Source organism: Chlorobiota bacterium (genome assembly GCA_016710285.1).
In the GTDB taxonomy this organism is placed as follows: Bacteria; Bacteroidota; Ignavibacteria; order OLB7; family OLB7; genus OLB7.
In genome coordinates this window covers 1095758-1153428 of record JADJXR010000001.1, presented here as the reverse complement: position 1 = coordinate 1153428, position 57671 = coordinate 1095758, and the positions used below count along the sequence as shown (strand labels likewise).

Annotated in this window: 49 protein-coding genes (2 of these 49 running past the window's edge); 28 read left to right on the top strand and 21 right to left on the bottom strand. The window is 57.5% G+C overall.

The window, feature by feature from the left end:
- The 3 genes from IPM61_04105 to IPM61_04095 all read left to right on the top strand — a co-directional run.
- Positions 1 to 831 carry the end of a serine/threonine protein kinase gene (locus tag IPM61_04105; GenBank protein MBK8910492.1) on the top strand. Its footprint begins 1839 nt before the window's first position, so 831 of the gene's 2670 nt are visible here — the last part of the coding sequence; its start codon lies off the left edge, out of view; its stop codon occupies positions 829 to 831.
- Between the two features lie 81 nt (positions 832 to 912).
- Positions 913 to 1473 carry a sigma-70 family RNA polymerase sigma factor gene (locus IPM61_04100; protein MBK8910491.1) on the top strand — a complete coding sequence of 187 codons (561 nt, stop codon included), beginning with the start codon at positions 913 to 915 and terminating at the stop codon, positions 1471 to 1473.
- Positions 1474 to 1615: 142 nt separating this feature from the next.
- Positions 1616 to 2104, top strand: a complete 489-nt coding sequence (locus tag IPM61_04095) for a hypothetical protein (GenBank protein ID MBK8910490.1) — start codon at positions 1616 to 1618, stop codon at positions 2102 to 2104.
- 144 nt (positions 2105 to 2248) lie between these two features.
- Here IPM61_04095 and IPM61_04090 read toward each other — a convergent pair whose 3' ends face one another.
- Positions 2249 to 2992 (bottom strand): hypothetical protein, encoded by a 744-nt coding sequence (locus IPM61_04090; GenBank protein ID MBK8910489.1) that lies wholly within the window; start codon positions 2990 to 2992, stop codon positions 2249 to 2251.
- A 438-nt stretch (positions 2993 to 3430) separates the two neighbouring features.
- On the opposite strand from IPM61_04090, the gene dnaB reads away from it, so the two are divergent.
- Complete coding sequence (gene dnaB, locus IPM61_04085) at positions 3431 to 4930, top strand: replicative DNA helicase (GenBank protein MBK8910488.1); 1500 nt, start codon at positions 3431 to 3433, stop codon at positions 4928 to 4930.
- Positions 4931 to 5009: 79 nt separating this feature from the next.
- Positions 5010 to 5459 carry a hypothetical protein gene (locus tag IPM61_04080; GenBank protein ID MBK8910487.1) on the top strand — a complete coding sequence of 150 codons (450 nt, stop codon included), beginning with the start codon at positions 5010 to 5012 and terminating at the stop codon, positions 5457 to 5459.
- A gap of 100 nt (positions 5460 to 5559) precedes the next feature.
- Here IPM61_04080 and IPM61_04075 read toward each other — a convergent pair whose 3' ends face one another.
- The 3 genes from IPM61_04075 to IPM61_04065 are packed head-to-tail and all read right to left on the bottom strand — an operon-like array spanning position 5560 to position 9381.
- Positions 5560 to 6945 carry a c-type cytochrome gene (locus tag IPM61_04075; protein ID MBK8910486.1) on the bottom strand — a complete coding sequence of 462 codons (1386 nt, stop codon included), beginning with the start codon at positions 6943 to 6945 and terminating at the stop codon, positions 5560 to 5562.
- Between the two features lie 15 nt (positions 6946 to 6960).
- On the bottom strand, positions 6961 to 8025 hold the full coding sequence (locus IPM61_04070; GenBank protein MBK8910485.1) for an imelysin: 1065 nt from the start codon (positions 8023 to 8025) through the stop codon (positions 6961 to 6963).
- A gap of 48 nt (positions 8026 to 8073) precedes the next feature.
- Positions 8074 to 9381, bottom strand: a complete 1308-nt coding sequence (locus IPM61_04065) for an autotransporter outer membrane beta-barrel domain-containing protein (GenBank protein MBK8910484.1) — start codon at positions 9379 to 9381, stop codon at positions 8074 to 8076.
- 171 nt (positions 9382 to 9552) lie between these two features.
- Between IPM61_04065 and IPM61_04060 the strand changes: the two genes are divergently transcribed.
- From IPM61_04060 to IPM61_04020, 9 genes are all read left to right on the top strand, one after another.
- Positions 9553 to 11916 (top strand): TonB-dependent receptor, encoded by a 2364-nt coding sequence (locus tag IPM61_04060; protein MBK8910483.1) that lies wholly within the window; start codon positions 9553 to 9555, stop codon positions 11914 to 11916.
- A gap of 67 nt (positions 11917 to 11983) precedes the next feature.
- On the top strand, positions 11984 to 12577 hold the full coding sequence (locus tag IPM61_04055; GenBank protein ID MBK8910482.1) for an HmuY family protein: 594 nt from the start codon (positions 11984 to 11986) through the stop codon (positions 12575 to 12577).
- Positions 12577 to 13512: an ABC transporter substrate-binding protein gene (locus IPM61_04050; protein ID MBK8910481.1), complete on the top strand. Its 936-nt coding sequence runs from the start codon at positions 12577 to 12579 to the stop codon at positions 13510 to 13512. Before IPM61_04055 ends, IPM61_04050 begins: the two co-directional genes overlap by 1 nt.
- Positions 13509 to 14606, top strand: a complete 1098-nt coding sequence (locus IPM61_04045) for an iron ABC transporter permease (protein MBK8910480.1) — start codon at positions 13509 to 13511, stop codon at positions 14604 to 14606. Before IPM61_04050 ends, IPM61_04045 begins: the two co-directional genes overlap by 4 nt.
- Before the next feature lie 66 nt (positions 14607 to 14672).
- Positions 14673 to 15491: a heme ABC transporter ATP-binding protein gene (locus IPM61_04040; protein MBK8910479.1), complete on the top strand. Its 819-nt coding sequence runs from the start codon at positions 14673 to 14675 to the stop codon at positions 15489 to 15491.
- Positions 15492 to 15504: 13 nt separating this feature from the next.
- The gene (locus tag IPM61_04035; protein ID MBK8910478.1) at positions 15505 to 15858 is read left to right on the top strand and encodes a hypothetical protein; all 354 of its coding nucleotides are present in this window, start codon (positions 15505 to 15507) and stop codon (positions 15856 to 15858) included.
- A gap of 45 nt (positions 15859 to 15903) precedes the next feature.
- A complete protein-coding gene (gene rpsD, locus IPM61_04030) occupies positions 15904 to 16506 on the top strand; it encodes a 30S ribosomal protein S4 (protein MBK8910477.1) in 603 nt (200 codons plus the stop codon).
- Between the two features lie 79 nt (positions 16507 to 16585).
- Positions 16586 to 17668 (top strand): hemin-degrading factor, encoded by a 1083-nt coding sequence (locus IPM61_04025; protein ID MBK8910476.1) that lies wholly within the window; start codon positions 16586 to 16588, stop codon positions 17666 to 17668.
- Positions 17669 to 17825: 157 nt separating this feature from the next.
- Positions 17826 to 19895, top strand: a complete 2070-nt coding sequence (locus IPM61_04020) for a TonB-dependent receptor (GenBank protein MBK8910475.1) — start codon at positions 17826 to 17828, stop codon at positions 19893 to 19895.
- Between the two features lie 126 nt (positions 19896 to 20021).
- On the opposite strand, the gene IPM61_04015 is transcribed toward IPM61_04020, so the two are convergent.
- A complete protein-coding gene (locus IPM61_04015; protein ID MBK8910474.1) occupies positions 20022 to 20462 on the bottom strand; it encodes a ferritin-like domain-containing protein in 441 nt (146 codons plus the stop codon).
- A 240-nt stretch (positions 20463 to 20702) separates the two neighbouring features.
- Here IPM61_04015 and IPM61_04010 point away from each other — a divergent pair, with 240 nt between their 5' ends.
- The 6 genes from IPM61_04010 (at position 20703) to IPM61_03985 (ending at position 28274) form a co-directional block, all read left to right on the top strand.
- Positions 20703 to 21584 (top strand): MBL fold metallo-hydrolase, encoded by an 882-nt coding sequence (locus tag IPM61_04010; protein ID MBK8910473.1) that lies wholly within the window; start codon positions 20703 to 20705, stop codon positions 21582 to 21584.
- Between the two features lie 52 nt (positions 21585 to 21636).
- Positions 21637 to 24483: a hypothetical protein gene (locus tag IPM61_04005; GenBank protein MBK8910472.1), complete on the top strand. Its 2847-nt coding sequence runs from the start codon at positions 21637 to 21639 to the stop codon at positions 24481 to 24483.
- 92 nt (positions 24484 to 24575) lie between these two features.
- The gene (locus tag IPM61_04000) at positions 24576 to 24923 is read left to right on the top strand and encodes a nitrite reductase (NAD(P)H) small subunit (GenBank protein MBK8910471.1); all 348 of its coding nucleotides are present in this window, start codon (positions 24576 to 24578) and stop codon (positions 24921 to 24923) included.
- A 212-nt stretch (positions 24924 to 25135) separates the two neighbouring features.
- Positions 25136 to 25957, top strand: a complete 822-nt coding sequence (locus IPM61_03995; protein ID MBK8910470.1) for a hypothetical protein — start codon at positions 25136 to 25138, stop codon at positions 25955 to 25957.
- Positions 25958 to 26124: 167 nt separating this feature from the next.
- Positions 26125 to 27258 (top strand): hypothetical protein, encoded by a 1134-nt coding sequence (locus IPM61_03990; protein MBK8910469.1) that lies wholly within the window; start codon positions 26125 to 26127, stop codon positions 27256 to 27258.
- A 116-nt stretch (positions 27259 to 27374) separates the two neighbouring features.
- The gene (locus tag IPM61_03985; protein MBK8910468.1) at positions 27375 to 28274 is read left to right on the top strand and encodes a septal ring lytic transglycosylase RlpA family protein; all 900 of its coding nucleotides are present in this window, start codon (positions 27375 to 27377) and stop codon (positions 28272 to 28274) included.
- Between the two features lie 115 nt (positions 28275 to 28389).
- On the opposite strand, the gene IPM61_03980 is transcribed toward IPM61_03985, so the two are convergent.
- A complete protein-coding gene (locus IPM61_03980) occupies positions 28390 to 30543 on the bottom strand; it encodes an elongation factor G (protein ID MBK8910467.1) in 2154 nt (717 codons plus the stop codon).
- Positions 30544 to 30969: 426 nt separating this feature from the next.
- On the opposite strand from IPM61_03980, the gene IPM61_03975 reads away from it, so the two are divergent.
- Positions 30970 to 31338: an HU family DNA-binding protein gene (locus IPM61_03975; GenBank protein ID MBK8910466.1), complete on the top strand. Its 369-nt coding sequence runs from the start codon at positions 30970 to 30972 to the stop codon at positions 31336 to 31338.
- 109 nt (positions 31339 to 31447) lie between these two features.
- Here the strand turns inward: IPM61_03975 and IPM61_03970 are convergent, their stop codons facing one another.
- Both IPM61_03970 and IPM61_03965 read right to left on the bottom strand, forming a co-directional pair.
- Complete coding sequence (locus IPM61_03970) at positions 31448 to 31789, bottom strand: histidine triad nucleotide-binding protein (GenBank protein MBK8910465.1); 342 nt, start codon at positions 31787 to 31789, stop codon at positions 31448 to 31450.
- 23 nt (positions 31790 to 31812) lie between these two features.
- Positions 31813 to 33282, bottom strand: a complete 1470-nt coding sequence (locus IPM61_03965) for a phytoene desaturase (GenBank protein ID MBK8910464.1) — start codon at positions 33280 to 33282, stop codon at positions 31813 to 31815.
- Positions 33283 to 33488: 206 nt separating this feature from the next.
- Here IPM61_03965 and rplU point away from each other — a divergent pair, with 206 nt between their 5' ends.
- Both rplU and rpmA read left to right on the top strand, forming a co-directional pair.
- Positions 33489 to 33785, top strand: coding sequence for a 50S ribosomal protein L21 (gene rplU / locus IPM61_03960; protein ID MBK8910463.1), 297 nt, complete (start codon positions 33489 to 33491; stop codon positions 33783 to 33785).
- Positions 33786 to 33860: 75 nt separating this feature from the next.
- Positions 33861 to 34118 carry a 50S ribosomal protein L27 gene (gene rpmA / locus IPM61_03955; protein ID MBK8910462.1) on the top strand — a complete coding sequence of 86 codons (258 nt, stop codon included), beginning with the start codon at positions 33861 to 33863 and terminating at the stop codon, positions 34116 to 34118.
- A 241-nt stretch (positions 34119 to 34359) separates the two neighbouring features.
- Here rpmA and IPM61_03950 read toward each other — a convergent pair whose 3' ends face one another.
- From IPM61_03950 to IPM61_03920, 7 genes are all read right to left on the bottom strand, one after another.
- Positions 34360 to 39111, bottom strand: coding sequence for a translocation/assembly module TamB domain-containing protein (locus IPM61_03950; protein ID MBK8910461.1), 4752 nt, complete (start codon positions 39109 to 39111; stop codon positions 34360 to 34362).
- Positions 39112 to 39209: 98 nt separating this feature from the next.
- A complete protein-coding gene (gene rfaE2 / locus IPM61_03945; GenBank protein ID MBK8910460.1) occupies positions 39210 to 39695 on the bottom strand; it encodes a D-glycero-beta-D-manno-heptose 1-phosphate adenylyltransferase in 486 nt (161 codons plus the stop codon).
- Between the two features lie 71 nt (positions 39696 to 39766).
- The gene (locus tag IPM61_03940) at positions 39767 to 40381 is read right to left on the bottom strand and encodes a PepSY domain-containing protein (GenBank protein MBK8910459.1); all 615 of its coding nucleotides are present in this window, start codon (positions 40379 to 40381) and stop codon (positions 39767 to 39769) included.
- Positions 40378 to 41247, bottom strand: coding sequence for a bifunctional hydroxymethylpyrimidine kinase/phosphomethylpyrimidine kinase (locus tag IPM61_03935; protein ID MBK8910458.1), 870 nt, complete (start codon positions 41245 to 41247; stop codon positions 40378 to 40380). The genes IPM61_03940 and IPM61_03935 overlap by 4 nt, the downstream gene beginning before the upstream one ends.
- A complete protein-coding gene (locus tag IPM61_03930; GenBank protein ID MBK8910457.1) occupies positions 41204 to 41398 on the bottom strand; it encodes a hypothetical protein in 195 nt (64 codons plus the stop codon). Before IPM61_03930 ends, IPM61_03935 begins: the two co-directional genes overlap by 44 nt.
- Before the next feature lie 121 nt (positions 41399 to 41519).
- A complete protein-coding gene (locus IPM61_03925) occupies positions 41520 to 42383 on the bottom strand; it encodes an RNA polymerase sigma factor RpoD/SigA (protein ID MBK8910456.1) in 864 nt (287 codons plus the stop codon).
- Positions 42384 to 43104: 721 nt separating this feature from the next.
- A complete protein-coding gene (locus IPM61_03920) occupies positions 43105 to 43959 on the bottom strand; it encodes a hypothetical protein (GenBank protein ID MBK8910455.1) in 855 nt (284 codons plus the stop codon).
- A 255-nt stretch (positions 43960 to 44214) separates the two neighbouring features.
- Here IPM61_03920 and IPM61_03915 point away from each other — a divergent pair, with 255 nt between their 5' ends.
- The 3 genes from IPM61_03915 to IPM61_03905 all read left to right on the top strand — a co-directional run bounded on the left by IPM61_03915 (position 44215) and on the right by IPM61_03905 (position 47679).
- A complete protein-coding gene (locus IPM61_03915) occupies positions 44215 to 44892 on the top strand; it encodes a dTMP kinase (GenBank protein MBK8910454.1) in 678 nt (225 codons plus the stop codon).
- Positions 44893 to 45030: 138 nt separating this feature from the next.
- A complete protein-coding gene (locus tag IPM61_03910) occupies positions 45031 to 46449 on the top strand; it encodes a hypothetical protein (protein MBK8910453.1) in 1419 nt (472 codons plus the stop codon).
- Positions 46450 to 46497: 48 nt separating this feature from the next.
- Positions 46498 to 47679: an OmpA family protein gene (locus tag IPM61_03905; GenBank protein MBK8910452.1), complete on the top strand. Its 1182-nt coding sequence runs from the start codon at positions 46498 to 46500 to the stop codon at positions 47677 to 47679.
- 31 nt (positions 47680 to 47710) lie between these two features.
- Here the strand turns inward: IPM61_03905 and IPM61_03900 are convergent, their stop codons facing one another.
- The 3 genes from IPM61_03900 to IPM61_03890 form a co-directional block, all read right to left on the bottom strand.
- Positions 47711 to 49366, bottom strand: a complete 1656-nt coding sequence (locus tag IPM61_03900; protein MBK8910451.1) for a tetratricopeptide repeat protein — start codon at positions 49364 to 49366, stop codon at positions 47711 to 47713.
- 173 nt (positions 49367 to 49539) lie between these two features.
- Positions 49540 to 49893 carry an MmcQ/YjbR family DNA-binding protein gene (locus IPM61_03895; GenBank protein ID MBK8910450.1) on the bottom strand — a complete coding sequence of 118 codons (354 nt, stop codon included), beginning with the start codon at positions 49891 to 49893 and terminating at the stop codon, positions 49540 to 49542.
- Positions 49890 to 50306, bottom strand: coding sequence for a VOC family protein (locus IPM61_03890; GenBank protein MBK8910449.1), 417 nt, complete (start codon positions 50304 to 50306; stop codon positions 49890 to 49892). The genes IPM61_03895 and IPM61_03890 overlap by 4 nt, the downstream gene beginning before the upstream one ends.
- Between IPM61_03890 and IPM61_03885 the strand changes: the two genes are divergently transcribed.
- Positions 50305 to 50499 carry a hypothetical protein gene (locus tag IPM61_03885; protein ID MBK8910448.1) on the top strand — a complete coding sequence of 65 codons (195 nt, stop codon included), beginning with the start codon at positions 50305 to 50307 and terminating at the stop codon, positions 50497 to 50499. The genes IPM61_03890 and IPM61_03885 overlap by 2 nt on opposite strands.
- A gap of 78 nt (positions 50500 to 50577) precedes the next feature.
- Here IPM61_03885 and IPM61_03880 read toward each other — a convergent pair whose 3' ends face one another.
- The 3 genes from IPM61_03880 to IPM61_03870 form a co-directional block, all read right to left on the bottom strand.
- Complete coding sequence (locus IPM61_03880; protein ID MBK8910447.1) at positions 50578 to 53310, bottom strand: hypothetical protein; 2733 nt, start codon at positions 53308 to 53310, stop codon at positions 50578 to 50580.
- Between the two features lie 125 nt (positions 53311 to 53435).
- Positions 53436 to 55754, bottom strand: a complete 2319-nt coding sequence (locus tag IPM61_03875; protein ID MBK8910446.1) for a TonB-dependent receptor — start codon at positions 55752 to 55754, stop codon at positions 53436 to 53438.
- Positions 55755 to 56165: 411 nt separating this feature from the next.
- A complete protein-coding gene (locus IPM61_03870; GenBank protein MBK8910445.1) occupies positions 56166 to 57164 on the bottom strand; it encodes a cytochrome C in 999 nt (332 codons plus the stop codon).
- Between the two features lie 249 nt (positions 57165 to 57413).
- Between IPM61_03870 and IPM61_03865 the strand changes: the two genes are divergently transcribed.
- A protein-coding gene (locus IPM61_03865) for a LysR family transcriptional regulator (GenBank protein MBK8910444.1) crosses the window boundary here: on the top strand, positions 57414 to 57671 show its start. Its footprint extends 681 nt past the window's final position; only the first 258 of its 939 coding nucleotides appear in the window; the start codon lies at positions 57414 to 57416; the stop codon falls past the right edge of the window.

Genomic DNA, 57671 nt, shown 5'->3' with positions numbered 1-57671 from the left:
TCGCTGGCCATGCGGCGGTTGCTGCATGGGGAAGAGCATCCCAATATCGCCCGCACGCTGAACAACTTGGGATTGCTTCTAAAACGAAACGGCCAGCCGGAAGCGGCCGAAAAACTCTATCAACAAGCGCTGCAACTGCAACGCAAACTTTTTGGCAACGATCATCCCGACGTGGCCCGCACGTTGAACAACCTTGCGGCAACCTTGCGTGCGTTGGGGAAAGTGGAGGAATCTGAACTGTGCGACAGGGAGGCGTTGGCCATTCGGCAGCGCATCTACAAGGATCACCCCGAGACGGCGCAAAGCCTGAATAACCTGGCAAGTGCGCTTCTGCGCAAAGGGAAGCTGGCCGAAGCGGAAGTGTTATTCCGCCAGGCTGCGGAGCTTTGGCAGATGTTGTATCGGGATAACCATCCGCAAGTGGCGCGTGGCTTAAGCAATCTTGCCCACGTGCAACGCCTGCAGGGGAATGACCAAGAAGCGGAAGAACTACTTGAAAAAGCCGTGGAGATTTTGGAGAACCACCACGGCGCGAACCACCCAGAAACGGCTAGAGTTGTTGCTGCAATTGCCGCGCTCCGCTACGATGCCGGGGATTACCGCAAGGCAACCACGCTCTACCGCCATGCCCATGCAGCGTATGCGTTGGAATATGGCCAACATCACGAACGCACTGCGGTAATTGCGCATAAATTAGCGGAAGCATTGCTGCAAATCGGTGAAGTTGGGGCGGCCACGCAACTGCTTGAGGAAAGCTATCAGGTTCTGCAACGCATCAATCATCAATCGGCGGGGAGCATTGGGCAGTTGCTGGCATCAATCAAAGGATAGGAACGCCCGCCCAGCATCAATGAAAAAAGAGACGCTCACGAATCCATTCAACATGTTCGTTCAACATCGGTTGCCACAACAATGCACACGCAACAAGAGATCACGCAGCTACTGACGGAAGCGCAGCAGGGGAGCAGTGAGGCACTGAACCACCTGCTGCCGATTGTGTACGATGAGCTTCAACGAATAGCGCATCTGCAGCTTCGCCACGAGCGCCGCGACCACACGCTGAACACCGTGGCGTTGGTGCACGAGGCATATCTGAAACTGGTGGATCAAAACGTGCAATGGCAGAATCGTGCGCACTTTTTTGCGGTGGCATCAATCGCCATGCGGCGCGTGTTGGTAAGCTACGCCCGCGCGCGCCAGCGGCTGAAACGGGGGAATGGAGCCGAGCGCGTCCCCATCGAATCCGTTGAACACCTGATAAGCGATGACACTGCCACCACCATCCTGCAGTTGGACCAGGCATTGACGCAGCTTTCGGCAGTGAACCAACGCGCTGCTCGTGTGGTGGAATGCCGGTTCTTCGGTGGACTATCTATCGAGGAAACAGCGGAAGCCTTGGAGGTTTCCCCCATTACGGTAAAACGCGATTGGACGCTTGCAAAGGCGTGGCTTCGGCGCGAAATCGAAGGGTGAAAATTTTTTTTGTGAGGCCATGATCCTTTTTCTAGGGTAACGGCGCGTATGGAGTTAAAGGCTACTGCAACGCTCTTCCAAGCAGTTGAAAAAAACGGAAGCAGCACTGCGGCAGCAATCACAACTACACAACCGCTAACCGATGGAGAACGCCATGAATCTGAAGATCACACTTGTACCGACAGTGCTTCTGCTGGCCGCTGCGTTGTTCAGCAGCAGCCCTGCACCGCAAGCCACTACCAACATCACGACAACCAGCAGCACAGTCACAATGCCCTCTGGCTGTGATATCACCATCAAGGCCAGCAACAGCGGCTCGCGCAATTTATTTGTGGTTCTGGAACGCTCCGAAGTCCGCAGCAAGCAATTGGTTGCTGGGCCTTGGTCGTCGCTGGACCACAAATGCCCGCGCGACGAAATGCATGTTGGTCCCCACACCGAAAATCTGCTAAGCACCACGTGCGAACTGGACCTAACCTGCAATCTGCCGCGGCAGTACAAGTTCTTGATTCAAGAGAAGAACGACGGCAGGGTGATAAACACCGCATGGGTGTACTTCCCAAGCGATAATTCTTGGACCGCAAGCAACACGCGGACAATCAACTTAGGGGATGTTAGCCGGCACTTCTAAGCCGTCGTGGAACGCGAACAGCGGAATCCCTACTGAGAGAGCAGCCCGGTGGCCGGCGTAGAATGGCCACACCCATCAACAAAAAAAAGAGAGGAAGCCTGGTGTTGCCGGGCTTCCTCTCTTTCTGCTTCTGTGCCGGCCATGCTACGAATGCAGCGTCACCACATACCGGCACTCCGCCAAGCGGGTGATAACCACCGTTTTCCCATTCCACGTCCGTTGGTCGTTGCGGAATCGGGTCAGCGTCACCGTCCCTTTCCCAATCAGCGATTTCAGTTTGAACGGATCCAGCGTAGCGAACCCGACATCCTGGACGTACTCCTGCAAAGTGGTGTCGGGGGCAACCCAGGTGATAAGCACCCCTCCGCTCCCATTTGTTGGCGGCCGCCACGCCAGCCGCAGCGTCGTGTCGGCACGGATGAAGTTATCGGTGGTGAAGGGGCCTATCGTGTCAATCGGGTCCACCATGATTGCGGGGAAACGCGCTGTGTCGCCGGTAAGGGTATCCACAAACACCCACGTGTTGGGACCATAAATTGTGGCATCGCCATTGTTCAACCGAAGCGTGTCGCTGGTGCGGTAGCGCGCAAGCGGGATGTTGTTCAGCAGCACTTTCCCGGGCAATGGTGTTCCGGTGAACTGCCCATAAAAGGATCGGGAAATGGAGGTAAGCGTGGTGTCGCCAACTTTGGTGGTGGTTTGCCCAACGCTTAACCCGCTGATTGCCTGGTAATCACCTTTTGGGGTGTTGCTGGGGACCAGCAGATTGAACGCAATATCCCCGGGAATCCCCGGGGCAATAGGCGGATGACCACCACAACCGGAGAATATCCAGAGGGAAAAAGCAAAAAGGAGAGCAGATGCTGACCATTTGTACGTGTGTTTCATGCTGCCTGTTGAACGATAAAAGTCTGCTGTGGGGAAGGCCGATTGCCAATAAATACCCGACCAGCCCAATTGTTACGCCGTTCACCTGAACCGATTCTTCAACGCGAAGTGTTCATTTTCTCACCACCAACCGTTTGCTTGTTCCGGCGATTGCCCTAAGTTAGGGAAAGAAGAAAGGACAGGGGCGCAAGGGGAACGAATCGCCATGATTTGGCAGTGGGTGTGGCCAACATCTTGCCCCCAAAACGGTGGATAACTACGTGGAAAAGTTGTTGAAAGAAAAGTGTTTGTGGTGATTGGCAAACCCCGTAAGATTGCCGCGCCAACAAACAGAATGGCTCGTTGCTTCCCCCCGACGCAACGGGCTGCCGCAACGCACTGCTCGGTTCTTCACACGTCGCAGAACAACATCGCAAGTCTGGGTTCAACAAGCCGCTCGTGACAAACGCAGGAGGAATTCTTAACGAAGGGAACGCCCCAGAGTATCCGCTGGACCGGATGCTGAATGGTGGGCGTGGCCGCCAGAAGATCGTGCCGATGGGCGCGACTCCGGACCGTATCCCTCCGCATTCCAACGAGGCCGAAATGGCGGTGTTGGGGGCGATGATGCTGGAGAAAGATGCCGCCGCAAAGGCGATGCAGATCCTGAGCAAGGACCATTTCTACCGCGAAACCCATCGCCTGATCTACGAGGCGATGATCTCCCTTGCCGATCGCAACCAGCCGATTGATATCATCACCCTGAACGACGAGCTTCGGCGGCTTGGGCGGCTTAGCGATGTTGGCGGATCGCACTACCTTTCCGAACTCAACCGCCGCACCCCTTCGGCGGCCAATGTTGAGCACCACGCCCGTATCGTGTTCGAACGCGCGCTGAAACGGATGCTGATTAGCGCGGCCAATGGAATCTTAGAAAACTGCTACACCGAATCCACCGACGCGTTCGAGGAGCTTGACCACGCCGAACAGAAGATGTTCGAGATTGGTGAAAGCCGCAGCACCCGCAGCTACCAATCCATGAAACGATTGGCGGTGGAGACGGTGGAGATGCTGGAAGCAATCGCCCACCGCCACCGCGACGGGAATGGAGTGATTGGCGTGCCGACCGGATTGGTGAAGCTGGACAACCTGCTGGGCGGATTCCAACGGAGCGATCTTGTGATCCTGGCAGCGCGCCCCTCGATGGGAAAAACAGCGCTGGCCATGTCAATCGCCCGCAACGCGGCGGTGGATTACAAAAAGGCCGTTGCCTTCTTCTCGCTGGAAATGGCTGCCCCACAATTGGTGATGCGTTTGATTGCTGCCGAAGCCAAAATAGATGCATCGCTTCTCCGCAAAGGGGATTTGAAAGATGAGCACTGGCAGTCCATCGCCAGCACCATCCACCGGCTGACCGATGCCCCGATTTTTATTGATGACACCCCGGCAATGGGGATCATGGAGCTGCGCGCACGCTGCCGCCAGATGAAACGGGAACACAACATCGAGATGGTGATGGTGGATTACTTGCAGCTGATGCACGCCGCCAAAGCCGAAAGCCGCGAGCGGGAAATCTCCGTGATCTCCCGTGGGTTGAAGCAGTTGGCAAAGGAGCTGAACATCCCGGTCATCGCCCTTTCGCAGCTGAACCGCTCGGTGGAATCGCGCAGCGACAAGCGGCCAATGCTGAGCGACCTTCGCGAATCGGGGTCCATCGAGCAGGACGCGGACGTTGTGATGTTTGTCCACCGCCCGGAATACTACGGCATCACCGTTGATGAAGAAGGGCGGCCAACCAACGGCATTGCCGAGGTGATTATCGGCAAGCAGCGTAACGGCCCCACGGGTATCACCCAAACGGCGTTTATCAAGGAGTTCGCGCGCTTCGAAAATCTGGCATTCCAGTACGACGACGCGCCGGCCTACTTGCCCCCCGCAAGCGACGAGCAACCGTTCTAACCAGCAGCCAGAACGGGCGACTTTTTGACGAGCTTCGATTAGCAGGTTCCGATTTCCATCACGCATCAAGCAACTCCGTATGCCATTCTCCGACGACATCGAGCAGGTCCTTGATTTTCTTGACCAAGCCGCCGGCAAAGGGCTGCGGAAGCGGAATGATATGGGGACGTTGCTGCAACAAGCCATCATCTTGGACGCTCCGGACCAGATGAACCTTGTCATTTTTGAAGGCCGCCAGCTGCACAACCTCTATTCCACGCTCCGCAAATCTGCCGTTGGCCAGGAAGGATACCAGACGATGCAGCGCGAGTTCGCCGCAACCGCCGAACGCCTTCGCGGAGCAATTGCTCAGCTGCTTGTTGAAGCACCGGATGACCAGGTGGAGCGGTTCAACACCCAGTACTATGCCATGACACAGGGAAGCCTTCGGAACCTTGTTGACTTGGCCCATGATCTTGGCGTGTTCAAAGGGGTGCAGAACGAGCGGAAGTACGGCGGCGAAGGGCAAGAAGAGCCAGCGGACAGATAGCAAGCAACAGTCAATAAAATAAACAGGGGGATGCCGGAAATTTTCCGGCATCCCCCTGTTAGTTAATGAACGGTTGCTCGCGTAGCCCGGGGTAACTTCCTTACAACGACTCCAAAAATGCAATCAGTGCGTCACGGTCGGTGCGGGGTAGCTGCTGGACGTAATTGCGCGATGCTTCGGCTTCGCCACCGTGCCACAGGATTGCTTCCATCAGGTCGCGGGCGCGGCCATCGTGCAGGAAGAACGTGTGGCCGTTGACAATGCGGGTCAGCCCGATTCCCCACAACGGCTGCGTTCTCCATTCCCGCCCATTGGCAAGGTAGTCGGGGCGATTATCGGCAAGCCCTTCCCCCATGTCGTGCAGCAGAAGGTCCGTGTATGGGTGAATCGTTTGGTTGGAAAGATAGGGGGCATTGGGAGCAATGCCGGTCTGCAGCGTTTCAACATGGCAGCGGTTGCAGCTGGCTGCGCGGAACACCACCTGGCCCCGCTGCACCTGCGGATTGTTCAAGCTGCGGCGGGCCGGAACGGCAAGGGTTGCGGTGTAGTGGGCGGCTGCTTTCAGCGTTTGCTCATCAACTTCAGGATCATCACTGGTGGTGTCGCATTGGGGTTGGCCGTGGCAGGTCTCCAGCGGGAACATCGTGCTGGTGATTCCCATATCGTTGTTGTAGGCGGCGGCGGCTTGTTGCAGCAAACTTGGCGTGTTGGCCTTCCAGCCGAATCGCCCAATCGCTTGCTTCCCTTCCTTCACATCCCACACGTAGTTCGCCCGCCCGCTGATTCCATCGCCATCGTGGTCGGCTTCGTCGGCATTGGCAAGCAGTGCCGATTCGGGAACGGCCTCCAGCAATCCCAAGCCAACCACTGGTGGGGCAATCCGTGGGGAGATCATCATTCCAGCGGGGGTAGGGCGGTAGGAGGATTCCACAACGTACCGAGGTTCGCGCAGAGTGTAGCTTTGGCCGTCGGCAAAGGTCCCTTGCCGCTCGATGTACGTTGTGCTGATTGTCCCTTCGGCAGGAATCCCGAACACACTGCGGTTTTGCAGTTGCCCCCCAAATCCCGGAACCGGATTCGGGCCTCCATCGCTATCGGTGCCGGGGATGCTGATGCGGAAAAGCATCGAGCTGAAATTTTCGCCGGCGTATGGCGGGCGTCCGCGCCCGTCGCGGGCGTGGCAGCTGATGCAGGAAGTGTTGTTATACACCGGCCCCAAGCCAGCATTAACGCTGGCCGGGGCCGTGACAAACGTTGCCTCGAACGCTGCATCCCCTTCGGCATGAAGGTTGAACGCCTCGCCATCAAGGTTGGGAGCGGGGAAGGAGAACGCTGCGCTGGATGCGTTCATGATGGTCATCTCGCCACCGGAACGCGCATCGTCGGCAGAGGGTGGCGTTGGCTCGGTTGTGGAATCGCCGTTGCATCCGGCCACCAACGCCAAGCCAAGCAGGGCAATTGCTGTAATGGAATAGCGAGATATCATCATGGCAAATAGAGGTTATGGTAGAAGTGTTGCGGTGACTTCGCCCTCGAACGTTGCTTGCAGCTTAAGGACGGCGGCTTGGGCTGCGGTGACGGACGCTTTGTTGTTGAAAATCGCCTCCCCAAACGACGGCTGCATTGCGCCAATCGCCGCGATTGCTGCGTCAATTTCGGCGCGAACGCGAGCGTCCAACGTGCTGTTTTTTGCGGCCACTAACTGGCTAACCCCTTTGCCGCTGTTGGCTCCGTAGGTTCCCAAGTACAGGTTCTTCACGCTGCGGATGTTGTCCTGGAAATCGGCGTTGGAGTTGTTGCTAAACTGCGATTCCTCCCGCGTCCGGTCCTGCAGCGTAAGTGGGTCGTTGATTTTCCCGTTGGCCACCTCATCGCAGATGCCGGCCATTCCCCCAACGATATCCTCCAGCGCGCTCCGCTGCGAGGTGTAGATGGTGCTGGTGCCGCCGGCATTGGCAAATTGGGCGGCAAAGTTGTCGCCGGATGCTTCCCACGATTGGCGCAGCTGGGCCGTTGCGGCCTTAAAACTTTGCGTGACCGCCACCAAGTACTCAATCTCACGCGGGGTCATTGCCGATGCCGGCTTTGTGGCGTTGGTTCCAAAGATCAGATACTCGATGGTGTGGAAGCCTTTTTGGGTCCCTTCCAAGCCGTCAATGTACTCCTTCGTAAGGGTGGCACTGCTGGCAAGGACAGCGTCCAAATCGGTTTTGTTGACTGGCCAGCTATCAATGCTTGGGTCAATGCCTTTGGTGTCAACCGGGCCAAACAGGAACCCTTCGCTTTGCTCCCACGGGCGGCGTGCATCGCGCCAGGCTTGGCGTGCGGCCTCCAGTTTTGCATCGGTGATGCCGGTCTGCAGTGCGGCAACTGCGTCGGCAAGTGTTTGGGCTTTTTGGTCCAGCTCAACGTAGGTGGGCAGGATCACTTTGTAGGCAAGGTCGTTCAGGATCGCTGTGGTTGTTTGTGCGTCGGTATCCACTGGTTCGGTTGTGGAATCGCTGCAAGCAACAATGGTGGCTGCCAGCAAGGCGGCAGCAAATGGAATGCGGAATCGGTAGTTCATATCGGTTATTGGTTATTTGGTCAGTTGATGCAATGCTTGGGAAGAATCTTAAAACTCCATCCCCATTCCCAGCCCGAACGTTTGCTCGATGTTATCGGTGGGAATGCCCAGTGTGCGATTTGTGAAATCGGCTTTGAAGGTAAGGTTGTGGTTCAGGCGGTAGTTCAGCCCCACGGTCCACACGTTCCGCTCCCATCGTGGATTGTCGAAAATCCCTTCGGCAACGCCGTGCATGGTGTCGTAGTACTCATACCGCCCAAACAGGCGAAGCGCGGACCTATCCCCTTCCTCACCATGCTCCTCCTCTTCCTGCTTTGCGGCGACTTCTTCCTTCGGCTCTTCGGGGGGGGCGTTCTTTGATGGAGTGTACAACCAGGGGAGGATATCATATCCTGCTTCAGCGTACCAGCCAAACGCTGCGCTGCCAACGGGGGAACGTTTCACATTAAGGTTGTTGGAAAGATTCCGGTTGGCTTTGGAGACCGCGCCAGAGTTTTCCAACGAGCCATAGAGTGCCATGGCGCGGGCAAGGAATGGGCCTTCCTCTATGGTTCCGTGCAGTTCGCCAATGGCTACGTGGGCGGGAACCGTCAGGTCCGGTTTGGGGCGGTTATCGGCGCTGTTGCCAAAGTATCCGCTGGCCCCCACGGAACCCCCATCGCTGAGTTGGTAATCAACCCGCCCCGCCACCGCCATGTTCTCGGCATTAATCATCTCAAACTTCCCTTGATGCCCGCGCACAATCCAGCTTGCGGAACTAAATCCGGTGGCATCAAGGCCATTAATTAATTGCGCACGATACCGCAGCCCGCTCCATTGGCCAAACACTTCGATTCCGGTTTCATGCCACGTTGCCGGGATGATGTTGAATTCCATCTCCGAGCGTGCAACGGTGAAGTAATCGCCCGGCTCGTACGCGGAATTCGTTAGCCCAATAGGGACGTAAAAATGCCCAACGCGCAGGTTGAACTCCGGCACAAACTCAAGCACCGCCGCAAGTTTCTCCACCACAACTTCTCCCCCTTTCTCAATCTCTTGTTCGTACTCGCCGAACTCCTCCAGCTTATCAAACTCCATGGTGCTTCCCGTTCCGCCGTGTTCAAACTCAATCTCCGCCTCCAGCTTGATTCGGTCGCTTATGCGGTACTCTGGCTCGATAGCAAATCGTTCAACATCAACGGCCGCACGGCGTGCAGGGTCGGTATCCCACCAGAACTTGTAGTAGTTGATAATGCCATATCCCTCAACCGAAAAGCGGTCAAGTTGCGCAGTTGCTGGTTGGGCAAGGAAACTGATGCTTGCCACAAGCACCAGAAGAAGGGGTTGCCGACGATAATGGGAAGGAAGGGAGGACATACAGCCGTTGTTTGCAGTCAATTGGTTGGATCAAGGAGCCACAAACTTACGTAGCTGCTAATCTAAACTAAGTCCAAAAATGTAATAGTTTCTTATTTGAACTTAATCCAAGTAAGGTGATGACTATATTTGCCGCCGATTCAACAATCAGCGATTTCCTGCACAGCCCAGATGCCCGTATTCTCCTTCCGCCCAAAACGTTCCGCAGTGGCCACCCATTTGGTTGGGTGTTTGCTGCTTTGCCTGTTTGGCGTGCAAGCCGCCGCCCAAACTACCAACGGGGTTCGGGGTGTTGTTGTTGACGAACAGGGTGTTCCGCTCCCTTTCTGCACGGTTCGATTGGTTGGTCAGCAGAAAGGGAGCGACCACCACACCACCACCACCACAAACGGAGAGTTTGCTTTTGCTGCTGTCGAGGCTGGCGGCTACGTGCTGTTGGCAACGCGGGTTGGGTTCTATCCTGAAACTCTTTCTGTCACCATCCCCCCACCAGCCACAGCACAGCCAGTCCGAATTGTGCTTCGGGAGCAATCGTTAGCCACAAGCGAGGTTGTGGTGACGGCTACCCGCTCGGTTCGTGAACTATCCACGTCGCCAACTTCTGCGACAGTTGTCACCGCACGTGAGATGCGTTCGCAAGGGGCACGGCTGCTCGGCGAGGTGCTTGCCGAGCAGCCCGGTCTGGCCATCATCAACGACCACGGGCAAGGGGTTCAGATGCAAGGGTTGGACCCGGCCTACACTTTAATCCTGATTGATGGCGAGCCTGCCGTGGGGCGTACCTCGGGGGCAATAGACCTTGACCGCTTTATGGTCGGCGACCTGGAAAGGGTGGAAATCGTGAAAGGTCCCTTCAGTTCGCTGTATGGCAGCGAGGCACTGGCCGGGGTGATCAACCTTATTTCTCGGAAGCCGGGCCGTGTTCCGCAGCTGTCGGGGGTGGCGGAGTATGGGACCAATGGTCGGCGGAATATCACGCTGAACGCCGAAGGAAAAGTCGGTGAGGTGGGGCTGCGATTTTTTGGCGGGTATCTTGGCTCCGATGGCTATGATTTGAACCCATCCACCCTGTCGCCAACGGTTGCTCCATTCAATAATTACTCCATTTCCGCGCTGGCCGCGCTCCCCCTTTCTTCTGCGTTCGACCTTTCCATCAGCGGAAAATTTTCTGCCGAACGAAGCCGCAGCCAGGCCAATTTGGTGTTCGGCACCGATACGGTGTTGTTTGATGACCGAGGCGACTTGGAAGACTTCAACGTTTCCGGAAAAATCGGATATGCTGTTAGCTCTACCGTCCGGCTGCAAGGCAGCGTCTACGCCACCCGCTACGCAACCGAAAGCACCCTTACTTCCCCAACCGATACCGCTTTTGCGAACTACTACCGCAGCATCTTCGACCAAGGGCTAACGAAAGGGGAGCTTGTTGGCGAGTGGTCCCCAAGCGAGGAACATTATCTGACCGTGGGCGGCGGGGCGGCTGCCGAATCGGTTGAAGCCGAGCGGGTTGCAGGGGGAACCCGTACCGCAACCAACATCCATCTATTAGCCCAGCACCAGTGGCAGCCCAACGCCGATTTCGGGCTTGTGGCCGGCCTTCGGTTCGACTCCCACAGCGACTACGCCGCACGCCTTAGCCCGCGGCTTTCGCTTCTCTATAAGCCCATTGATTGGGGAACGATTCGCCTTTCCGCCGGAAGCGGTTTCAAGGCTCCAACGTTCCAACAACTCTATCTCGATTTCACGAACCCTGCTGTTGGATACAGCGTGTTCGGTGCGGTAGGATTACTGGAAGCGGTCGAGCGTCTGCGCGATGGAGGGGAAATTCAACGAATGCTGCGCGACGTGGAAGGCAACGCAGTGCTTCGCCCAGAAAGCTCTCTCTCGTTCGGCATGGGGTTTCAGGCAGTGCCCCATTCCGCTCTGCGCCTGACGCTTGACCTCTTCCATAATCGTATCCATGACCTTATCGAGGCAACGGCGTTTGCCGTGAAAACTAATGGCCAGAATGCGTTCAGCTACTTCAATCTGGAGCAAGTGGTGACGCAAGGGGCCACCGCCGAAGCCCGTTGGGAACCGCTCCCCGGGTTGGCACTTTCCGCTTCCTACCAGCTTCTGGACTGTTTCAGCGTGGAGGAGCAGGAGAGCATTAAGCGTGGGGAGATTCAAAAAGTGGGGTCAAGCGGGCGGATTCGTGCCGTGCAAATGGTGGAGTATGGCGGGCTGTTTAATCGCTCGCCGCACAGCGGCACGCTGCGCCTTAGCTACAACGATACCGCCACCGGTATCGAGGCCACGTTCCGCGGGACCCTTCGCGGCCGCTACGGCTATGCCGATGCCAACAGCAACGGGGTGCTGGATGATGATGTCGAGTATCACGCTGGCTACACGCTCTGGAATTGCTCGGTCAGCAAGCAGTTCGGCCAGTTCTTGACGCTGTTTGCCGTTGCCGATAACCTGCTGGATTTCACCGACCCTCAGCTTCCCGAACTCCCCGGAAGGCTGCTTGGCTTGGGTGTCCGCGTGGAGTTCCGATAAGGAAAATTCATCGAACCATATCACAATCAAATTTCCAACCAACAGAGCCACAGGAGAGGCTCATCTCATGACCGTTACTCGCTACCTTTCGTCCGCGCTTCTTGTTGCTGCCATTGGCCTTGCCTCGTGCAGCGACGACGCAGTTGTTGAACCAACGCCTGCCCCAACCCAGGTCTCAACCATCGCCAAGGATATTCCTGGCGACACCGCCAACACTGGCCACTACACCTTCTACCGCCTTAGCGATAGCAGCATTGTTGCTTTGTCCGACTCGGCAACCACCAAGTGGGATATCGCCTTCCGTGGCACTTCAATCATCCTGAATGGCGGAAGCAGCGGGCCGGGCGCAGCCGTTGGGCAGATGTTGACGGGCGTTGATTTCGACACGCTGAGCATGGCCCCGGAAGCTGGCTACAGTGCCGATGCCGTTGGTGCGCCAGCGGTGGGCAAAACCTGGTACTCCTACGATCCCGCCACGCACCTTATCTCCATCATTCCTGGCAAAGTCATCGTGCTGAAAACTGCCGATGGCAAGTATGCAAAACTGCAAGTGCTGGGCTACTACAAGGGCGCGCCGGCCGCGCCAAAAGCTGAGGACCCAGCCCGCTTCTTCACCTTCAAATACGTGATCCAAACAGATGGATCAAGGAAGCTGAAATAATGGCCGGAATGCTCAATCGCCCCCTTGCTTGGATGTTGCTGGTTGCGCTGGCACTTGGCAGCGCGGCCTGCCAACAACAGGAAGCCGGGGAGGGGGCAGCAGCCGATAGCGTGGCAAAAAAAGAACGGATCATCACCCTGGGCGGTCCGGTGACGGAGGTGGTTTATGCGCTTGGCGCGGGGGACTTGGTGATTGCTACCGACATCAGCAGCACGTGGCCGCCACAGGTGGCATCGCTGAAAAAAATTGGCTACCAGCGGACGATCTCTGCCGAGAATATCATCGCGCTGCAGCCAACGCTGATCCTTGCCTCGGCAGAAGCCGGGCCGCCGGCAGCAATCGAGCAGTTGCGGGCATCGGGGATTCGGATTGAGGTGATACCGTCGGAGCACTCCATTGCTGGCGCAAAGCAGAAGATTGACGCGGTGGCAAAGATTCTGGGGCTTCAGAAAGCCGCAACAATCCTGCGCGACACGCTTGATCGGTATTCCGCCGCCGCCGATTCCTTGCAGCGATTAGCCACAAGCGGAACGCCCGCAAACATCTTATTTATCTACGCCCGCGGGGCCGGCGCATTGCAGGCCTCTGGGACCGGAACCGCTGCCAGTGCAATGCTTGCTGCGGCGGGCTTGCGCAACGTGGTGACGGAGTACAGCGGGTACAAACCGCTAACCCCCGAAGCAATCGTTGCGGCCAATCCCGACGTGGTCCTGATGACCACAAGCGGGCTGCAAAGCGTTGGCGGAAAGGAAGGGCTGATACGTGCGGTCCCCGCCATTGCCCAAAGCAAGGCCGGGCGCACCGCCCGCGTTGTTGCCATGGACGATGAGCTTCTGTTGGGCTTTGGTCCCCGCTCGGGCCAAGCAATTCTGGAGTTGCGGCGCAAGATTGACTCGGCGCAAGCAACGCAACCTTCAACCACTGCTGGCCTGTGAACCGTTCAATTGCGATCCCCACCCGCCGTGCTTCCGGGCGGGTCCAGGGGCGGCTGGCAACGCCCCGCGTTTTAACCATCGGATTGGTGGCGTTGCTTGCCGTGGCGGTGATTGCCTCGGTTGGCATCGGCGCGGTCGGGATTTCGCCGGCGCAGGTGGTTGCCATTCTGCTTCGGCAGCTGGGCCTTGACCTGGGGGTCAGCTTCGGTGTGGATCAATCGGGGGTGTTGCTGGGGGTTCGGCTGCCGCGTGTGCTGTTGGGGGTGCTTGTTGGCGGCGCGCTTGGTGGCGCGGGTGCGGCAATGCAAGGGCTGTTCCGCAATCCCCTTGCCGACCCCGGCTTGATTGGGGTCAGCAGTGGGGCCGCGCTGGGGGCGGTGCTTTGCATCGTGCTTGGCCATGCAATCTTCCCCACGCTGTTGGATCAATTCGGGATGTACGCGATTCCGATTGCTGCGTTTGTTGGCGGGCTTTTGGCAACGGTGGTGGTCTATCAAATCTCCGCACGCGGCGGGGTCCGAAGCGTCGGGTCCATGCTCCTTGCCGGGATTGCGGTGAACGCCCTGGCCGGCGCGGCAATCGGCCTTTGCACCTACGTTGCCACCGATGCCCAGCTGCGCAACCTCACTTTCTGGAGCCTGGGAAGCCTTGCCGGAGGAACATGGCAGACGCTGGCGGCCGTTGCCCCTCCGGTGTTGTTGGCGTTGCTTCTGCTGCCGCGCTTTGCCCGCCAACTGAATATGCTGGCGTTGGGGGAAGGGGAGGCTGCCCATCTTGGGGTTTCCATCAACCTGCTGAAATGGCGGGTGACGGGGCTTTGTGCGTTGGCGGTTGGGGCTGCGGTTTCCATGGCCGGATTGATCGGATTTATTCCGTTGATCGCGCCCCACCTTGTGCGGCTGACCATCGGTCCGGACCACCGCCATTTGATCCCTTGCTCAACCTTGCTTGGCGCGGGGTTGCTGGTTGCGGCGGACCTTTGCTCGCGCACGGTTGTTGCCCCCGCCGAGCTTCCGATTGGCATCATTACCGCCATTGTTGGCGCGCCGTTCTTCTTGTGGTTGCTGATGCGTGAGCAACGGCTAATCCAGTAATCGCCAGCGGCAGAACAGCATCAACACCGAATATCCATTTGCGCATCTGCGAACCGCTAAAAACCAATGGCACTGCAAGCACGAACAATCACCGTTGAACGCTCCGGACGGCGCCTGCTGGACTCCGTCTCCCTTTCCATCGGCTGGGGAGAAGTGGTGGCGGTGATTGGCCCGAACGGGGCCGGGAAATCAACATTGCTGAAGACGCTAAGCGGCACGCTTCGCCCAACCAGCGGAACGGCAACATTTGCCGGGCGCCAGATGTGGGAGCTTTCCCCAGCCGAGCGCGCACGGGCGATTGGAGTGCTGCCGCAGGAGTCATCGCTGGCGTTGCCGTTTACCGCACTGGAGGTGGTAAGCATTGGATGCGACGCTGGCGGCGCGCGCGGGGCCAAGTCCCAGCAGATTGCGCGGCAAGCGTTGGCCGAAGCAGATGTTGAACATCTATCCGAACGAATCTACACCACCCTTTCCGGTGGCGAGCGGCAGCGGGTTCACCTTGCCCGGGTGCTGGCCCAGTTGTGGGATTCGCGCAACCGCGAACGCTACTTCCTGTTCGATGAACCCACCAGCAGCCTGGACCTTGCCCACCAGCATCAGATGCTGAGCTTGGCGCGTGGATGCGCTGCCGAAGGGGCGGGGGTGCTTGTGATCCTCCATGATTTGAACCTTGCCGCCCAGTATGCGGACCGGGTCGCGTTGCTGCATCGGGGGAAGCTGATTGCCGAAGGCTTGCCCAATCAAGTGTTGATCCCCGATGTGTTGGATGCGGCGTTCGATGTCACCACGTGCGTCTTCCGCCACCCGGGGCTTCCGTGCCCGCTGATTGGCGCGTTCGACAAACGGAGCGTGGTTGCCCCCAACCTTCCGGTAGAAATAGAATAACGGGAACGCCAGTATGCCAGAAGATCACGAGCAAAGCTCACGGTTGATTGCTGCCAGCGCGGTTGGCTCGGTGTGTTGGTGCCGTTGCTGCCGGACCTTCCGTTGCCTTCTTCCCGAGACCACGCTCCGCTTTGCGCCCACGGCATTCTTTGCCTTCCGGCACGTGGTGCGCCAAGTCTCGTCCGATTTGTACTGGTGGATACGCGAGGGGAAGGAGGAACCGAGCTTTGTCACCATGCGCGTTGGTGCCACACTGCTGAAGCTATCCCCAACCGAGCTTTCGGACCTGCACAACTTGGTGGAGCGAGTCTGCGCCGAATCGCTTCTGCATCATCCCGAATCGTGGCCAGACTATCTGCTGAATTAAATCTGCTGAACTAAAAAGAACGAACGACACCGATACCGAATCTGCATGAATTACACCGGACCAAAAGTTCGCCTTTCGCGGCAGTTGGGGCTTGCACTAACGCCGAAGGCTGCAAAAATCATGGAACGCAAGCCGCATCCGCCAGGGCAACATGGCAACGCAAAGCGGCGCACAAAGAAAAGCGATTACGCCTTGCAGTTGCTGGAAAAGCAACGCCTGCGGTTCCAATACAACATCAGCGAACGCCAGCTGCGGAACTACTACATGAAGGCTTCGCGCCGAACCGGAAACACCGGGGAACTGATGGTGCAAGCATTGGAGCAACGGCTGGATGCGTTGGTCCTGCGGGCCGGGTTTGCCCGAAGCATCTACGCTGCGCGCCAGTACGTCACCCACGGGCATTTTACAGTGAACGGGCGCCCGGTGAACCTTCCGGCCTACTCCGTGCGCCCTGGGGATGTGATTGCCGTGCGCCCACGTAGCCGCAAGATTGAATGCTTGCGCCACGGGTTCGGCATTGCTGTGTTGCCCCAGTACCTGCAAGTCTCACAATCTGAGCTGTCGGTGCAGCTTCTGCGCACGCCGATGCGCGACGAAATTCCCGTGATCTGCGACGTCACGCTGGTGGTGGAATACTATTCCCGCTAAGGCATATCGCCATGACCCCACCAGGCGAAATAGATCTTTTGAACAGAACTCAACACAACCTTCCACAAGGAACACGATAATGACCGAGACCGCAACCGCAAGCCCAACCACAACCGAGCAGCTTGCCGAACTCCGCGCCGCTTGGGACGCGCTGCGCCAACAGCAACCAACCCTTCGTATCCGCGATGCTGCGCACCAATTGGGCGTAAGCGAAGCCGAATTGCTGGCCACCGGCTGTGGCCACACTGTGCAACGGCTGCAGGCCGATTGGGGGGAATTCCTGCCGAAGGTGGAATCCTTAGGCGAGGTGATGGCCCTTACCCGCAACGCCCACGCCGTCCACGAAAAAATCGGAACCTACCATGATGTCTCTGTCAACGGAGGGGTCGGGCTGGTGGTGGACCGCAACATTGATCTTCGGCTATTCTTCCGGCAATGGAAGTACGGCTTTGCTGTCAGCGAAGATGGAAAAGGGGGACCGCGCCGCAGCCTGCAGTTCTTTGATAGCTACGGCCAGGCGGTCCACAAGGTCTATCTGCGCGAGGCCTCGAACGCCAGCGCGTACGATGAGCTTGTGAGCCAGTACCGCAGCCAGGATCAATCGGGATTGCTAGATGTCGCGCCCGGATCCGCCGCCGCTGCGGACCTTCCCGATGAGGAAATTGACTTTGCGGGATTGCATGCCGAATGGCGCGCAATGGAGGACACGCACCAGTTCTACGGAATGCTCCGCAAGTACAACGTTGGCCGCGTGCAAGCGCTCCGCACCGCCCCTTCTGACCTTGCGCGCCCGGTGGCCCTTGACGCAATCCACCGTGCGTTGGTGATGGCCTCGCAGGAAAATCTTGGTATCATGGTTTTTGTGAACAGCCCTGGCGTGGTGCAGATCCATTCCGGCCCGGTGGAGCGGATTGTGGTGACGGGGGATTGGGTGAACGTGCTGGACCCGGGGTTCAACTTGCACCTTCGCCAGCCGGCAATCGCATCGGCTTGGGTGGTCCGCAAGCCAACGGTGGATGGCATTGTCACCTCAATCGAGGTGTTCGACGAAGCGGGGGAAACAATCGCCATCATGTTCGGCGAACGGAAGCCAGGCAAGCCGGAGTTGGAAGGATGGCGGGCGATTGTCAGCCAGTTGGAAGCGGAAAGCGACGCAGCCTAACCCTGCGTATCGTTGCTCAGAAAATATGCCCCCGGCCTCCTCTTTTTTAAGAGGGCCGGGGGCGTATATTTGAAGCCTTCCGCAGGTGTGCGTGGCTGCTGGTTTTTTCCGTTGCTGGCCATTGGGGCATCTGCATTCTATCAATCAACAAGCAACCATGAAGCGAACCATCCCGATTGCATTGCTGGCGCTGTGTGCTGCTGGCGTTGCGCAAGCGCAGCAGCCGGCCATGCCCGACACAGCAAGGGTGCGGCTGGACACCTTGAAAACGTACCGCCTGGGCGAAGTCATCGTCCGTGGTGAACATGATGCCACGGTTGGAAGCACGACGGTTCAGCGGATTGCCGCCGCAAAAATCATTGCCAGCGACGCGCCCACGGCGGACCGTTTGGCCCCGATCATGCCGGCCACGCGAATCCAAACCAACTCTCGCGGCGAAGCAATCCTCTACATGCGGAACGCAGGGGAACGCCAAACCGCAATTTTTCTGGATGGCGCGTTAATCAACATCCCGTGGGATAACCGGCTGGACATGAGCCTGATCCCAATGAACAGCATCGGCGGCGTGACGATGTCGAAAGGGGTGGCCTCGGTGCTGTATGGATCGAACATCTTGGGAGGCGCGGTTGAGTTCGTTTCGCAAGAACTTTCGGCCCCCGGGTTCCTTACTGATGTCTCCCTTGCCGGGGGGGATCATGGCTACTACTCGGTGAACGCGATGCACACGGGGAACCTTGGGAAGGTGAATTACATTGCTTCGGCCAACATCATGCGCCGCGATGCCCTTTCCTTCCCTGATAGCTCGGTGTTCCAGGTGGATGGCGAGACTCCATTCCTGTACAACCAAGCAAACGCCGATGGCAGAACGAACACCGATTCGCGCATCGTGAATGCGTACCTGCGTGGGGAGTTGAAATTGGCGGAGAACGCCTCAATCGGATTGTCCGGCTCGCTGATTGACGGAAGCAAAGGGGTTGCCCCAGAAGGCCACGTTTCCGATGCGCGTTTTTGGCGATATCCAGATTGGCGCAACTTGTCGGTGGTGCTGAACGGCGATGCCCAATTCGGGGGGGATAACCAGTGGGATTTGCGCGGGGCAATCTGGACAACATCATTTGCCCAAACCATTGACCAGTACGACGACGCAACCTACACCACACGCAATAAAAGCCAGGAAGATGAGGACCTGACCCTGGGAAGCCGCGTGGTGGTTGGATACACCATCGGCGATGGCGATGCAAGAATCACGGCGGCAATCAACGCGCTGCAATCCAAACACGACCAGCGGGACAACGATGTTGATTCCACCGGCACAGTAATCCCGGCACCAACCGCGGAGTACAAGCAGCAGAACGTTAGTGGCGGATTGGAGGCCCAGATTCGGATCACGCCCGAACTGCAAGGCACGGTTGGCGTTGGCTACGACAGGCTGAGCACACCGCTCACGGGCGACAAGCCAGCACGCGACCCGTTCAGCGATTGGAGCGGAACGGTGGGCGTTTCATGGAAGCTCAGCAACGAAGTCACGGCGCGTGCATCGGCGGGCCGCCGCACCCGGTTCCCAACCATGCGCGAGTTGTTCGGCGAGGCCTTGCGCCGGTTCCTGGTGAACCCCGATCTGAAGCCGGAGGATGCCGTGTTGTTCGACGCTGGCCTTGAGGGGGCGGGCGATGCCGGAACGTGGGCCATCACCGCATTCGGCAGCAACGTCAGCAACACCATTGACCAGCGGAACATTGACACGTTGGGGGGGCGCAAACGGCAGCGGATCAACTTGCCAGGAAGCAACACCTACGGCGCGGAACTGGTGGGGACGCTGAACATCCTGCAGCCGCTCCATCTGGATGGGCATTTCACCTACATGCACACCCGCGCCACCGTCAAGGGAAGCGATGGGGCCGACTCCACATCCTACTTGTCCGAGAAACCGGAGTACGTTGGGACGGTGGCGGTGTCGTACAACTTCCCCTTCGGGCTTATCCCCGCGGTGGAGCTGCAACTGACCGGCGAGGCTTTCACGCTCAATGATGAAAACCGGTTCGTCTCGCTTGGTTCTTCGGCAGTGCTGAATGCTCGGCTGGCGTACCAGATGGTGATCCCAGGGATCGAAGGGGTCTCCACCCTGTTTGTTCGCATGAACAACATTGCCAACACGGCGGTGCTTCCGCAACTTGGATTGCCCGCACCCGGGCGCGAGTTTCAGGCGGGCCTGCGTGCTTCGTTTTAGTTGGTTGTAGAGTGCCGAAAAAAAAGAGCGAAGGCATCGGAGGGATATTCCTTCCGATGCCTTCGCTGTTCATTGATAGGCTGCTGATTGATAAAGCCCGAACGGCTCCGGCCCAAGGCCCCGGGTCTAATGGACGATGTCTGGCTTCAGCATCTTCTCCACCTGCTCGATATGCCCGGTCTCTTCCTGAATTTGCATCTCCAAGAAAAGCCGCAGCCCCAGGTGTTCCGGCAGTGCTTCGATGTCGCGAAGCAGCGCGGCGTAGGCTCCCCAGGCTTCTTTCTCAAGATGAAGCGCGGCCCGCAGCATGTCATTCAGCGAGTCGAAGCTCCAGGGGAATTTGTCGGTTGCGGGGAAGGTCCGTGGGGTTCCGCCCAACGAGGTGATCTTGTCGCCAACCAACGTTGCGTGGGCAACCCCCTCGTTTGCTTGTTCGCGCAGCCACCCCACGATTGGGATCATCGAATGGCCGTAGATGAAATAGGAGTAGTGGAGGTACATCATCGTGCCGGAAAGTTCCAAGGCCAAGATGCTGTTCAGGCGTTCGCAAATTTGCTCGTTGGTCATTGCTGGTGCTGGTTAGTGAAGTTGATTGCCGGTTCCGCCGACCGAGCTGAAGCGAAGATACAAACAACAGCGGCTGCGCAATCGCCGTGGCGATAATTCTTTTTGGCAGGGGTGCGCTTGGTGGCGCGTTTTGCCCCGCAACGATTGCCGCATTACTTTGTGCGCACCGGAAAGGCGTGCGGAACAGAATCCAACGCCCTTGTACTTCTTCCAAGCCGATCGAACTTTACCAACTCTACCATGCAACTTGGCCAATACAACGTTCACCTGATTGAAACCTGCCGCTTTGCCCTGGACGGCGGCGCAATGTTTGGCGTTGTTCCAAAAAACCTGTGGGCAAAGGGATATCCCCACGTTGATGAGCAGAACCGGATTGCAATGGCTGCGCGGGCTTTACTGATCCAAGGGGAGGGGCGGACGATTCTGGTGGATGCCGGATGCGGCCACAAGATGCCCCAGAAACAACAAGCCATTTACGCCCTTGACAACAGCCGCTACACCCTGCACAACGGGCTGGCAAAGCATGGCCTTCGCCCAGAAGATGTCACCGACTTTATTTACACCCATCTCCATTTCGACCACGCCGGCGGGTCCACACAGTTGGACGCTGCGGGCCAGGTGGTCCCAACATTCCCGAATGCACGGCATTACGTCCAGCGGGACCAGCTTGCTTGGGGAAGAAATCCCACCGATAAGGACCGCGCCAGCTTCATGCCGGAAAACTGGGAGCCGGTGGCGGAGCGCGGCTTGCTGGAAGAGCTTGATGGCGATGGAGAACTGTTCCCCGCGATTGAGCTGCGCACCATGCACGGCCACACCCAGGGGATGCAGATGGTGATTGTGCGGAATGACTCCGCCACCGCGGGGCAACCTGCGGGGCTTGTGTATTGCGCCGATCTTATCCCCACCCGCGCCCATCTTCCTTTCCCCTACGTCATGGGCTACGATAACTTCCCGCTGACCTCACTCCAGGAAAAACAGACGTTCATCCCCGAAGCGTACGAGCGCCGCTGGCTGCTCTGCTTCGAGCATGATGCCTTCACCGATGCGGTGCGGATTGCTCCCGGGAAGAAAGGGTTCGAGGTGGAGGCGGAGGTGCAGTTGCAGGAGCCGCAGAATTAGCCAGCCGTCCGTTCATCACGATTACGTCACAACCAAAACCACAGGGTGCGCAATGCTCCGTTCGATACGCCGTTCGATACTCCATCCGATGTTCTCGGCCATGTTCTGCGCCATGCTTTTTCTGGCTTTTGGGGCCGCAAGGCTCCGCGCGCAGATACCCACTGGCGCGCTGCTCCATCTTCGCGCCGACACCGGGGTGGTGATGACCGATGGAACGGTCGGGCTGTGGCGCGACATCAGCGGCAACGGCAACGATGCCCAGCAATCCGAAGCCAGCAAACGCCCTGAGCTGCTTCGGAACGCCGCGAATGGTTTGCCCGCCGTGCGGTTCGGCGGAACGCAGTTCATGGCCTTGAAGCCGGTCTTTCCGGTGGGGGGAGATTACGCGGTGGGATTCGTTGTGCGGATCAACGGCTACGCCACCGCGAACAACGTGCTGTCGGGGAACAGCCGCGCACTCTATTTCGCCGGGGTGCCGTATCTGAAGGTTCTGCATAGCGGGAACTTCGGCCAGCAAGCAACCTCGCCGATCGCAATCACCAGCGGCATGAACGCCGTGGCAATCAACTACCAGGAATCAACCCGCACGGCAACGATTGCAATCAACGGCATCACCGCGGTGGCGGCCCAGATTCCGGCCAATGTTGACCCCGTGATCTATCTGGGAGCGTACGCCCAAGCGAACTTCCTGACGGGTGATATTGCCGAGGTGATGCTGTTCAACCGCAGCTTATCCCCGGCGGAGTTCTCGGCATTGCAGCTGGCATGGATTGCGCGGTATGGCATTACCACTCCGCAGCCGTACGGCCCTCCAGCCGCCGGCCCGCTGCTTTGGCTAAAAGCCGATAGCGGGGTGGTCTCCCAGCCGAACGGCAAGGTGAGCCGCTGGAACGACCGCAGCGGAAATGGATACGCCGCATGGCAAGATTCCACCGCGTTGCAAACCACGCTGATTCCCAATGCCATTGCGAACCTTCCGGCGGTGCGGTTTGCGGGGGCGGGGAGCTTTATGGAAGCAACGCCGGTGTTCCCAACCCGCAGCGATTACACCTTGACCTTCGTGGTTCGGATCAACAACATTGGCTGGACGAATAATGTGGTGTCGGGCATTCGCCACGCGCACTGGTTTGGCGGAACGGAGTATGCAAAAATGCTTCATGGCGATTTCAACGCGCAGGCAATTGCTTCGCTTCCGGTGCAGCAAGGGGAGTTTGCCATTGTCACCATGTCCTACTTGGAGGCGCGCCGCCGGGGGGCAATCTTCATCAACAGCCATTTTGCCGACAGCGCAACCATCCCCCAAAACTTGGACTCCATCATCTATCTTGGCGCGTATCAGCGTGGGAACGTGTTGCTTGGCGATCTGGCCGAAGTGATCCTGTACCGCAGGGAACTCGGCGCCGCCGAGCGTGCCCAGACGGAGACCTATCTGTTCCGCAAGTATGGCATTCCCGTGCCGCCGCCGCCCCCCTTGCCCGACTCCACGTTCACCTCAATCCCTGCCCTGTTGCAACTCTTCCCGCGCGGGGATGATGACTCGGCAACGGTGGCGATTGCCGGGGCGGTGCGCGTTGCTGGGTGGGATTCGTTGGTGGTGGATTTGGCGAAAGATGAGGTCCCGTGGCGGCGGCAATCGCTGCCGCTGAGTTACGCCAACGGAATCGCACCCTTCGCGCTTTCCAGCCGGATTCATGCCTCCCTTTCTGAGTATCGTTTCACCGTCAGCCTGCGGAAGCAAGGCGGGGCCGACAGCGTGATTGCCCTTCGCGACAGCATCGTTTGCGGCGATGCGTTGCTGATTGGCGGCCAATCCAACTCAATTTTTGGCCATGCCGGGCAAGGTGCGGGACCGAATCAGTTTTGCCGCACCTTCGGGCTGAATTTCTCGCGCAGCCAACGCGACACATTGTGGGGGATTGCCAGCGGGGTCGGAAACGGCGGCGGCCCAAATGTTGGCGCGTGGGGAATGCGGATGGCACGATTGTACACCCAGCAAACGGGGGTTCCGGTTTGCATCATCAACGGCGGGGTTGGGGGAACGACAATCGAGCAACACCAGCGCAACGATGCCGCGCCGCTGACGCTTAGCAGCATCTACGGCAGCATGCTCTACCGTGTGCAGAAGTCAGGGCTGGCGCGTAATGTCCGCGCGATGTTCTGGTACCAGGGGGAGTCGAACATCATCACCAACTACGCGGCGAATTTCCGCGCCCTGCGCCAGGATTGGTTGGAGGATTATCCAAACCTGAAGAAGCTCTACGTGGTGCAGATTCGCCCGGGCTGCGCGGCGGGTCCCCACAGTGAGTTGCGCGAGCTTCAGCGCACCCTTCCCGACAGCTTTCCTGATGTTGTCGGCTATTCGCCAATGGGCGTTCCGGGGCACGATGGTTGCCATTACGTGGCGGCGGGGTATGATACGATTGGGGTGCAGCTGTTCCGCCTTCTTGGCCGCGATTTCTTGGGCCAGACCGACACGGTGGATATTGGCTCGCCGAACATCCGCGATGCCTTCTTCACCACGGCGGAGCAGAACCAGGTGGCGATTGTGTTCAGCAACGCCAAGCATGGATTGATCCTTACTCCAGACGTTACCATTGGCGGAACAATCCGCACCTTCGCCGATGCCTTCTTCTTGAACGATAGCGTGCGGGCCGTGCGTTCGGCCCGCGCCGTTGGCGACACGGTGTTTTTGGAGTTGGATGGACGCTACCCGATGGCACGATTAAGCTACATCCCCAGCCAGAACTACGCCGTTGCCCCGGCGGTGTACGAAGGCCCATGGATAGTGAACAGCCGCGGCGTTGGGGCGTTCTCCTTCCACCGCTATCTCATCCGTCCGTTTGGAACAAGCGCGGCCCCGCAGGAACGCCCGGCTGCAAGGAAATTGGATTTACGGTAAAGCAGGGGCGCAGCCGGTGGCTGGGGCCTCCGTAGTTTTTCGTTGCAACCGTATTGGGCCGTTAGCTGGGCGCGGCGGCCTATCTTTCCATCATGCCTGAACCTCAGTTCCTTCGCGTTTGCTCCGTTCGTGAGTTGTCCAGCCGGCGCGGAACCCGTGTGTGGCTGGACGACGACACCGAGATCGCCCTGTTCCGCATTGATGGCGTGGTCTATGCCGTCAGCAACGTCTGCCCCCACCAACACGCGTCCACCATTGCCGATGGTTTCATTGAAGATTGCACCGTGGCTTGCCCGTTGCACGGCTGGACCTACGACCTCCGTACGGGGAATCCAGTTATCGGCGGGGCGCGGCTGAAAACCTACAACGTTGTGGTGGATGGCGACGACGTGCTTGTGGAGCAACCCCCGCCGGAAAAACCGCGATGGATGTTGTGGTGATCGTTCTACTTTTTTTTCCTCTCTCTCTCTGGACCCAAGCCGTGGCTTTGCCTCGGCTTTTTTTTGCCCGCAAGCCCTCCGTGATTCGGCCCGATGTTACGCCCAAACAATCGCTGCGTCGTGCAAACAGTTCGTGCCGCAGAACCTGCGCAGGCGGCAACGGAGCATACCAGAAAGGTTGACCACATCGTTCAAAAAAGGAGACAGAGACCATGAGCAACATTCCAATTCTATCGGCTCTTGCTGCTGGCGTTGTTTCGCTGGCATCGTTCTTCAACAGCAGCACGTTGATTCCCCAGCCCGAAGCTGCGGGGAATCGTCCCTGGACGGTCATCGCCACCGATGTCCAATTCAATCAGTTCCTCCCCGAAATCAAAGATGAGCTTGCGTTGCAACAAAGCAACCACACCCGCCGGTTGCAAGCCGTGGAGTCGGCCTTGCGCCGCCACGATGCAAGCTGGATGACCCCGGAGCTGCAAGCCGAACGCGCCCGCAATCTGGACCGCTTGCGCGATTACTGGCAGCGGGGTGAGTACCCCATCAACTACGAACACCCCGGCGCGTGGGAGCCGGTGTTTATTGACCAGGATGGGAACATCTGCGCGGTGGGGTATCTGGTGGAGCAATCGCTGGGGCGGAAGGTTGCCGAGCAGATCAACAGCCGCTACCACTTTGCCACCATTCGCCAGATTGATGCCCCCGAGCTGAAAGAGTGGATTAAAAACTCAGGGCTGACCTACGAAGAAGTGGTGGCAATCCAAGCCCCAGCCGTCGAGCCACGCAGCCGCATCGCCCGTCGTTCGAGCCGCGTGCTGACGGAACCGCAACCGCAGGTTGCAGTTTCCGCGCCGGTCCGGCAGAAGCGAACCTTGCTGCCGGCAGCGCAGCCCGTGGCCGTGCAGAGGCCTTTGAACAGCATCAACACCTCGGTGGATCTATCCCCAGCGATCATTGTTGCACCGCCCGCAGACCCGGACACCGCCGTTGCGGTCCACCGCACCGCACCAACGGTTGCCGCGCCCGGAATCGAATAACCTCACAACGAAATAGCCTTACAACCGAAAGGCCCGCATCAAGCAACGCCAGCCGGCACTCCATTACCCGAGAGAGAGAGGGGGGAGAGTGCCGGCTGGCGTTTTATTGTTGGGGGAATTCTTCCTGCGACGTTTCCGCGGTGTGGTTCTTCTCTCTACTTTTGTCCATGCCAATCTCCATTACTCCCGTCCGCACTGCTCGCCAGTTAAATCGCTTCATCGGAATGGTTTGGGATATCTACAAGGGGGACCCCAACTGGGTTCCGCCGGTGAAGTTCGACCGCAAGCGATTGCTCAACCGCCAGAAGAATCCGTTCTGGCAGCATTCCCAACTTGAGATGTTCCTTGCCGAGCTCGACGGCCAGGTTGTTGGCCGCGTGGCTGCCATTATCAACGGAAACCACAACGCCACCTACGGCGACAAGGTTGGGTTCTTCGGTTTTTTCGAGTCCATCAACGACCAAGAGGTGGCCAACCGATTGCTTGATGCGGCCCAGCAGTGGCTTGCCGAACGGGGGATGGAGGTGATGCGCGGACCGGTGAACCCTTCGCTGAACGACGAGGCCGGATTGCTGGTGGAAGGCTTCGACGACCCCCCGCAAATCTTGATGACCTACAACCCCAAATATTACAGCACTGTAATCGAAACGTTTGGCCTAGCCAAATCGAAGGACATGTTTGCCTACCGTTTGACCCGTTCATTCCTTACCGAAAAGATTCAGCGGGTGCAGGCGGCGGTTCGCCAGCGGGAGGGCTTGACGATCAGAAACGTTGATTTTGGCGATAAATCGGCGTTTCAGCGCGATGTGGGGATAATTAAGGATATCTACAACATGGCGTGGCAAGCGAACTGGGGGTTTGTGAAGATGACCGATGCGGAGTTTGACTTCATCGCCAAAGACTTGAAACAACTGGCCGAGCCTGACTTTGTGCTGATTGCCGAAGCGAACGGTCAGCCCGTTGGGTTCGCGCTGGGGCTGCCCGACATCAACCAAGTTCTTATCCAAAACAAAAGTGGGGGATTGCTTGGTGCGATCCTTGCAATGCTCCGGTTCCGCAAGCGGATCAACCGTGGAAGAATCTTCATTTTGGGCGTAATTCCGCGATTTCAGCGGCTTGGCATTGATGCCGTCCTTTACTACGAAGTCGGCACACGGATGGTGGATGGGAAGGGATATCGCGAAGGGGAAGCGTCGTGGGTGGTGGAAGATAACGTGATGATGAACCGCGCTGCGCAGATGATGAACGGCGAGCTGTACAAGCGCTACCGGCTGTACGACAAAATCATTAAAAAGAATTAAGCCCCCCGCTGTTGGGCACAACCTATCTTTGCCCCGCTTCAAATCACACACCAGCCCCCCACATGGCGGCGGAATGATGCGAAGCAGAGATACGTTGAACTAACGAGGAGGGAACATTGACTTCAGTTGAAGCTACCGATAGCAGCACGAAGCGGAGCCGGTCCGGCATTGTGGCGTTGCTGCTAACAGCCACACTGAGTGGGGCAAGCGTTGTTGCAGCGCTAACATGGCCAGCAAGTGCCACTGAACCGGGCGCGAACATCGCTGCCATCAGTGCCGCCGCTGCTGCCGAGGTGAACATTGACTCGCTGTACACCGCGAAGGCTTCCGAGGAATTGGAAGCCGACACCAGCTATGCAATGGCGATTGCTGCGCCGCAGACAATCGCGGGGCGCGTAAGCTGGTATGGCCCAGGCTTCCATGGCCGCCGCACCGCCAATGGCGAGCGGTTTAACAAACATGAAATGACCGCCGCCCACAAAACGCTCCCGTTTGGAACGCTTGTGCGGGTGGTGAATGAAAAAAACGGGCATTCCGTTTTGGTTCGCATCAACGACCGCGGCCCCTATTGTGGCGGGCGCGTCCTTGATTTATCCGAAGGAGCCGCAGGGCGGATTGGCATTAAGGGGAGCGGAACCGGATCGGTGAAATTGGAAATTTATCCCACCAAAGAAGCTGCCTCCATTCGCGCTTTTGATGCCGAAGGCCGCAGCGTCCGCTTGCATGGCCGCACCGTAAACGTTGCCCAGCGGTTGGATTTCGACGAAGCCGCCGCGCTGCAACAACGCTTGCGTGAACAAGGCTACGACAACGTCTTTTTGGTGGAATCGCGCCACGGCAACAGCCGCCAGTATGGCGTTTCGGTGGGGCTGTTCAGCAGCGACGCGCTTGCCCAGAACTTGCTAACCGAGCTTGTTGGCCAGCACACCGATGCAGAGATCGTTCGGTTCACCGAAGGAATTCCTGCAAACCACCAACTGGCCGAGAAGAAAGCCGATTCGGCATCGAACTCGTAAGCAATACTCCAGCGAACAACAGAAGCGGGCGAAGCACAGAATGCTTCGCCCGCTTTGTTGTTGTTGGGGGCTTCACACTTGCCCCGCAATGATTGCCCAACGGTTGGTTGGATTGCTATTCCTCCTCGTCCTGCAAATCGGCGGCGGCCACAATCTTCGCTTCCACATCCTTCGGCACCTCCTCGTAGTGGCTGAAGGCGCGGGTGTAGCTTCCGCGGCCTTGCGTTAGCGAGCGGAGCCGCGCCGCGTAGCCGTACAGTTCGGCCAGCGGAATCTGGGCTTTAATAATCTGTGCCGAGCCTTTGGAATCCATTCCCATAATCCGCCCGCGGTGGCTGCTTAAATCGCCCATGATGTCCCCCATGTAATCTGCCGGCGCGGAAATCTCCACGTTCCAGATTGGTTCCATCAGTTGCGGGCGGCACTCTTTGATCCCTTGCTTCAGGCACATCCGTGCGGCGGTTTTGAATGCGTTTTCGTTCGAGTCCACGGCGTGCATCTTGCCATCGAACAGCACCACCCGAACGTTCGACATCGGGTATCCGGCGTAGGCTCCGCCGCGAAGAATCTCCAGAATCCCTTTCTTCACCGCCGGGATAAAACGTGCCTCAATGGAGCCGCCAACAATCGAGTTGATGAAATGGAAATGCCCACCCCACTGCAATGCCTCAAGCTCCTGGTCCCGAACCTGATATTGCGAAGGGACCGGACGGTTCTCGTCGTACGGCTCAATGTAGAAATGGACTTCGCCGAACTGCCCCGCGCCCCCGGTTTGCTTCCGGTGGCGGTAACTGGTTGCCACTGCCCCCCGAATCGTTTCGCGGTAGGGGATGCGGGGCGGCTTCATTTCCACCTGCAAGCCGTACTTGCTGGTAAGGCGTTTCACCACAACGTCCAGGTGCAGTTCGCCCAATCCACTAATCACCGTCTGGTGCGATTCCGGGTCCATGTGGACGCTGAAGGTTGGGTCCTCCTCGTGCATCACGTGCAAGGCTTCGGCCACTTTGGCTTCATCCCCTTTCCCCTTGCTGATTAAGGCCGCGTCGGTAATCGGCGCGGGATACCAGATGGTGGGGATTTTTACGGTCTTCCCTTTTGGCGCAAGGGTGTTGTTCGTGTGGGTGTTCTTCAGCTTTACCACCGCGCCGATGTCGCCATAGTTAAGCGCGGGAACGTCCTTGCGGTTTTTGCCGTTGACGATATAGACCTGGTTCAGGCGTTCGGTGGTTCCGCTGTCAACGTTCACCAGATCAAGGCCCGGGGTGACTTTCCCGTGGAAGACCCGGAAGAACGAAAGCTCGCCAACGTGCGGCTCGCTAATCGTTTTGAAGATGAAAATGATCGGCTCCCCTTCGGAGCTTTTTGGAAGATTGATGGCATTGGGGTTGTTCGGCACGGCGGCCGGCGGTGCCGGAAGGTCCATGGGGCTTGGGCAGTAATCCACGATGAAATCCATCAGTGGAGTTACGCCGATATTCTGGGTGCTGCTGACGGCAAACAGGGGGAAGATTTTCCGTTGAAGCAGCGCGGCCCGCAATCCTTTGGCAATCTCTTCATCGGTCAGCGTGCCGTTGTTGAAGAAGTTGTCCAGCAGCGATTCGTCCGACTCGGCAAGCGTTTCAATCAACCCCTCGCGGATTTCGGCGCAGCGCGCTTGAACGCTGGGGGGGATGTCGGCAGTGTCGGTATGGAGGCCGCTTCCGTCGTCGGCAAACTTCATTGCCTTCATCTCCAGGATATTCACCACCGCGCTGATCTGTTTGTTCTCATACACCGGATATTCCAGCGGGACGATGTCGCGGCTGAAATGCTCGCGCAGGTAGTCCAGCGTTTCCTCGAAGTGTGCTTGCTCGGTGTTGATTTTCGTGAGCGCGAACAGAACCGGTGCTTTGGTTTCGCCGGCAAACTCCCAGGCGGAATCGGCACCGAATCCCACGCCGGTGCTGGCATCCACGGCCATCACCAATGTGTCGGCCACGCGAACGGCGGATTTCAAATCGCCGATAAAATCGGGGAAGCCGGGCGCGTCAAGGATGTTGATTTTATGCCCACGCCAGTTGGCATGAAGGACCGACAGCATCAGCGAAACGCCCCGTTCGATTTCGTCCGGGTGGTAATCGCTAACGGTTGATCCGTCGGGGATTTGCCCCATGCGGTTGGTTTCCTTTGCCGCGTACAACATCGCTTCGGCAAGGGTTGTTTTTCCGGCACCACCATGCCCCGCAAGCACAATGGTGCGGACGTTCTCCGATCTGGTTTCTGCTGCCACCTGATACCTCCATAGTTTGGTAAATGTTGAAGTGCCACATGCGCAAGTTCAGTACGTCAGAGGGGCGTTAATCCTGGGGGCATCGGGGCGAAGGAAACGCCTCAAAACGATTGGTGCGTGATTATACGGCGCAGATCAATGGTTATCAATAGGGGAAGGCCGAAGAAAGTGGGGAAGTTGAAGAATTGTTGGCGGAAATGGCTGCGGTGCGGTGGGCCTTGGAAATTGCTGCCCGTGGCTTCGATTCTTCGATAGCTTCTTCATCGGGGAAAAAAGATGCGCTTTTTCCCCGCGAAGCCTTGAAAAATCTACCTTCGCGGCCTTTTCCCTCTTGCGTTCTGGGGTGTTTGTGGTGTATGTTCGCGCCCATCCAATCCAACCGCCCTTTTGGGCGCAACACATCTACCAACTTCTGGAGGTTCTGACGTGAACAAAGCTGATCTGGTGGGCGCAGTGGCCACCGCCGCAAACTTGACCAATGCACAGGCCGAAAGTGCCGTGAAAGGAATGCTGGACGCCATCGGCGGCGCATTGAAGAATGGGGACTCCGTGCAGATTATCGGCTTCGGCACATTTGGTGTTGGCGCGCGTGCAGCACGGACCGGACGCAATCCGAAAACCGGAGAAGCAATCAAGATTGCAGCCAGCAAAACCATCAAATTCTCAGCCGGTAAATCGCTGAAGGATTCGGTGAATGCCGCCAAAGCCAAGAAAGCCCCAGCCAAGGCCGCCGCAAAAGCTGCCCCAGCCAAGGCCGCAAAAGCCGCTCCGGCAAAAGCTGCAAAAAAGAAGTAGCTCCTTCCGTTGACCGTAGTCTTACTACAGCGCGAGCCGTTGCAGCAACTGCAACGGCTCGCTTGTTGTTAGAGCATCTATTCCTTCTTCCCCACACACGCGCCGGAACTCACCCGGGTGGCCACCCCATTTTGCGCCCGCCAAGCAGGTGAAGATGCAGGTGATACACCTCCTGCCCTCCGTCGCGATTGCAGTTTACCACTAATCGGTAGCCATCATCGGCAATCCCTGCTTCGCGGGCGATGCGGGCGGCAACCGCCACCATGTGGCCCACCAACTGCTCATGCTGCGCCGATAGATCATTGGCGGTTGCTATCTCCTCGATAGGGATAATCAAAATATGGGTTGGTGCCTGGGGCGCGATGTCGCGGAAGGCCATCACTTGGTCGTCGCGATAAACAACATCAGCCGGGATTTCACCGCTGATGATCTTGGAAAAAATCGTTGGCATGGTCGGGATTGATTGGTTGGACGTTACGCCGGGCCAAGCAAGTTGGCCACAATCTTCGCGCTGGAAATCACCCCTGGCAGCCCTGCTCCGGGGTGGGTTCCGGCTCCGGTAAAATACAGGTTCTCCGCTTCCTCCGACCGGTTGTGCGGGCGGAACCACGCCGATTGCCTCAGGATTGGCGCAATGCTGAACGCGCTTCCCAAATGGCTGTTCAAGGTGTCCCGAAAATGGAGCGGGTCAATCCAATGCTCGGTCACGATATGCCGCGACAAATCGGGCATGTAGCGGTCCTCCAGATACTTCACAATGGCATCGCGATACGGGCGTGCGGCCTTCTTCCAATCGTTGCCGCTGGCAAGATGCGGCACCGGGGAAAGGACGTAGAAGGCATCGCATCCCGCCGGGGCCAACGTGCTGTCGGTTGCGGTGGGGCGGTGCAGATACAGGGAGAAATCCTCCGGAAGGTGATGCCGGTTGAAAATGTCATCCAGCAACCCTTCGTACCGCTTCCCCAACATGATGCTGTGGTGCGGAATCTGGGGATACTGCCGGTCGGTGCCGAAATAGAGGACATAGAGCGACATGGAGTATTTCAGCCGGTCAATCCGCTTGTTGGTGTAGGTCCGGCGGAACCGCTCCGGCATCATGTTCCGGTAGGTGAAGGCTGTGTCGCTGTTGCAAACCACTGCATCGGCAGGAAGCTGGCGGCCATCGGTTAGCCGCACCCCACGGGCGCGGCGCGCCCCTTCATCAATCAGAATCTCTTGGACCTCGGTGTTTAGGCTAACGGCTCCGCCAAGCTCGGCAAACAACCGCCGCAACGCTTCCACCACTGCCCCGGTTCCCCCTTTTGCAAACCACACACCCCACTCCCGCTCAAGGTACAAGATCAGTGTGTAGATGGAGGTGGTCTGGAACGGATTCCCCCCAACCAGCAGCGGGTGGAAGCTGAACACACGCCGCAACCGCTCGTCGTGGATGTAGCGGCTGGCGTAGCGATACACCGAGCGGTCGGCACGCAGGCGGACTAGATCGGGAAGGACTTTCAGCATGGAGCCAAAGGTGAGGAACGGGGAGTCAATCAGCCCGAAACCAGTGGCGAAAATCTTCTTTGTTCGCTCCAAAAATTTCCGGTAGCCAGCAACATCGTCGGGGTTGAACTTGGCGATCTCCCGTTCCATCCCCTGCGGGTCGCCGTTGTAGTTGAAGGTGGCTCCATCCTCAAAATAGATTCGGTAGAAAGGGTCAACGGGAAGGAATTGAAGGTAATCGGCGGGGTTGCGTCCGGCTTCGGTGAACAGTTCTTCAATCAGCCACGGAGCCGTAATCACCGTGGGGCCGCCGTCGAAGGTGAAGCCATCTTGGGAATAGACATAGGCGCGCCCCCCCAACTTGTCCCGTTTTTCCAGCACGGTGACGCGGTGTCCTTGCGTTTGCAGCCGTATCGCCGCCGATAATCCGCCAAATCCTGAACCGATAACGATGATGTCCATGAGGGCGATATTACGCGCCGGCGGCCAATTGGCAGAGTGCGGCCGCCGGTAAAAAGAAGTTTTTGCGGAATTGATCCGCTGGCCGTTACAAAATGGGAACGGATTCCGGCCAAACTCTTCTTGGAAGACCGAACGGTGCGGGTGTATCTTTGCCGTTCTTCAAAAGCAGACATCCGTTCCACAGCATATTTTCCGTAGGTGAAATCATGCACGCTATCGTGAATATCGCCGGCTCGCAATTCCGAGTCCAGAATGGGGACACACTTGTGGTCCCACGGCTCAGCAACGACGTTGACTCCACAGTGGAGTTCGGCAACGTGCTGGCAACCTTTGCCGATGGCTCCTTGGGCCTGGCAAGCGCGACCGTAACCGCCAAAGTGCTGGAGCATGGCAAAGGGGAAACCGTCCTGGTTTTCCACAAAAAACGCCGCAAAGGCTACCAAAAGCTGAACGGCCACCGCCAGGGCTACACCAAAATCCAGATTACAGGAATTGCGGCCTAAGTGCCGGCAGCTTCCCGTTTTCAACATCGTCACTCAGCAAGCATAGCAGATATTTCTTTCAGGAGGCAATGAACCATGGCTCATAAAAAAGGCGCAGGCTCAACAAAGAACGGTCGCGATTCCAACCCGCAATATCTTGGCATCAAGCGTTTTGGTGGCCAGGTTGTTCGCGCTGGCAATATCCTTGTTCGCCAACGTGGGACCAAATTCCACCCAGGGCTGAACGTGGGCATCGGCAGCGACGACACCTTGTTCGCGCTGATTGATGGAACCGTCCAATTCGGGCGGAAAGGGCGCACCCGCAAAACGGTGAACATCCTTCCAAACGCCTAAGCGTACCGCCGGCAAAAAAAGATCAGAACCAAAGCCGCTTCTATCCTCAAGGATGGAAGCGGCTTTGCTGTTTTGCGCGGGGTCTGTGCTCGCTTGCTGGGCGCATCTCAACGTGCTTTTCAGCCTACGGCTCCGATTCGGTGGAGCCAAGTGATACAGGCAGATGACGCCGAAGGCTAAAGACCTTCGGCTACCGCCGCTGCTTGTGCCCACGTGGCTCCCGAAAGTGCAAAGAAGGTTGCTACCAGCTTTTCCTGAACTGAATTCGCACGCGGTAGATGTCGGCGGGGTCGGTGGTTGTGGTCGCGGTGGCGGCACTGGTGTTGCTGGAATTCTCCACCGAGCGTTGAAGCTGAAGGAAGATATACTGGGCAACATCTGCGTCCAGCAGCGCGTCGGCCGGAAGGTCCACGGTGATGGTTCCGTTGGTGGGATCGCTGACGGTTCCGCCATACTGCAACAGCACCGGGCCGAACTGGCTGACGAAGTTTATTCGCGCCCCGCCAATGTCGCTTAGCTGCCCAAGCTCGATGTCAATGCTTTGGATCACTCCATCGGACCCCAAGGCCTGCGTCAGGAATGTTCCCAACGCCGCGCTGCCGTAGGAATTGATGCTGTTATTCAGCAGGTCGCTAATCTGGCTGGTTGCCCCTGCGCCGCGAAGTTCATCGGTGGTTTTGCCGAACAGCAGCAGCGAGATGGCGTTCCGCGTGCGGTCGTCGGGATCGCCCACGGCTTGCTCGAATCCGTTGATGGCATAGCGGAAGGTGATGGTTGGCCGCTCCTTCGTTCCGGTGATGTCAATCGTGACGCTGTACCGCTCGGTTTGCCCGGCAGAGGTTACGCGGCGGCCTTCGTAGGAAGCCGAGATGGTGATCCCCGGGTTCCCCAAATCTCCATCGAACACCAAATCCCCCGCAGCGTTGAAGGTCTTGATGTACACGAACTTGGAGGCGGGAAGCACTTTCAACGCCCCCTCGGCGGTCATTCGGCCCCCTTCTTGGCGGACGTAGAGAGCCTCGCCGTCGTCAATAATCTGTGCACGAAGCTGCTGGGTTGCCGCGCCAAGATCCATCGTCACGTACAGCGGGTTCGTCCGGTTTGGAATCCGGATGGCAAGGTCAAGATTTAGGCGGTCCACAAACGATGGCGCGTCCACCGTTGGCGCGTTGCGCTGCTGAAGCTCGCGGCGCAATCGCTCCTCCTGCGCTCTCAAAGAAGTATCCGCCTCCAACGCCGCGTTCTCCTCTTCCTCCAATCCCAATCCGAAATCTGGGCCATAGGGCTGCGCCTGCTCGGCGTCCCACTCCTGCTGGCTTACGTACCGGACCCCGGTGGCATTGATGGTTGCCGCAGATTCTGAGTATGGAAGTTGCAGATTCCCTTGCTCGATAATCACCGGCCCGGAAAGCGAAGGGGATTGCAACGTTCCATCGAAGGTGAGGTAGCCGTCGCCGGTGGAGATCACCAGATCGCCGTAGATGAAGTCGTTCACCGCCTGCGAGGCATCGCCAAGAACCATCAGCTTCGGGGTGCGGATCTGCGCGTCAATTCGGCTGACCTCGAAGCCGTCGAAATTGACGATCGCGCTCATGTAGCCGATTCCGCCAGGAAGGTCGCGAGGGTCGTTCCGGATCACTGCCGAGTCAATGTTCAGCACTTGGTCGTTGAAGCGAAGCGGCAACCGGAAATAGTAGGCAAGATTGTTCCCCTCCAGCACCCCCTGCGCCTCCACCGCTCCTTCACCCCGGTAGTCAAGTTCGGGGTAGTTCCCCGCAACGCTGAAGTTCAAATCTGCCCGCCCTTTCCGAATCTTAACGCCGGGGACAAACGGGGCAATGATCTCTAGCGGGAACCGTTTGGTTTGCGCGCTGATTGTTAGCGGCTGCCCGTTCACCAATCGCTCGGTGCGGGAAGCGAACGCAAGGTCAATCGGCAATGCTGCAATGGTGATATTGGCCAGCGTATCCTTCAATCGAAGCGTGTCGGCCCCGCTCAAAATTTGCATCCCGCCAACAAGGTTGCGGTTCTGGTAGTTCAGCTTCGCCCACACTTTTCCGGCGCGCTCGTCAAGGATGTCTTGCAGGTTCACCTCCGCTTCGGCATCAATGATTGGCATCTCCATCGTGCCGTTCAGCGTCATATGAAGCCGCTCCAAGCTCCGCTGAATCAGCCCAATGGATTCCCCAGCTTGGAAGTTCAGCAAGGTTGCTTCGGAGGAGTCGTGCGTGTGCTGCATCTGCACGGTGATGTAGTCAACGGTCATCTGCTGGAAGCCCATCGTCTCGGTCAGGAAGTCCCCTTTGATGCTGACGATGTCGCCATCGTTTACCCGCACCGCCAGCGAGTCGGCACGGAAAGCGGTTTGGCTGATGACCGCGCGAATTGGCCCGGCGTTCCGCGCCTTCAGGTCCCGCCCGTACAGGAACAGCATGGTGTCCAACTGGACCTTGTATCCGGCTGGGTCGTGTGCGTCAACGGTTCCGTCAATGGCGGCGTACATGGTGCTGTCCACCTGCGTGTGGCCGCGAACGTTGAACACCTCATCACGCAGGGTGATGCTTGCCATTGGGCGATTGAAGGAGAGGGCCCCGAACTGAATCGAGGAGTCGCTGCTGACGCGAATCTCCCCTTGCAGCCCCTTGCTAACGCCGGTTGCCTCAATCCCCGACAGCCCCAAACTAATCTTGGTGTTGTTCAGCCGAACCAGCGTGGAATCCTGCTGGTAGGTTCCGTTGGCCCAGCCGCTGGCGTTCAGCGTAACGCCGTTGGGGGTTCCGATAATGCTTCCATCAATCAGCCCCGTCATGGCGATTTTCATGGAGCCAAGCAGCGGCTGGATTGGCGTTACATCTTTCAGGTTCAGCGAGAAGGAGGCGTTGACCGTTTCGGTGAGAAGCCGGGTGGCGCGTTCGGTGGGCTGCTGGCCGTAGTTGGCGCGGGCCTCAACGTAACGCATGATCCCCTGCATCGCATCTTGAAGGGCCGGGGCAATGGTGGCGGTTTTCCATTCACCTTTCAGGCTTACGTCGGCAACTTCGGAGTTGAAGGTGAAGGTGCGGCGGCGGGCATCGGGGCGGACCAGTTTGAACACGCCGTTCATCCCAGGAAGCACTTGCTGGCCATACTCGCTGGCTTGCAACCGAAGCTGGCCGCTGGTTTCGGCAAGGTCGGGGTCAAGGCCGTGTCCGCTGGCGACGATGGAAAGATTGAGCCGCGAACGATACTCAGGGTTCAGCAGCATCTCCTCCAAATTCAACTGGCGGGCGTTTGCCGAGAAGTTGTAGATGGGGTCGTTGCTGTTGCGGAAATCGAACATCCCGCCAACGCCAAAAAATTGGCCGGCGGCGAACATCTGCCGGTCCTGCGCCGAAAGCTGAAGCGGGGCGGCAAGAATCGTCCGGACGCTTTGCTCGATGAACTGTGGCGTAATGGCCGAGTCGCTTACTTCCGGCTTGGAGGTGGCGGCTGTTCCGCCGGGGCCCCATGCCACCATCAAGGTGTCCAGCGTCAGCACCCCGCCGTTGCGTGCGGTGGCATCCAGATAGAGCTTGCGGTAACGCCGCCCGGCCACCATCGAACCTTGCGACTCGATCCGCACGCGGGCATCAAGTTCCTTCAGCCCCACCCCTTTCCCGTTGATGACCGCACGCCCGGTGAAGTCGCTCCGGTAAGTGGAGTCGGCCATCACCTTCGCCAAATTTCCGTGGACGATTGCCACATCGCCGATATATCGCATGACCGATTGGCGCATATCCAACATCACCCCGCCCGTTACCGCGCCGGAGGCCGTGGTGGCATCAATCGTTGCGGTGAAGTTGTTCGGCTGGCCGGCGAACGTCACCGTGCGGAGCTCCGCATCGCCAACGTAGCTAAGGTCCGGCAACTCCAACCCGGGAACATAGATATCGCCGTCGCGGTGGGAGAGCTTGGAGTCGGTGATGTTGGCTTGCAGGTAGAGTTGCTCCGGGTTCCGCAGATTTTTCATCCGCCCGCTGAACTTCAGGTCGCTGTTCTGCAACGTCAGCCGCGAGTTGCTGATGAAGATGTCGTCGTAGGTTCCGCTGATGGTGGTGCGGAACGCTGGCGTGCCGGCAAGGAACGCAACGCTTGGCACGAACTGCTTCAGGTCCTCCATCGAGGCGCGCTCGGCGTTCACCGTCATGCGGAAGGGGGAGCGTTCGTAGTCCAGCCGCGGGTTGGGGCCAAGGATGTTGATGGAGTCAAGGTGCGCGTCCATCGCCAGCAGCGAGCGGTCGGTTTCAAGATAGAAGTCATCCACCGTCAGCCCCGATCCGTCCAGATCAACATTGACCCCCATCTCAACAATTCGGAAGTACGGGGCCACCAGCCGCCCGCTAAGGTGATGGATGGCAAGGTGCTGCTCCACGGGGTCAACATCGGCGGAGACCACAAGGTGGAAATCTTCCATCTGAAGGTGCGAGAAATCAACCGCGGCGGTGTCGGGGTTGCGTTGGGCGGTGCGGTCATCCATGATGAAGCTGGCATCGCGGATTTCCAACGTCTGCAGGCTGATCGTCCAGTCGAACGGCTTGCTTGGTGTGGTGTCGGGGGGGGTGGGCTTCACGAATTTCGCGATGTTCCAAAGGCTATCGGACGCGCTCCGGACCAGGCGAATCACCGGGCGGTCAATCAAGGCCTCCGCTCGGATTGTTTTTGATTCAAGAATGGGGGCAATCTGGTACCGCAGCGCAATGGCGGGGGCTTCAAGGATTGTGGTGCTGTCGCCGGCGCGCAGCCGAACGTCGTGGATGGTAAGCCCGGTTAGCAGGTTGCCGGTGATCTCCCCCACGTGAATGCTGCCAACCAATGCCTCGTTCACCATCGCCAACCCTTTCTCCACCGCCCATGTCCGGAACGCCGGAAGCTGGGTCAGCAGAACAACCACTGCGCAAAGGAACGTCAGCCCTGTGATCGCAAAAACCACAAGCCGCGCCCCGATGCGAGCAATGCCGTTCAGCCGATTGGCCATGAAGAAAAAAGGGATTGAAGTTTACCAGTTCCCACGGGTGCTGGCAGCCAGCAACGGCGGGGAAAATGCGCCGCGCCTGATTGCCACAATCGCCACAATCACCACCCCCCAACCTTGCGAATGATCTCCGTTGTCGAACGGCCCGGAACAAGGTTTATCACCGCCACGTTGCCGCCGCGCTGCCGGACGATGTCGGAGCCGACGATATAGCGCGGGCCGCTGGTGGCCTCGGGATCGTAGTCGCCCCCTTTCACCAGAACGTCGGGTTGCACGGCTTGGATAAGTTCGTAGGGGGTGTCCTCATCGAACAGGGAAACATATCCAACAACCCGCAGCGCGGCCACGATTTCGGCGCGATCATCTTGGTCCACAATCGGGCGTTGTTCCCCTTTCAGCCGCCGTACCGATGCGTCGGTGTTCACCCCCACCACCAGCAGGTCCCCAAGCGCACGCGCTTCGGCAAGGTACGACACATGGCCACGGTGAAGAATATCGAAGCAGCCGTTGGTGAAGACGATGCGCTTGCCGTCGGCGTGCAGCCGCTGGCAGGTTTCGGCAAGTTCGGCGCGGTGAAGAACGGGCATTGGATTGCTGCGTCTGGTCAGTTGCGAAAAAATAGAAAGGGGGATCGCGTCTCCCGCAGCCTTGCGGATTGTTAGGCGTTTGGCGTTCGGCCCAATTGCTGCTGCCGAGCACTGTTGTTCTGTTTGTGCCGCATCCGTTTTGGGCCAAGCCACAACCAGAACCCGGTGACGGTGAACGTGAGAAGGGCAGTGCCCATCACCGAGGTGTAGATCAGCTTCAGCGGCTCGCCATCGGTGCCGAACAGGTAATCCAGCACCGAGCCATCGTGAATATTCTCGATGAAGTCCGACCTGCGCCGTTCAATATGCAGCAGATTTCCGGTTGCGCCATCAAGTTGGATGCCCCAAAAGTGGTCAATGAACACAAACTTCACCATCCCTTTTTCGGGGCGCAGATCAATCCGCTCCAGCTGTAGCGAAAGACTGGAGGAAACGGAGTCGTGCAGGATTGCGCAGGCGCGGCGGTGCAGGCTGTCAATCGGCAACCAATCGTTCAAGTTGGTGGAGGTTCCGCTGTGCGATTTCGGAAGGATCATCCCCCCCGAATGCTTCTTCCACCCCAGCAACAAGCCGGTGATGGAGACCACAAAAAAGAGCGCGAACAACGCTGCGCCGGTAAGCCGGTGAACTTTGCGGAAGGTGCGTAATCGCTGGACCTGCTTGCTGCGGTTGGGGGATTGGATCATGGCACTGGCAACTCAGTTTCGGGGTGGCGAAGTTCGTTAAGCAAGGCTTGCTGCAACGCCTGGGAATGAATCGGGACGGTCCCAACTTGCTCGCAGACCACCCCGGCGGCATGGTTGGCCATCACCACCGACTCCATCAGCGTTGCCCCGGCCGCACGCGCCGCCGCCAGCGTGGCGATAACCGTATCGCCCGCCCCAGAAACATCCGCAACCTGCAAGGCACGCGTGGGGACAAGCTGAGGTTCGGGGGATTGGTCGCCGAACAGCATCATCCCATCGGCACTAAGCGTCAGTACCACTGTGCCGCATTGAAGTTGCTGGCGTAGCTGCCGGATTCCGGCTTCGCGCTCGGCCTGTGTGGATAGGCGTGTTCCCAGCGCGTCCTCGGCCTCCTTGCGATTTGGCTTAAAGAGGGTCGCGCCCTGGTACTCAAAAAAGTTGTCGAACTTGGGGTCCACGTACACCGGGACGTTGTGGCTGTTGGCAATCTGAATTGCCTGGGGGATCAGCGTGCGGGCCACCACCCCTTTGTTGTAATCCTGAAGGATCAGCGCATCCAGCGTGGTGATGTTCTTGGTAAGGATTTCCAGCAACCGCTGCTGGGTTTGTTCGGTGATGGTTCGCTTGGTTTCCCGGTCAATCCGAACGATGTGCTGGCCCTGGGCAATCACGCGGGCCTTCACGGTGGTGGGGCGGCCTTCCTCGCGAACCAACCCCTCGGTGCCGATTCCCAACCCCGCCAGTAGCGTCCGCAGATGTTCGCCCCCTGTGTCGTCCCCGATAACCCCCAACAGCAGCGGCGCGGTGCCAAGCGTGGCAAGGTTATACCCCACGTTGGCGGCCCCGCCGATACTCCACTTCCTCATCCACATCAACAACTGCCACAGGGGCTTCGGGGGAGATGCGGCTGACCCCGCCGCGATAGTAGCGGTCCAGCATCACGTCGCCAAGCACGGCAATGCGCCGCCCGGCAAGCGTAGCGAACAGTTCATCAATGCGAGAAATGGAGAGCGTCAAGGTCGCAAACGTGTTTGATGGAATTTGGGAGGCGGGGAAACTTGAGAGAGACCCCCTTTTTATGAAACAACACCCCGACGAAATTGCTCGTCGGGGTGTTGGAAGTATTGCTGCGGCGGGCTTAGCCCAAATATGCACGAAGCGACTTGGAGCGCGAGGTGTGGCGCAGCCGGCGGATGGCCTTCTCCTTAATCTGGCGCACGCGTTCACGGGTTAGTTGGAATCGTTCGCCGATTTCTTCCAGCGTCAGCGAGTGCTCGCGGTCCAGCCCGAAGTAAAGCCGGATAACCTCGGCCTCCCGTTCCGAGAGGGTTGACAATGCGCGGCGGACCTCAATCTTCAGCGACTCGGACATCAGCCCTTGGTCCGGGGCCGGCTGCGATTCGCTTACCAGAACGTCCAGCAGGCGATTGTCCTCCCCCTGTGCAAACGGAGCATCAACCGAAAGGTGGCGTCCGGAAATCTTGATGGTATCGGCCACTTCGTTCATCGTCATGTCCAGCTCTTCGGCAAGCTCGGCAGCGGTTGGTTCGCGTTCGTACAGCTGTTCCAGCTCGCTAAACTTTTTCCCGATTTTGTTGAGCGCGCCCACGCGGTTCAGCGGAAGGCGGACGATGCGGGATTGCTCGGCCAATGCCTGCAGGATGGACTGACGAATCCACCAGACCGCGTAGGAAATGAATTTGAAGCCACGGGTCTCATCGAATCGCTTCGCAGCTTTGATAAGTCCCAAGTTTCCTTCGTTAATCAAATCCCCCAGCGATAGCCCCTGGTTCTGGTACTGCTTGGCCACCGAGACGACGAAGCGAAGGTTGGCCTTCACCAGTTGCTCCAGCGCCCGCTCCCCTTCGGCCCCGCCACGCTTGATGCGCTTGGCAAGCTCGATTTCCATGTCTGGAGTTAGCAGCTCCACTTTGCCGATTTCCTGAAGGTATCGGTCCAAAGATTGGCTTTCGCGGTTGGTGTATTGTTTGGTTATGCGCACAGAGTCACCTCGCAGGGAAGTGGATAGTAAGGTTCAATGTTGATAATGCCGAAATCGGATAACGACCGTGGCCGGAGAATCTTGCATCGGCAGTTGGTACGGAAACCGTTTGCCACAGTAGGCTTGGTGGGCTAAACGGGGCATTGGCCGCAATGCTTTGCTGGTGCAAAGCCGGCTTGCACGTTCAAATCTAACGCCTGTTACCCCCTTGCCGCAAGCGGTGGCGGAAGATTCCCTATCGGAGCAAGCCCGATCCCTTGCCTCGGGGTTCAGAAAAAAACTTCTGGCATCCCCTCCCTTACGCAGCTGCGCTGTGCCACCCCACTAACTGATAAAACACCGGAACGGTTCCAACAGTCACGTTCAAAACTCACTTTCAGCGGTCACTGATGGGGATTCGGTGGATGAGGCAAGGAGATGGATCAACGATGTGCATTGCAACGTGCCAAGCCAGCATCCATATGCTTATTCGCCGGTAGCCATCCCGATGCAATCGGGGCAGCTACCGGCGAACCGGAGGCTTACATTGGCAAGGAGTTATCAACGGGGTGACGTGGATGCGTGAGGCCAGCGGGGCAGAGGCTGATGTTTGCTACCCCCGTCTATAGGTTAAGACGCCAGAAACTGGCGAAGTGTGACAGGGGAAATTGTAAAAACTCAAAATAGTGATAGCCTGCGGCGAGCACTGGCGTGTTTCCCACCCCATTTCTGGAAGCCAAGATTAGTTGGCGGCCAATGCCTGCTCCACCGCTTTGCGGAGGGCTTCCGATGCTGGCGGAAGCGGCTTGGACCCGGCACGCTGGCTGGCGGCGGAGAGGGCTTGGCGTGCGGACTCGGCATCGCCAGCGCGGAGCATAATCACGGCGCGGTACAGCTCCGACTCCACCGACGTGGGAACGCCATTGGCAAACAAAGCGCGCAAGGTTTCGGGGTCGTGGAGCAGCGGGTTGTTGCGGATAATCTGCTCGGCAAGGAAACGTGAGTAGCTTAAAGAATCGGCCCCGGTTTTGGAGTACACCGGATGAATCGGAATCAGGTTGGAGGTCAGCCGGTGTTGTGCGTCGAACATCAGCTCCACGTACAGCGTGTAGCTTCCTTCCGGAAGTTTGTTCGATTGCTCGCTGCTCAGCATCAGTATCCGCTCGCAGTCGCCGCCGACCGCAGGGAACAGAAGGCTGTCGGTAACTTCCTCGAACCCCCAACCCAGCTGTGCCCCGCTGGAGTCGAAGATAAACGGGCGGCCATTGAATGGTTTGCAAGCGTCGTTTCCGGCCGGGATTCGCAGGCGCAAAAACAGCGGTGAGCCAATGTGAAACTTCACGGTGTCGCTTCCCCCTTCCACCGGCTCCACCACAAACGCCACCCCTTTGTCGCGGGGGCGGGCGTTGCGGGCCGCCGCACGTTTGCGGGCTTCGCGTTTGCGTTCTTCTTTCATTTCCCGCTTTTCGCGCTCGCGTTCAATCCGTTCTTGCTCCTTTTTGCTGGGGGATTCTTGGCAAAGCAGTGCTGCCGAAGGAGCCAGCAGCATCAACAGGGCCGCAAGCAGTGCTGTTCCGAAGGGAGGATAGTTTTGCATAAAGTTTTTCCGAACGATTGACTTTGGTTGCCGGAGGTTCTATTTTTCCGGCTGCTGATAGAAGTGGGGAGCATGGGTAATCGCGCCGTTTCCGAAACGCGATCATGGCGCGGGTTTGCTTCCTTATCTGACGGCGCGCAACTTCGCGTTCTTTCCAACAACCATCGGCAACGATACGTTGCCGCTCCAATACTGCACAACACCAAACTTCGGTTTATCCACATCTTCTACTAACCAATCACTAAGGCGGCGCACATGTTCATCACGTTTGAGGGAATTGACTGCTGTGGCAAATCAACGCAGGCCAAGATGTTGGTCGAGCGAATCCAGGAATCAGGGCGCAAGGTCCTGATGCTGCGCGAGCCAGGGAACACACGCTTGTCGGAACATATCCGCGAGATATTGCTAAACCGAGAGTACACCGAGATGAACCCGCGAACCGAGCTTCTGCTGTTTGCCGCAAGCCGGGCGCAGTTGGTGGATCAGGTGATCCTGCCTGCATTGGAGGACGATCACGTTGTGGTCTGCGACCGGTTCTTCGATTCCACCGTCGCCTATCAGGGCTACGGTCGCCAGCTTCCGTTGGAGGACATCATCCATATCAACCGGATTGCAACCCAGGACCTTGTTCCCGACATGACGTTCTTCATTGACATCTCCCCCGAGCAAGCCCTTGAGCGTTGCACCGACCGTCTGATGGCCGAGCGCGACAGGATGGAGGAAAGCGGGATCCGGTTTTACGAACGGGTGATTGATGGCTACATGCGCCTTGCCGAAGAAGAACGCGGACGCTACTACGTGATTGATGGCAACCAACCGGTTGAGGATATCCACCACACCATCTGGCGGCTGGTGCTGGCGAAACTTGCCGACGTGCCGCGCCACGACAGCAGCAACAATGAATACCAAGAAGCGATGGCCGAGTTAGAATAACCTTGCACCCAAGGCCACGGCTTCCCGCCGGCTTGGCTTGCACCAGAAACTTTGCCGATTGCACCGTGTCGTTTCCCGCGCCGATTGCCAACTTTTGGATGGTAATCGGCGCCGTTGCTTGTTATCTTTTGGCAATTGATGGGTAATTACCATTGGAACCTTCCCTTCAACACGATCGGCCTACTGAAAGCAATGATCCCAACCAACCGACGACCCGCCGCTCGATTGCTTCTGCTTGCTCTGCTCCCTTTCTTTGGCGCGGCAATGGAGCTGCCGGCCCAAGTCACCCCGCGCTCGCTTTGGTTGGATGGGAACCTAGGGACCGGATTCTACATCGGCGAGTTCAGCAGCCTTGACGATTTCGACGCGTTCAACCCCGGCTTCGGCTCCGATTTCTCGTTGGGTTTCACCTACGCCTTCAGCAGCAAATTTGCGATTGCGGCCGAGGTCGGTCGGCAGAATTTTATCTACGGGATCAACGATCACGTCCGCGCCCGGTATGCTTCCAACTTCTTCGGTCCGGCGGGGGCAGCCACGTATCCGGGAAGCAGTGTGGCAATCACCGAGGATAACTCCATCGGCATTTCGCGGTATCTGCTGCGGCTGCAATTCACCATCCCGTTTTCGGAAACATGGGGGGCGTTTGCCACCGCAGGATTCGGGACGATCAGCACCGAGGCCGCCAACAGCGATGGCCAATCGCTTCCGGAAAATCTTACCGGAAGCTACGATAACCAAGCATTCGTTTTCCCAATCGGAGGCGGGGCAACCTACAACATCAACGAAGTCCTTTCCGCCAATGCCCGGCTGATGCTGTACCTGACCACCTCCGACTATCTTGACGGCTACGCCCACTACCTTGATTACGAGACCAACCCAGGCGGTTTTGTTGGGCCCGGGACCGATGGCACACCCTCGGACCACGCCCTATCACTAACGCTGGGCATCTCTTGGAAAATTTATCAGGGAACCGTCGAGCCGGATCCGCCGATTGCAGCCACCAACCCACCAAGCAGCGGAGGTCGCGAGGGAAGAGATGGGCGTGATGGAAGGGACGGGCGTGATGGCCGCGACGGGGAAAGCGAACGCCGCCGCGAACCAACGGAAACCGAACCAACAGAAGCCGAGCAACGCCGCAACGAAGCCGCAAAGGAAGCCCGCATGCGTGACAGCATCAGCACGGCAATCCGCCGGCGCGATAGCGTTGCAGCGGCACGCATGAACGACCCCCGCGAAGCCACCGCCCCGGCTGCCGATGCCGACCGCGACGGGCTAACCAACCAACAGGAGCGGGCGGAGTATCGCACCCAGGACCGCAACCGCGACACCGATGGCGACGCACTGACCGACGGAGAAGAGGTGGACCGCTACAAGACCGATCCCACAAAATCGGACAGCGACGGCGATGGGCTGGTGGATGGTGCCGAGGTCTATTCCTACAAAACCGATCCGAACAAGGCCGACAGCGATGGCGATGGAGTTAATGACGGCGATGAGGTGTTCCAACGCCGAAGTAACCCGCTTGACGCAAGCACCGCGCCCGATGCTAATCCGTAATTTCTTCCAAACCTGCTCTTCCACACGACCAGTCTAACCAGTGATTCTGTGAACTCCGACACTTCCTCCGAACGCTCCCTTCGCATCGCTCTTCCCGTTCTGTTAAGCTGGCTTCTGGCAATGCCTTCTGCCGTTGCCATTGCCTGCGCAGATGCTGCTGCAAGCGTGCCAGTGCCGGCGTTTCATGCCGTGGCGGCAGCAATGCCGTGGCTGCCGAATGGAGCCGGGTCGTTTCTGGTTCCACCCGCGTTGCTGCCAAATCCCGAACGCTGCCCCGACAGCGACGATGACGGCCTGTGCGATGACGAAGAAGCAGCCTACGGAACCGACCCCGCAAACCCCGACACCGACGGCGATGGATTAAGCGATGGGCAAGAGGTGAAGGTGTATGGAACCGACCCGCGCAACCCCGACAGCGATGGCGATGCGATTGTGGATGGCGATGAGGTCCGCGGTGTTCGTATCCCGGGGACCACGCTCTACCAACGCTCCAGCCCGCTTGCCCGCGACACCGATGGCGATGGGCTGATGGATGGGGAGGAGATCCGTACCCAAAACGCCGACCCGCTGGCGTTGGACACCGACAACGACGGGCTTCCCGACAAGGAGGAAATCCGCACCGCCTTCACCCACGCCGATGGGGCCGACAGCGACAACGATGGGCTGGGAGATGGAATCGAGCTTGGCCAAGCAACCACCGACCCGTACAACCCCGACACCGATGGCGACGGTGTGCCGGACGGACTGGATGGATGCCCAACCCGCTACGCCGAAACCGAAAACGGCTGCCCGCCCGGTGTTGCGCCAATCCGCTACCAACGGATGCGCCCCATTCTGCACCCTGCTCTGGCGGAGGATATTGGGCGGGCGATGACGCTTGACTCATTGAGCATCTACTTCCAGGGGAACAGCGATGGCTTCGATTTTTCCCGTCCGGAAACCGCTGTGAACCTTCAGAAATTGCTCAGCTTTTTGGATGGATGTGCGGAGTCGGGGGTGCTGCTGGAAGGGCACGCCAGCAGCGAAGGGAACCCGCAGCGGAACCAGCGGCTATCGCTGATGCGCGCCGAACGAACCCGGAAATGGTTGCTGGATAACGAGGTTCCGGCCAAGAAGGTGCTGGGGGTGATTGGCTACGGAAGCGGGGTCCCAAAAACACCGGAAGCCACCGCCACCGATCGCCGCGACAACCGCCGCGTAACGGTGGTGGTGAAACGGAATTGCCAGTAAACTCCATCGCCGTATCCCATGCCAGCGGGTTCTACAGCTTGGCCAGAAACGTCCCCAGATTATCCTCCGTGCCCAGCCCCAACTTGCTCCGCACCTTGTAGCGGTGATGCTCCACCGTTCGGGCCGAGCAGCACAGGATGTTGGCGATCTCCTTGGTGGAGAGTGCGATTTTCATCATGGCGCACACTTTCAGTTCGGTGGGGGATAGCGTTGGCGCACGCTCCAGCAGGTGGCCAATAAAATCTTGGTGGGTGGAGCGGAACTGCGCCTCGAACAATTCCCAATCGTTCGATTGGTTGCGCGTGGTATCCACCTGGCGGATGATTCGCGTAACATCGTTTCCCACCGATCCCGCATTCTGCAATTCCCGCATCTGCTGGCTTAAAATTTCCAGGAACTCATTCTTCTGAACCAGCTGCATTGCTATCGAGGTCAGCTCCCGGTTCTTTATCTCCATTTCCCGCTCCAACGTTTCGGCACGCAGGCGCAGCATTTCACGCTCATGGCTTGCGGCTTCAATCGTTGCGCGCATCTCCACATTGGCTATCTCCCGCTGTTTTTCGTGCCCTTCCATCTCCGCGAACAAGTCATGGTATCTGCGGTAGTGTTGCAGTGCCCCGTTGCTATCCCCCATCTGTTCCAGCGATTCCGCGATGGACTCCAACGCGCTCATCTGGAAGTAGGTGTCCCCAATCGTGGCGGCAATGGCTTCGGCATCATTCAGAACCGCAAGGGCTTGTTCATGGTCGCCTAAATCTTGCCACAATGTTCCCAACTTGTTGAGGGTTGCCACCAAGCGGGGGCGTGCATTAATCTGCCGCGCCAGTGCTTCGGAGCGTTGGTAATACTCCAAGGCGGCGGGGTATTCTTTCCGTACATGGTGCAGCTCCCCAATTGCGCGAAGAGTGAAGGCAATCCCCCCTTCATCCCCTAATTCTTGATGAAGCAGCATCGCCATATTCCAATGCTGGATGCTTGATTCCGAATCGTTTAAGTGGTGGTACAGCGATGCCAGATTCCCCAAACAAGCGGCTTCGTTGCGGCGGTCGCCACTGGTGCGAAACAACTCCAGCACCTTCAGCATAATCTCCAGCGAGGTCTCATATTCCGACTGCATGTAATGGATAAGGGCGATGTTCCCCATTGGCAGTTCAATTTCTTGGCCCAGTTTTTCGGCCATTGCAAGGCTGCGGTAAAATTCCTGCAGTGCGTGGGGGTAATCGCCAAGCTGCCGATAGATGCTTCCAATGCTGTTGTACGCCAGCATTCTATCACGCAGGTTGCCGGTTTGTTCGGCAAGCTCAAGGCTTTCCTGCAGGCGTTGGAGTGCCGGAGGATAATCGCCAGTGAAGTACAGAGTCAGCCCCAGTCCGCGTAACGCTGCGGACAATCCTTCGGGGTCGGCAACGTGGCGAAACAGCCGCTCGGAACGCTCAAAATTGATTTTGGCGCGGGCGTAATTCCCCGCCACATTCCAGCAATTTCCAATCACCCTGTAGCTTTCGGCTTGGCCGCGTTTATCCCCTTCGCGTGCGGCTATCGCAAGTGCTTGCTTGGAAAGTTCCCGCGCTTCGGTGGGGTCGCTGTGGTGCAGCTCCATGGCAAGGCGATTCAGCCACACGGCGCGTTCGGTGGGGCTGCCGGCGGCAGCAAGGTGTTCGCGAATCGCTTCGATTGGTTCGCCCATGGAGCAATGGATGGAAAGATGAATGGAAAGATCGCTCAGCAGAAACCGAGCCAACGTACGCAGGAAGAGAGACGGAAATGAAAATACGAGATGGAGGGAAGGGAAAGAAAGGGGGAGAAACAAAACTGGGGCATGGTTGCTCACCATGCCCCAGCTTGCGATCAACTGCGTGATCAACTTCCAGTATCCAGCTGCTGTTGAATTTTTTTCGGCAACCGTGAGCGAACCAGCTGGTAGGATTGGGCGATCCGCTCTTTCCATTCGGCTCGATTCATCAGCCCGATGTCCTCCACCGTGACCCAGTTGTACCGTGCCAAGTAGGGTGCCGGACGGAATCCTTCGCGTTCCAGCAGCTCCTCAAGCTCATCGTCAGCAACCTTGAAGGATGCTGGAGTGGGGGTGCGTTCAAGGGGGATCATCAGGAAGATTTTCCCGCCAATGCAAAAACAAAGTTCATGCTCCCATTTCAGTTCTTCGGTCACCGAAGAAAGCTGGGCGCAGAGTTGCTGGATACCCTCAATGGTCATGCTTCTTTGGGAAGCTCGTAGTTCAGCATCCAGCGGATTCCGTAGCGGTCGGTGAGCATCCCGAACCGTGCGCCCCAGAAGGTGTTGTCCAATGCCATCTGCACGCTGCCCCCTTCGGCAAGCGCATTGAATGCTGCTTCTTGCTCGGCAGCATCATCAAACTGCAGGCTTAAGTGCACGTTGTTCCCAGGGGTCACGTCGTCCCCTGGCATGGTATCGGAGACCATGAAATAGAGGTTGTTGGAACGGAATTCGCCGTGCATCACCCGCTGGGCGTTCTCCTCGGCCACGGGCATTGGGGCATCGCTAAACCGCATCAGGCTGGCGATTTCGCCGCCCAGGCTGTTTTTGTAAAAGTTCAGAGCTTCCTCGCAGTTCCCCGGGAAAATGAGATAGGGATTGAAGTTCTTCATGGATCGTTTTCTCCTTTGTGGTTTGGAAGAGTTTGATGAGTTGCAGACCGCTGCAAATATAGTATTCATGCGAACACCTTTGCAAGCATTTTTTGCAGTAGTGGGAAAAAATGCGGCGGTGCTTGAACGGGAAGCTGCTGCAGGTGGTGGTTACAGCAGCAGCGTAGCAAAACCCGGGTTGAAAAGTGAATAGGGTTGCTTGGGAAGCACCGGTGTGAAATGTGGTGCAGGAGGGGGCGGCATGGTTAGGTAGTGCGCCCCCCTCTGTTCATTACTGAGCGCCTAAAGCAATAAAGGGAAATATGGTGTTGCCATCAGGAGCGTTTTCCACAAATAAAAAATAATAGCCCGCCGCCATGCCTTCTAATGATACCACGGACTGGAAATCCCCTGCCTGCCGATGCTCGCTCCAGCGGCGAATTGGCTGGCCCAATATGTTGATGATTTGGAATTCAATGGTCGCATCTTCGACCACAGAAAAATCAATTGTAAGCCTATCAGTGGCTGGGTTTGGCACAACAGAACGCACCGCAGTGGAGCTTAGTTTTGTAGGCGTAGGTGGGTCAGGCAGTGTAGGTCCCTTCATTGGTGGAGGGATCATAGATGCTGATTTTACCCAGATATTCCCATAGATATCAGTTGCATCTTTCCCTTGCCCTTCCCACACAAAAAACAACGTGTCATTGCGGAATACCCCGCTAACGAACCTTGAAAGCATACGACCGCTGCTAATCGGAACATTTATTACTTCGCTGCCAGTTGCGGTATCTCTATAAGGGCGAAGGTCTGTGTCCAGCATCGTTATCACTATCCCACTATCCAACCCTTGCACAATGGAAATTGAGTTGTCGGTGGGATTTTGCACAAAAGCAAAATGAGGAAACCTTTGTAGGATCGGAATTTTTGCCCATGCTTGGCGTTGCAGGGTCGTATCATAGCTTTCAATAATAATATTTGCCGGATCTGGGTGGTAATACCGGAGAAATGTTTTATTCGCAGCAAGGCAGTAGGTGGAATAAGGATGCCATTGAAAGCTTTTGGAAAACAATGCCAAGCTATCACGGTATTTTGTGATAGATGAGCGAAAAATCACAAAAAAAGAATGCGAATCTATGGGAATTATCGCCTGTACGCTGTCGTCTATTGGGTGAATACCAGTATATGGGGTATTGATGATGGTGCTGATATTGTTTGCTTGGCTATCCACAGCATAAACAATGTGCTCCATTTCATAGTCTTTACCAAATGCCTGCATTGCACCTGTCGTACCAATTCCCCATTGGCGGTCAACAATAGATGATGTAGCCGTGTAGCGAATGTATGTAGGTTTCTTTTCTTTATCTATATAAACGCTTTCAATGTCCCCAATAATCCTCCAACCAGTATCCGAAGGAAGAAAAAAACGGAATGTGCTGACGGTAGCTTCCTGGAAATCGCCACTGTGTGGTTCCCGTGGCCGGTGCCTATTGTCAAATTCCACTAACATCCCCTGCCCAACATTTCGATGAATTTGGTGCTGCCTGAACGTGTATTGGTCTTTAGGAGGTGTTCCGGTTGAGCTAAGCTTAGGCAGGAAAATCATAGAATCGCTTAGGCCACCATTGGTGGTCAATAGTTCAAAATTTCGTAGTGTTTTTGGGTAGTCTCCCTCGGTGTAGGTCGCAATAAGTTCGCCATTTACCAAAGTAAGAATCGGCTGGTTCTGGTTGATATTTTTATAGTACGAATCCATAGGAGCACGCAATTGCATCTTCTTTTCAAGAAGAACAATAGTGCTGGAATCTATAAATGAAGTGCGAACAGCGTCAACAGCAGAAGATGATACTCGAAGAGTAGGAAGTACCGAATCCTTTGTCGCAATAACAGGTGAGGATATCCCCGCACTGTCAATCATTGCTATCATATGGACAACAGCATAGGTGTATATTTCCCTGTTGGCTATTACATAAGCCTTGTACACGATATTGATACGGTACACTTGATCAATCCATTTCTCAACGTAGCCATTGTCAGGAATCGAATTGATCTTCGGCAAGGGAACAGTATATGATGTTGTTGTTATGATGGTATCGGTATTGTTGGTAAGGTCTATTTTATACTGCCGGATTTCGTCAGTATAACTTTTGCTATCTATTTGGATTTCTGTGTGTGCAGCGTAGAAAATGCTGATGGAAGAATCATTTTCATGAGGGATAATAACCTGTGTGCCGGCTATACCATCGCGCAGCTGTATCTGCCGCTTCCATTCGGCATCCGCATCGAAGTAATTGTTGAATTTGTACAGGGTATCTTTGATTATGCAATATAATGAGCTATCGGGGCGGATGGTGTGGGCTGCATTCATGCGATTGGAAGGGATAATGCCAGAATCAATAGTTCCATCGGCATAAATAATCTTGCCTCCAGTTTGTGTGGAAATTATGGCAAGGTGGGGCGAGTGGGAATTTACCGTGACACGCAGAACGCCATCTTTAAGTATCGTCCACGGTGCTTGGGCCAAGCTGCCATCGGTGTTTAGGGAAATTGCTTGCAACCCATATCCGCCATGATTTTCTCGATATAAAAACAAATACCCGGATGCTCCGCGAAGCAACCATGTTGAACGGTCGTCTATTGCTGTGATGGTGCTGACCTGTTGTGCGGGAATGATCACATTCCCGGTAGTGTCAACAACGCAAAGGTACGTTCGCTTCACACCGCCACGCCGCTCGTTCCATACCACAAGGAAGCGATCGTCCAAACTGTGAACGCTGACAATATCAAGGGGATTGGCGGTGGTATCTGTCAATGCCTTCCCTTCCTGTGGCTCCGTCCCGTGGATTATTTGACTCCATAAGACCCTCCTAACCGCACTATCTCCATTGGCAATCACCGTCCCCCACACGGCAAGTGTGGTGTTGCCGATTGCTGCCGCGCTTTGAATGTGGATATCGTCGGGAAGGGTTGTGATAACCGGTTCTGGCGAAAGACGGACGTCGCCAGGTTGCGCTGTGGCAGCAGCCATACCAGCGAAGAAAAGGCAAAAGCAAACTATGCAACACGATTTCATAGCAACTCCGGTAGATGATGACCAACGCCGCAATGTTCGCCATTATCTACCGGAACTGCAAGGTTAAATTTTGGCCTGATCTACAACTCCCACTCCACCCCCAAAATTGGGATTAACCCAAGCTGAAGCTGCGCTTGTGGCTCCTTCTTTACTCGGTTCCAGTGGTAGTCGGCAACGTTGTCGCGGTTGTAGGCGTTTAGCACGCTAAGGTAGATCACAAGGTTCGAGCGGTCGAACAAAAAACGGCGGTCCACCCGCACGTTCAGCGTGTGATAATCGGGATACCGTTCGGCCATGAATTTGCTTTTGTCGCGGACCGTCCGGTTTTGGCGTGCAGATTCCGATAGATCAAGCGGGGTGTAGGGGGTGCCCCCTGCCATGTTGAACCGGACGCTTACTTCCCACAAGTTGTTTGGCCGCCACCCGCCAACCACGCTGAACAAATACTTGTTGTCGAACATCCGGTCCCGCCATTCACCGTTTGCGTCGCGGTAGCTGCTGCGGATGTAGGAGGCGCTCACCAGCCCGTAGAAATCCTCGGCCAACTTCTTTTGCAGCAACAACTCCACCCCGTGCGAACGCCCTTCCCCGTTTGCCAGCAACTCACCATAATTCCCAAAATCGTTGTCCCCAGCGGCTTCGTCAATGATGGAAGCCATTGGCTGCTGCGGGTTCAGCGGCAGGTTCCGGTACTGCTTCACGTATCCTTCCACTGTCAGCTTTGTGTCGTCGGTCAGCATGTAGTCGGCCCCCAGGACGTAGTGGGTGGATTGCACGCTGGGCAACGACTCGTTCCGCGTGTCTTGGGCCAGCAACACCATCGGCAATGTTTGGTGGTAGATGCCGAACGCCCCTTTCAGGCGTAGCTGGTCGGTTGCGCGGTACACAACCGATGCACGCGGGGAAAACGTGAGATCGCCATTGACCGAGAAGTACTCGGCACGCATCCCAACGGTGGTTGTCAACGCTTCGGTTGGGGTCCAGCTGTGCGAGAGATACACGCCACCTTTGGTAGTGGTGAACTCCTTCATAAACTCCAATGCCGAGGTCACCTCGCCAATGCTGTTGGTGTCGGGGCCCATGTACACATCGTAGTTCATCATCTCGCGTGCGGCCTCGATCCCAAACTCCAGCGTCTGGTTGTCGGCAATCTCCACCGTGTTCAGATTGCGAAGGGTGATGGCCGATTCCACGTAGTTGTTCCGGTAGGTTAGTTGGCGATTGCTGAATCGGAAAAACTCCTCGTCGGCATCGGTGCTGGAGAAGGAGAGCGAGGTGTTGGAGAAACCAATGCCACTCCAGATGGACCTCCAATTCCCCCCGGCGGTGGTCTGCAGGGTCTGCTGCTCGCCAAATGAATTTCCGTTGTCCGCCGCTTCTTCGTACGTGCGGTTGAATTGGCTAAGCGCGGCAATCCCCAACAACGTTACGCGGTTGTTCTGGTCCAGGTCAATGGTGGCCTTCCCCTGAAGGTCGCCAAAACGGGGCGCGCCATCTTGGTTGATTGCCTTCTGAATCAGGTCCAGATAGCTGCGGTGGCCGCTTAGCATAAACGACCCAACGCTCCCCGGAAGCGGCCCCTCGATTGCGCCGCCGAACCCCGCCATGTTCAGGTCAATCTGCCCCTCCAATTCCTCGCGGTTTCCGTCGCGGTAGTTGATGTCCACCACCGACGAAAGCCGGTCCCCATACTCGGCACCGAAGCCGCCGGCTTGGAACTCAACTCCATCAATGAAATCAACATTCAGGAACCCGATTGGGCCGCCGCTGGAGCCTTGCTGGGGGAAGTAGTTGACGTTGGGAATGGGGATATTGTCAATGGTGAAACCGGTTTCGGCGGGGCTTCCGCCGCGCACGGCAAGGTCGTTCCGGTTGTCGGCGGTGCGGGCAACGCTGGGGAGCGCGTTCAGCACGCGGCTGATATCGCCGGCGGACCCGGGGGCGCGCCGAATCTCCTCGGCATTCATCGCCACGGCACTGATGGCCGATTCCTCGCGCCCGCTGAAGTACCCTGCGGTCACGGTGACTTCTTGCCCAACGGTGCTTTTCTCCGGCAGCTCAATCGTCACCTGTGTGATGCGGTCCGGGCGGACGATGATGTCGGTTTTTACCACTGGTTGGTGTCCCAGCGATGTCACCTTCAGGCTGTATCCTCCTGGGGTCAGCTTCTCAATGGTGAACTCCCCATTCCGGTTGCTGATTGCCCCCCGTTTGGTGTCGGGAATGGCAACGGTTGCGCCGGTTACCGGCTCCTTCGTTTCGGCACTGACGACGATTCCCCGAATCGTGCCGTTCGGCTCCTGTGCCAGGGCCGCTGCCGGGAACAGGGCCAAGAACAGGACGGGCAAAAGAATTCCCCCCGCGCCAATCGCGCGGGCTGCGGTTAGTGAGATACTCATGGATGGAATGCCTTTTGAAAGGCGGTTACTAATTGGTGATGTGCTTTGGACTCTGCTTCATTCTTGCGTTTGCTAAGCCTGACAATCGCAAAGTGGGGAACCTGACAGAGGGGGGGGCGCACCGACTCAATCGGGGTGGCCTCGCCAGCCATTGGGGAAGAGGGAGGGGGGAGGAGATAAGAAAAAATCAGAAGGTGGAGATTTCACCGTGAAAGCCCTCCACTGCCCAGCGATGAAGGGTAGGGGGCCGGAAAGAATGGTGCGGAAGTGATAGCCTGTCAACGCAGCAAGCCCCCCTCCTCCAATGCTGGGGGAGGGGGGCTTGCGCACAGTTATGAGATTGAAAGAGAAAGGCACCAAGAGTGGAACCCCTTTCCCCTCCGCACCACGTGCCAGCGGAGCGCGGCAGCCTTACGAAGCTTGCTTCTCCAGCTCCTCCTTCGTGGTGACAATCTTTTCGATCTTGTTCTTGATCGGCTTCAGCGATTTTAGGTAGCGGTAGATCGCCTTCAAGTCGTTGTCGGTCGCGGTCTTGAACATATCCCACGGCATCTCCGAAGCCTTCACTATTTGGCCGGAGCGGAACCGGGTAATGAACTGCTCCTCGCTCCACTTGGTGATGTGGCCGGTTTCGGGGTCGGGGGTTAAGTTCGGGGTGACGCACACCGTTCCTGGAACCAGCACTGATTCCATCACGAGACCGCCAGCAAAATCAGGACCGGTGTAGGCTCCTGTGGTTAGGTCGCGGTTGGTGTGGCAGCCACGGCAGTTGGCAACGTAGTGGGCAAGATATTTCCCGTATTCGGCTGTGGTGTCGGGCTTCACCGATTTTGCCACTTCCCCTTCCGGTCCCACTGGCCGTATCATAAACGCGTTGATTGCCTTTCCCAAAAAACTCAAGTCGCGAACCTCCACCTGTTTCTTTACTGGCGGCTGAGCACGCAAGAAGGAGATGATGGCCGTAAGGTCCTCATCGCTTAGGTTATGGAACGGCATGAAGTCGAACAAGGCGCGCCCATCGTGCCCAACGCCGTAGCGTAGCGAGCGGGCAATCTCTTGGTCGCTCCATTTCCCAATTCCGGTTTCGGGATCGGAGGTGATGTTGGAGGGGCGGACAATGCCAAGCGGACCAAGCTGAAACTCAAAACCTCCAACTAACGGGACCCGCTGGCCAGCGGCAATTTTAGCGTAATCCTCCACCGAGGAAACATGGCACCCCGCGCAGTGGGCCAATCCATAGGCCAGATATTCCCCGCGGGCAATCACCGCGCTATCCTTGCTGGCCTTGATGTCAGGATAGGGGGCATCGTACGATTGGCTGTTGAGGATGAAAACGGCAGCGACCAACAGAACGATAATGCTTCCCAGCACTATCCCTGTCCACTTGAAAACTTTGGCAGCTTTTCCCATGATGTTGTGTGAGTTTGATTGATGGATACCACCGATTAGCAGCCCGCCATCAGCGGCAGCAGCAAGCCGCCGCGCAGAGCAGTTGATGGAGTAGCTGCGCCAGTTACCGCGCATTCAAAAAGGCAGAGTGAGGAGGTACGAAGCCGGAAGGAGGTTAGATTGAAGTGCCACAAACATACTACGCATTCTGCCACGTTGTAACGCCGTTCGCAATTTTCTTTTAACCAACCTCAATCGCCAACGTTTGCCATGACCCTTGTTCAACTTTCGTATATCGTCGCGCTGGATACCCACCGGCATTTTAGCATTGCTGCCAAGCATTGCCACGTCACCCAACCAACGCTCAGTATGCAGCTTCAGCAGTTGGAGGAGGAGCTGGGGGTGATCCTGTTCGACCGCAGCAAGAAACCGGTGGTGCCAACCGAAATCGGGATTGAGGTGGTTGCCCAAGCCCGAATGGTGCTGCGCGAAGCCGAACGAATGGGGGAGATTGTCAACAACGCCCGC

What these genes read in the sequence shown, in the direction of transcription:
- IPM61_03995 (MBK8910470.1), top strand. Translation starts at nt 25,136, where the DNA reads ATGAGCAACATTCCAATTCTATCGGCTCTTGCTGCTGGCGTTGTTTCG.
- IPM61_04055 (MBK8910482.1), top strand. Translation starts at nt 11,984, where the DNA reads ATGACCGTTACTCGCTACCTTTCGTCCGCGCTTCTTGTTGCTGCCATT.
- IPM61_04005 (MBK8910472.1), top strand. Translation starts at nt 21,637, where the DNA reads ATGCTCCGTTCGATACGCCGTTCGATACTCCATCCGATGTTCTCGGCC.
- IPM61_03885 (MBK8910448.1), top strand. Translation starts at nt 50,305, where the DNA reads ATGGATCGTTTTCTCCTTTGTGGTTTGGAAGAGTTTGATGAGTTGCAG.
- IPM61_03900 (MBK8910451.1), bottom strand. Translation starts at nt 49,366, where the DNA reads ATGGGCGAACCAATCGAAGCGATTCGCGAACACCTTGCTGCCGCCGGC.
- IPM61_03965 (MBK8910464.1), bottom strand. Translation starts at nt 33,282, where the DNA reads ATGGACATCATCGTTATCGGTTCAGGATTTGGCGGATTATCGGCGGCG.
- IPM61_04040 (MBK8910479.1), top strand. Translation starts at nt 14,673, where the DNA reads ATGGCACTGCAAGCACGAACAATCACCGTTGAACGCTCCGGACGGCGC.
- IPM61_04075 (MBK8910486.1), bottom strand. Translation starts at nt 6,945, where the DNA reads ATGATATCTCGCTATTCCATTACAGCAATTGCCCTGCTTGGCTTGGCG.
- IPM61_04035 (MBK8910478.1), top strand. Translation starts at nt 15,505, where the DNA reads ATGCCAGAAGATCACGAGCAAAGCTCACGGTTGATTGCTGCCAGCGCG.
- IPM61_04095 (MBK8910490.1), top strand. Translation starts at nt 1,616, where the DNA reads ATGGAGAACGCCATGAATCTGAAGATCACACTTGTACCGACAGTGCTT.
- rpmA (MBK8910462.1), top strand. Translation starts at nt 33,861, where the DNA reads ATGGCTCATAAAAAAGGCGCAGGCTCAACAAAGAACGGTCGCGATTCC.
- IPM61_04060 (MBK8910483.1), top strand. Translation starts at nt 9,553, where the DNA reads ATGCCCGTATTCTCCTTCCGCCCAAAACGTTCCGCAGTGGCCACCCAT.
- IPM61_04050 (MBK8910481.1), top strand. Translation starts at nt 12,577, where the DNA reads ATGGCCGGAATGCTCAATCGCCCCCTTGCTTGGATGTTGCTGGTTGCG.
- IPM61_03990 (MBK8910469.1), top strand. Translation starts at nt 26,125, where the DNA reads ATGCCAATCTCCATTACTCCCGTCCGCACTGCTCGCCAGTTAAATCGC.
- IPM61_04100 (MBK8910491.1), top strand. Translation starts at nt 913, where the DNA reads ATGCACACGCAACAAGAGATCACGCAGCTACTGACGGAAGCGCAGCAG.
- IPM61_03915 (MBK8910454.1), top strand. Translation starts at nt 44,215, where the DNA reads ATGTTCATCACGTTTGAGGGAATTGACTGCTGTGGCAAATCAACGCAG.
- rplU (MBK8910463.1), top strand. Translation starts at nt 33,489, where the DNA reads ATGCACGCTATCGTGAATATCGCCGGCTCGCAATTCCGAGTCCAGAAT.
- IPM61_04070 (MBK8910485.1), bottom strand. Translation starts at nt 8,025, where the DNA reads ATGAACTACCGATTCCGCATTCCATTTGCTGCCGCCTTGCTGGCAGCC.
- IPM61_03880 (MBK8910447.1), bottom strand. Translation starts at nt 53,310, where the DNA reads ATGGCTGCTGCCACAGCGCAACCTGGCGACGTCCGTCTTTCGCCAGAA.
- IPM61_04080 (MBK8910487.1), top strand. Translation starts at nt 5,010, where the DNA reads ATGCCATTCTCCGACGACATCGAGCAGGTCCTTGATTTTCTTGACCAA.
- IPM61_04020 (MBK8910475.1), top strand. Translation starts at nt 17,826, where the DNA reads ATGAAGCGAACCATCCCGATTGCATTGCTGGCGCTGTGTGCTGCTGGC.
- IPM61_03910 (MBK8910453.1), top strand. Translation starts at nt 45,031, where the DNA reads ATGGGTAATTACCATTGGAACCTTCCCTTCAACACGATCGGCCTACTG.
- IPM61_04025 (MBK8910476.1), top strand. Translation starts at nt 16,586, where the DNA reads ATGACCGAGACCGCAACCGCAAGCCCAACCACAACCGAGCAGCTTGCC.
- IPM61_04065 (MBK8910484.1), bottom strand. Translation starts at nt 9,381, where the DNA reads ATGTCCTCCCTTCCTTCCCATTATCGTCGGCAACCCCTTCTTCTGGTG.
- IPM61_04015 (MBK8910474.1), bottom strand. Translation starts at nt 20,462, where the DNA reads ATGACCAACGAGCAAATTTGCGAACGCCTGAACAGCATCTTGGCCTTG.
- IPM61_03970 (MBK8910465.1), bottom strand. Translation starts at nt 31,789, where the DNA reads ATGCCAACGATTTTTTCCAAGATCATCAGCGGTGAAATCCCGGCTGAT.
- IPM61_03870 (MBK8910445.1), bottom strand. Translation starts at nt 57,164, where the DNA reads ATGGGAAAAGCTGCCAAAGTTTTCAAGTGGACAGGGATAGTGCTGGGA.
- IPM61_03950 (MBK8910461.1), bottom strand. Translation starts at nt 39,111, where the DNA reads ATGGCCAATCGGCTGAACGGCATTGCTCGCATCGGGGCGCGGCTTGTG.
- IPM61_03895 (MBK8910450.1), bottom strand. Translation starts at nt 49,893, where the DNA reads ATGACCATTGAGGGTATCCAGCAACTCTGCGCCCAGCTTTCTTCGGTG.
- IPM61_03920 (MBK8910455.1), bottom strand. Translation starts at nt 43,959, where the DNA reads ATGCAAAACTATCCTCCCTTCGGAACAGCACTGCTTGCGGCCCTGTTG.
- IPM61_04010 (MBK8910473.1), top strand. Translation starts at nt 20,703, where the DNA reads ATGCAACTTGGCCAATACAACGTTCACCTGATTGAAACCTGCCGCTTT.
- IPM61_04090 (MBK8910489.1), bottom strand. Translation starts at nt 2,992, where the DNA reads ATGAAACACACGTACAAATGGTCAGCATCTGCTCTCCTTTTTGCTTTT.
- IPM61_03890 (MBK8910449.1), bottom strand. Translation starts at nt 50,306, where the DNA reads ATGAAGAACTTCAATCCCTATCTCATTTTCCCGGGGAACTGCGAGGAA.
- IPM61_03935 (MBK8910458.1), bottom strand. Translation starts at nt 41,247, where the DNA reads ATGAGGAAGTGGAGTATCGGCGGGGCCGCCAACGTGGGGTATAACCTT.
- rfaE2 (MBK8910460.1), bottom strand. Translation starts at nt 39,695, where the DNA reads ATGCCCGTTCTTCACCGCGCCGAACTTGCCGAAACCTGCCAGCGGCTG.
- IPM61_04000 (MBK8910471.1), top strand. Translation starts at nt 24,576, where the DNA reads ATGCCTGAACCTCAGTTCCTTCGCGTTTGCTCCGTTCGTGAGTTGTCC.
- IPM61_03875 (MBK8910446.1), bottom strand. Translation starts at nt 55,754, where the DNA reads ATGAGTATCTCACTAACCGCAGCCCGCGCGATTGGCGCGGGGGGAATT.
- IPM61_03940 (MBK8910459.1), bottom strand. Translation starts at nt 40,381, where the DNA reads ATGATCCAATCCCCCAACCGCAGCAAGCAGGTCCAGCGATTACGCACC.
- rpsD (MBK8910477.1), top strand. Translation starts at nt 15,904, where the DNA reads ATGAATTACACCGGACCAAAAGTTCGCCTTTCGCGGCAGTTGGGGCTT.